The organism is Nonomuraea sp. CA-141351 (assembly GCF_050944675.1).
Lineage (GTDB): Bacteria > Actinomycetota > Actinomycetes > Streptosporangiales > Streptosporangiaceae > Nonomuraea.
In genome coordinates this window covers 12,093,035-12,149,180 of sequence record NZ_CP191982.1, presented here as the reverse complement: position 1 = coordinate 12,149,180, position 56,146 = coordinate 12,093,035, and the positions used below count along the sequence as shown (strand labels likewise).

Annotated in this window: 52 protein-coding genes, 1 tRNA gene and 5 pseudogenes (1 of these 58 only partly in view); 30 read left to right on the top strand and 28 right to left on the bottom strand. The window is 66.6% G+C overall.

Translation table 11 applies throughout. From position 1 onward, the window contains the following. Window positions 1-112: 112 nt before the first annotated feature. The 4 genes from ACQPWU_RS57175 to ACQPWU_RS57160 all read right to left on the bottom strand — a co-directional run bounded on the left by ACQPWU_RS57175 (window position 113) and on the right by ACQPWU_RS57160 (window position 2,327). Entirely contained in the window at window positions 113-688 is a 576-nt protein-coding gene (locus ACQPWU_RS57175; RefSeq protein ID WP_433435462.1) for a DoxX family protein, read from the bottom strand. A 140-nt stretch (window positions 689-828) separates the two neighbouring features. Then, window positions 829-1,311 carry a pyridoxamine 5'-phosphate oxidase family protein gene (locus ACQPWU_RS57170; protein ID WP_433435461.1) on the bottom strand — a complete coding sequence of 161 codons (483 nt, stop codon included), beginning with the start codon at window positions 1,309-1,311 and terminating at the stop codon, window positions 829-831. A gap of 49 nt (window positions 1,312-1,360) precedes the next feature. Beyond that, window positions 1,361-1,978, bottom strand: coding sequence for a glyoxalase (locus ACQPWU_RS57165; RefSeq protein ID WP_433435460.1), 618 nt, complete (start codon window positions 1,976-1,978; stop codon window positions 1,361-1,363). Between the two features lie 13 nt (window positions 1,979-1,991). After that, complete coding sequence (locus ACQPWU_RS57160; RefSeq protein WP_433435459.1) at window positions 1,992-2,327, bottom strand: VOC family protein; 336 nt, start codon at window positions 2,325-2,327, stop codon at window positions 1,992-1,994. 149 nt (window positions 2,328-2,476) lie between these two features. Here ACQPWU_RS57160 and ACQPWU_RS57155 point away from each other — a divergent pair, with 149 nt between their 5' ends. Beyond that, on the top strand, window positions 2,477-5,275 hold the full coding sequence (locus ACQPWU_RS57155) for an ATP-binding protein (RefSeq protein ID WP_433435458.1): 2,799 nt from the start codon (window positions 2,477-2,479) through the stop codon (window positions 5,273-5,275). 141 nt (window positions 5,276-5,416) lie between these two features. Here ACQPWU_RS57155 and ACQPWU_RS57150 read toward each other — a convergent pair whose 3' ends face one another. After that, a complete protein-coding gene (locus ACQPWU_RS57150) occupies window positions 5,417-6,205 on the bottom strand; it encodes a helix-turn-helix transcriptional regulator (protein WP_433435457.1) in 789 nt (262 codons plus the stop codon). Window positions 6,206-6,296: 91 nt separating this feature from the next. Between ACQPWU_RS57150 and ACQPWU_RS57145 the strand changes: the two genes are divergently transcribed. Next, window positions 6,297-7,208 carry an alpha/beta hydrolase gene (locus ACQPWU_RS57145; RefSeq protein ID WP_433435456.1) on the top strand — a complete coding sequence of 304 codons (912 nt, stop codon included), beginning with the start codon at window positions 6,297-6,299 and terminating at the stop codon, window positions 7,206-7,208. A gap of 75 nt (window positions 7,209-7,283) precedes the next feature. Here ACQPWU_RS57145 and ACQPWU_RS57140 read toward each other — a convergent pair whose 3' ends face one another. Then, window positions 7,284-7,610 carry a helix-turn-helix transcriptional regulator gene (locus ACQPWU_RS57140; RefSeq protein ID WP_433435455.1) on the bottom strand — a complete coding sequence of 109 codons (327 nt, stop codon included), beginning with the start codon at window positions 7,608-7,610 and terminating at the stop codon, window positions 7,284-7,286. Window positions 7,611-7,932: 322 nt separating this feature from the next. Then, window positions 7,933-8,115, bottom strand: a pseudogene (locus tag ACQPWU_RS57135) (HTH domain-containing protein); the annotation flags it as partial. 191 nt (window positions 8,116-8,306) lie between these two features. Here ACQPWU_RS57135 and ACQPWU_RS57130 point away from each other — a divergent pair. The 3 genes and pseudogenes from ACQPWU_RS57130 to ACQPWU_RS57120 form a co-directional block, all read left to right on the top strand. Then, window positions 8,307-8,447: pseudogene (locus ACQPWU_RS57130) on the top strand (epoxide hydrolase N-terminal domain-containing protein); the annotation flags it as partial. 161 nt (window positions 8,448-8,608) lie between these two features. Then, window positions 8,609-8,980, top strand: coding sequence for a type II toxin-antitoxin system RelE/ParE family toxin (locus ACQPWU_RS57125; protein ID WP_433435454.1), 372 nt, complete (start codon window positions 8,609-8,611; stop codon window positions 8,978-8,980). Further along, a complete protein-coding gene (locus tag ACQPWU_RS57120; protein ID WP_433435453.1) occupies window positions 8,977-9,312 on the top strand; it encodes a helix-turn-helix domain-containing protein in 336 nt (111 codons plus the stop codon). Before ACQPWU_RS57125 ends, ACQPWU_RS57120 begins: the two co-directional genes overlap by 4 nt. 521 nt (window positions 9,313-9,833) lie before the next feature. On the opposite strand, the gene ACQPWU_RS57115 is transcribed toward ACQPWU_RS57120, so the two are convergent. The 3 genes from ACQPWU_RS57115 to ACQPWU_RS57105 form a co-directional block, all read right to left on the bottom strand. Next, window positions 9,834-10,706 carry an SAM-dependent methyltransferase gene (locus tag ACQPWU_RS57115; RefSeq protein ID WP_433435452.1) on the bottom strand — a complete coding sequence of 291 codons (873 nt, stop codon included), beginning with the start codon at window positions 10,704-10,706 and terminating at the stop codon, window positions 9,834-9,836. 31 nt (window positions 10,707-10,737) lie between these two features. Then, window positions 10,738-12,363, bottom strand: a complete 1,626-nt coding sequence (locus ACQPWU_RS57110; RefSeq protein ID WP_433435451.1) for an FAD-dependent monooxygenase — start codon at window positions 12,361-12,363, stop codon at window positions 10,738-10,740. Window positions 12,364-12,445: 82 nt separating this feature from the next. Further along, on the bottom strand, window positions 12,446-13,045 hold the full coding sequence (locus tag ACQPWU_RS57105) for a TetR/AcrR family transcriptional regulator (RefSeq protein WP_433435450.1): 600 nt from the start codon (window positions 13,043-13,045) through the stop codon (window positions 12,446-12,448). Window positions 13,046-13,151: 106 nt separating this feature from the next. Between ACQPWU_RS57105 and ACQPWU_RS57100 the strand changes: the two genes are divergently transcribed. Further along, entirely contained in the window at window positions 13,152-13,523 is a 372-nt protein-coding gene (locus ACQPWU_RS57100) for a DoxX family protein (RefSeq protein ID WP_433435449.1), read from the top strand. Between the two features lie 120 nt (window positions 13,524-13,643). Continuing rightward, window positions 13,644-14,342 carry a DUF998 domain-containing protein gene (locus ACQPWU_RS57095; protein ID WP_433435448.1) on the top strand — a complete coding sequence of 233 codons (699 nt, stop codon included), beginning with the start codon at window positions 13,644-13,646 and terminating at the stop codon, window positions 14,340-14,342. Between the two features lie 207 nt (window positions 14,343-14,549). Here the strand turns inward: ACQPWU_RS57095 and ACQPWU_RS57090 are convergent. Beyond that, window positions 14,550-14,777 (bottom strand): annotated as a pseudogene (locus tag ACQPWU_RS57090) (hypothetical protein); the annotation flags it as partial. A gap of 521 nt (window positions 14,778-15,298) precedes the next feature. Continuing rightward, on the bottom strand, window positions 15,299-15,772 hold the full coding sequence (locus tag ACQPWU_RS57085) for a MarR family winged helix-turn-helix transcriptional regulator (RefSeq protein ID WP_433435447.1): 474 nt from the start codon (window positions 15,770-15,772) through the stop codon (window positions 15,299-15,301). A gap of 102 nt (window positions 15,773-15,874) precedes the next feature. Here ACQPWU_RS57085 and ACQPWU_RS57080 point away from each other — a divergent pair, with 102 nt between their 5' ends. The 4 genes from ACQPWU_RS57080 to ACQPWU_RS57065 are packed head-to-tail and all read left to right on the top strand — an operon-like array spanning window position 15,875 to window position 18,464. Next, complete coding sequence (locus ACQPWU_RS57080) at window positions 15,875-16,441, top strand: YceI family protein (RefSeq protein WP_433435446.1); 567 nt, start codon at window positions 15,875-15,877, stop codon at window positions 16,439-16,441. A 17-nt stretch (window positions 16,442-16,458) separates the two neighbouring features. Further along, on the top strand, window positions 16,459-16,773 hold the full coding sequence (locus tag ACQPWU_RS57075) for an LLM class flavin-dependent oxidoreductase (RefSeq protein WP_433435445.1): 315 nt from the start codon (window positions 16,459-16,461) through the stop codon (window positions 16,771-16,773). 4 nt (window positions 16,774-16,777) lie between these two features. Continuing rightward, complete coding sequence (locus ACQPWU_RS57070; RefSeq protein WP_433435444.1) at window positions 16,778-17,506, top strand: SDR family oxidoreductase; 729 nt, start codon at window positions 16,778-16,780, stop codon at window positions 17,504-17,506. A 31-nt stretch (window positions 17,507-17,537) separates the two neighbouring features. Beyond that, window positions 17,538-18,464, top strand: coding sequence for an LLM class F420-dependent oxidoreductase (locus ACQPWU_RS57065; RefSeq protein ID WP_433435443.1), 927 nt, complete (start codon window positions 17,538-17,540; stop codon window positions 18,462-18,464). Window positions 18,465-18,527: 63 nt separating this feature from the next. Here the strand turns inward: ACQPWU_RS57065 and ACQPWU_RS57060 are convergent, their stop codons facing one another. After that, the gene (locus ACQPWU_RS57060; RefSeq protein ID WP_433435442.1) at window positions 18,528-19,106 is read right to left on the bottom strand and encodes a hypothetical protein; all 579 of its coding nucleotides are present in this window, start codon (window positions 19,104-19,106) and stop codon (window positions 18,528-18,530) included. A gap of 32 nt (window positions 19,107-19,138) precedes the next feature. Here ACQPWU_RS57060 and ACQPWU_RS57055 point away from each other — a divergent pair, with 32 nt between their 5' ends. Then, a complete protein-coding gene (locus ACQPWU_RS57055) occupies window positions 19,139-19,651 on the top strand; it encodes a hypothetical protein (protein ID WP_433435441.1) in 513 nt (170 codons plus the stop codon). Between the two features lie 260 nt (window positions 19,652-19,911). Here ACQPWU_RS57055 and ACQPWU_RS57050 read toward each other — a convergent pair whose 3' ends face one another. From ACQPWU_RS57050 to ACQPWU_RS57040, 3 genes are all read right to left on the bottom strand, one after another. After that, window positions 19,912-20,061 carry a hypothetical protein gene (locus ACQPWU_RS57050; protein ID WP_433435440.1) on the bottom strand — a complete coding sequence of 50 codons (150 nt, stop codon included), beginning with the start codon at window positions 20,059-20,061 and terminating at the stop codon, window positions 19,912-19,914. Window positions 20,062-20,192: 131 nt separating this feature from the next. Then, window positions 20,193-21,188, bottom strand: a complete 996-nt coding sequence (locus ACQPWU_RS57045) for a trypsin-like serine peptidase (RefSeq protein WP_433435439.1) — start codon at window positions 21,186-21,188, stop codon at window positions 20,193-20,195. Window positions 21,189-21,331: 143 nt separating this feature from the next. After that, the gene (locus tag ACQPWU_RS57040; protein WP_433435438.1) at window positions 21,332-21,511 is read right to left on the bottom strand and encodes a hypothetical protein; all 180 of its coding nucleotides are present in this window, start codon (window positions 21,509-21,511) and stop codon (window positions 21,332-21,334) included. A gap of 163 nt (window positions 21,512-21,674) precedes the next feature. On the opposite strand from ACQPWU_RS57040, the pseudogene ACQPWU_RS57035 reads away from it, so the two are divergent. Next, a pseudogene (locus ACQPWU_RS57035) lies at window positions 21,675-22,978 on the top strand (IS256 family transposase). 6 nt (window positions 22,979-22,984) lie between these two features. Here the strand turns inward: ACQPWU_RS57035 and ACQPWU_RS57030 are convergent. Continuing rightward, entirely contained in the window at window positions 22,985-23,197 is a 213-nt protein-coding gene (locus ACQPWU_RS57030; RefSeq protein WP_433435437.1) for a hypothetical protein, read from the bottom strand. A gap of 6 nt (window positions 23,198-23,203) precedes the next feature. Between ACQPWU_RS57030 and ACQPWU_RS57025 the strand changes: the two genes are divergently transcribed. The 3 genes from ACQPWU_RS57025 (at window position 23,204) to ACQPWU_RS57015 (ending at window position 25,484) form a co-directional block, all read left to right on the top strand. Beyond that, a complete protein-coding gene (locus tag ACQPWU_RS57025) occupies window positions 23,204-23,812 on the top strand; it encodes a hypothetical protein (RefSeq protein ID WP_433435436.1) in 609 nt (202 codons plus the stop codon). Between the two features lie 13 nt (window positions 23,813-23,825). After that, window positions 23,826-24,308, top strand: a complete 483-nt coding sequence (locus ACQPWU_RS57020; protein WP_433435435.1) for a hypothetical protein — start codon at window positions 23,826-23,828, stop codon at window positions 24,306-24,308. Between the two features lie 150 nt (window positions 24,309-24,458). Next, entirely contained in the window at window positions 24,459-25,484 is a 1,026-nt protein-coding gene (locus ACQPWU_RS57015) for an IS66 family transposase (protein ID WP_433445548.1), read from the top strand. A 1,184-nt stretch (window positions 25,485-26,668) separates the two neighbouring features. Here the strand turns inward: ACQPWU_RS57015 and ACQPWU_RS57010 are convergent. Together ACQPWU_RS57010 and ACQPWU_RS57005 are read right to left on the bottom strand one after the other, a co-directional pair. Next, window positions 26,669-28,387 (bottom strand): SpoIIE family protein phosphatase, encoded by a 1,719-nt coding sequence (locus tag ACQPWU_RS57010; protein ID WP_433435434.1) that lies wholly within the window; start codon window positions 28,385-28,387, stop codon window positions 26,669-26,671. A gap of 348 nt (window positions 28,388-28,735) precedes the next feature. Next, window positions 28,736-29,122, bottom strand: coding sequence for a MerR family transcriptional regulator (locus ACQPWU_RS57005; protein ID WP_433435433.1), 387 nt, complete (start codon window positions 29,120-29,122; stop codon window positions 28,736-28,738). A gap of 546 nt (window positions 29,123-29,668) precedes the next feature. Here ACQPWU_RS57005 and ACQPWU_RS57000 point away from each other — a divergent pair. Then, window positions 29,669-30,115 carry an STAS domain-containing protein gene (locus ACQPWU_RS57000; protein WP_433435432.1) on the top strand — a complete coding sequence of 149 codons (447 nt, stop codon included), beginning with the start codon at window positions 29,669-29,671 and terminating at the stop codon, window positions 30,113-30,115. Window positions 30,116-30,508: 393 nt separating this feature from the next. Here the strand turns inward: ACQPWU_RS57000 and ACQPWU_RS56995 are convergent, their stop codons facing one another. Then, a complete protein-coding gene (locus ACQPWU_RS56995) occupies window positions 30,509-30,769 on the bottom strand; it encodes a hypothetical protein (protein ID WP_433435431.1) in 261 nt (86 codons plus the stop codon). A gap of 170 nt (window positions 30,770-30,939) precedes the next feature. Beyond that, on the bottom strand, window positions 30,940-31,917 hold the full coding sequence (locus ACQPWU_RS56990) for a tyrosine-type recombinase/integrase (RefSeq protein WP_433435430.1): 978 nt from the start codon (window positions 31,915-31,917) through the stop codon (window positions 30,940-30,942). Window positions 31,918-32,096: 179 nt separating this feature from the next. On the opposite strand from ACQPWU_RS56990, the gene ACQPWU_RS56985 reads away from it, so the two are divergent. From ACQPWU_RS56985 to ACQPWU_RS56965, 5 genes are all read left to right on the top strand, one after another. Then, complete coding sequence (locus ACQPWU_RS56985) at window positions 32,097-32,693, top strand: DUF5994 family protein (RefSeq protein ID WP_433435429.1); 597 nt, start codon at window positions 32,097-32,099, stop codon at window positions 32,691-32,693. 115 nt (window positions 32,694-32,808) lie between these two features. Then, complete coding sequence (locus ACQPWU_RS56980; RefSeq protein ID WP_433435428.1) at window positions 32,809-33,132, top strand: STAS domain-containing protein; 324 nt, start codon at window positions 32,809-32,811, stop codon at window positions 33,130-33,132. Window positions 33,133-33,860: 728 nt separating this feature from the next. Further along, the gene (locus ACQPWU_RS56975) at window positions 33,861-34,067 is read left to right on the top strand and encodes a cold-shock protein (RefSeq protein ID WP_020545593.1); all 207 of its coding nucleotides are present in this window, start codon (window positions 33,861-33,863) and stop codon (window positions 34,065-34,067) included. 354 nt (window positions 34,068-34,421) lie between these two features. Further along, window positions 34,422-35,849 (top strand): DEAD/DEAH box helicase, encoded by a 1,428-nt coding sequence (locus ACQPWU_RS56970; RefSeq protein WP_433435427.1) that lies wholly within the window; start codon window positions 34,422-34,424, stop codon window positions 35,847-35,849. Window positions 35,850-36,259: 410 nt separating this feature from the next. Beyond that, the gene (locus ACQPWU_RS56965) at window positions 36,260-37,540 is read left to right on the top strand and encodes a site-specific integrase (protein ID WP_433435426.1); all 1,281 of its coding nucleotides are present in this window, start codon (window positions 36,260-36,262) and stop codon (window positions 37,538-37,540) included. A 66-nt stretch (window positions 37,541-37,606) separates the two neighbouring features. On the opposite strand, the gene ACQPWU_RS56960 is transcribed toward ACQPWU_RS56965, so the two are convergent. From ACQPWU_RS56960 to ACQPWU_RS56940, 5 genes are all read right to left on the bottom strand, one after another. Continuing rightward, a tRNA-Lys gene (locus tag ACQPWU_RS56960) sits at window positions 37,607-37,725 on the bottom strand. A gap of 136 nt (window positions 37,726-37,861) precedes the next feature. Beyond that, on the bottom strand, window positions 37,862-38,953 hold the full coding sequence (locus ACQPWU_RS56955) for a Wadjet anti-phage system protein JetD domain-containing protein (RefSeq protein ID WP_433435425.1): 1,092 nt from the start codon (window positions 38,951-38,953) through the stop codon (window positions 37,862-37,864). A gap of 198 nt (window positions 38,954-39,151) precedes the next feature. Then, window positions 39,152-42,016 (bottom strand): ATP-binding protein, encoded by a 2,865-nt coding sequence (locus tag ACQPWU_RS56950; protein ID WP_433435424.1) that lies wholly within the window; start codon window positions 42,014-42,016, stop codon window positions 39,152-39,154. After that, the gene (locus tag ACQPWU_RS56945) at window positions 42,003-42,638 is read right to left on the bottom strand and encodes a hypothetical protein (protein WP_433435423.1); all 636 of its coding nucleotides are present in this window, start codon (window positions 42,636-42,638) and stop codon (window positions 42,003-42,005) included. The genes ACQPWU_RS56950 and ACQPWU_RS56945 overlap by 14 nt, the downstream gene beginning before the upstream one ends. Further along, entirely contained in the window at window positions 42,625-43,848 is a 1,224-nt protein-coding gene (locus tag ACQPWU_RS56940) for a hypothetical protein (protein WP_433435422.1), read from the bottom strand. Before ACQPWU_RS56940 ends, ACQPWU_RS56945 begins: the two co-directional genes overlap by 14 nt. A gap of 326 nt (window positions 43,849-44,174) precedes the next feature. Here ACQPWU_RS56940 and ACQPWU_RS56935 point away from each other — a divergent pair, with 326 nt between their 5' ends. From ACQPWU_RS56935 to ACQPWU_RS56915, 5 genes are all read left to right on the top strand, one after another. After that, entirely contained in the window at window positions 44,175-44,897 is a 723-nt protein-coding gene (locus ACQPWU_RS56935; RefSeq protein ID WP_433445601.1) for a hypothetical protein, read from the top strand. After that, window positions 44,816-45,409 (top strand): integrase core domain-containing protein, encoded by a 594-nt coding sequence (locus ACQPWU_RS56930; RefSeq protein WP_433445547.1) that lies wholly within the window; start codon window positions 44,816-44,818, stop codon window positions 45,407-45,409. The genes ACQPWU_RS56935 and ACQPWU_RS56930 overlap by 82 nt, the downstream gene beginning before the upstream one ends. Before the next feature lie 200 nt (window positions 45,410-45,609). Further along, window positions 45,610-45,981, top strand: a complete 372-nt coding sequence (locus ACQPWU_RS56925) for a hypothetical protein (protein WP_433435421.1) — start codon at window positions 45,610-45,612, stop codon at window positions 45,979-45,981. Then, the gene (locus ACQPWU_RS56920) at window positions 45,982-49,461 is read left to right on the top strand and encodes a tetratricopeptide repeat protein (RefSeq protein ID WP_433435420.1); all 3,480 of its coding nucleotides are present in this window, start codon (window positions 45,982-45,984) and stop codon (window positions 49,459-49,461) included. A gap of 73 nt (window positions 49,462-49,534) precedes the next feature. Next, window positions 49,535-49,681 (top strand): hypothetical protein, encoded by a 147-nt coding sequence (locus ACQPWU_RS56915; protein ID WP_433435419.1) that lies wholly within the window; start codon window positions 49,535-49,537, stop codon window positions 49,679-49,681. 940 nt (window positions 49,682-50,621) lie between these two features. On the opposite strand, the gene ACQPWU_RS56910 is transcribed toward ACQPWU_RS56915, so the two are convergent. After that, on the bottom strand, window positions 50,622-51,653 hold the full coding sequence (locus ACQPWU_RS56910) for an abortive infection family protein (protein WP_433435418.1): 1,032 nt from the start codon (window positions 51,651-51,653) through the stop codon (window positions 50,622-50,624). A 258-nt stretch (window positions 51,654-51,911) separates the two neighbouring features. Here ACQPWU_RS56910 and ACQPWU_RS56905 point away from each other — a divergent pair, with 258 nt between their 5' ends. Continuing rightward, complete coding sequence (locus ACQPWU_RS56905) at window positions 51,912-52,436, top strand: hypothetical protein (protein ID WP_433435417.1); 525 nt, start codon at window positions 51,912-51,914, stop codon at window positions 52,434-52,436. A gap of 126 nt (window positions 52,437-52,562) precedes the next feature. Here the strand turns inward: ACQPWU_RS56905 and ACQPWU_RS56900 are convergent. Continuing rightward, window positions 52,563-53,938 (bottom strand): annotated as a pseudogene (locus ACQPWU_RS56900) (IS1380 family transposase). A gap of 284 nt (window positions 53,939-54,222) precedes the next feature. Here ACQPWU_RS56900 and ACQPWU_RS56895 point away from each other — a divergent pair. Next, window positions 54,223-55,584 (top strand): hypothetical protein, encoded by a 1,362-nt coding sequence (locus tag ACQPWU_RS56895; RefSeq protein WP_433435416.1) that lies wholly within the window; start codon window positions 54,223-54,225, stop codon window positions 55,582-55,584. Window positions 55,585-56,092: 508 nt separating this feature from the next. Then, window positions 56,093-56,146: the beginning of a hypothetical protein gene (locus ACQPWU_RS56890; RefSeq protein WP_433435415.1), read on the top strand. The gene runs 1,062 nt beyond the window's last position; 54 of the gene's 1,116 nt are visible here — the first part of the coding sequence; the start codon lies at window positions 56,093-56,095; its stop codon lies beyond the right edge, outside the window.

Genomic DNA, 56,146 nt, shown 5'->3' with positions numbered 1-56,146 from the left:
GTCTGCTCCAGGAGACGGTGAACAGTGTTCGCGAGAGCGTGCACAGTCCGTTTCCCGAGCCCGCCCGCCGAACCCGGCGTGGTCCTCTCAAAGTACGGGGCAGTCGGCGTGATCAGAATTGGACGTTGGTCATCGTGTACCACGTCGGAGCGAATACCAGCAGGGCCATGGCACCGAGGACCGCGAACGACTTCAGTGCGCGCGAGGTGGTGATGATCGCAGGTGCGACAGGCCTCAGCTTCGATCGTCCTACCGCGATGAACGCCGTGACGCCTCCCAGCAAGAGATTCGCGGGCACCAATTCGTATTCGCTGCGCATGACATGAAAACTGGCCGCGAGGATCATCGTCAGCGTCAGGCCAGTGGCGGCGAGCGGCGTCAGCTTCGGCTTGACTCCCGTCATCGCCGGCAGGATCAGGCCGACGCCGCCGAGTACCTCGCAGACCCCGATGAAGACGATCAGGGGCTGCGGCACCGCGGCGTACCAAGCCACGGCCCGGGGCGCTGCCGCATACAGAACTCCGTCGTACAACAGCACCTTGCCGAAACCGCTGCCGGCAAAGAAGAAGCCGAACAACACTTGAAGTGGCCATAGTGCGCCGTTGAGCGTGAACCTCGTTCCGCGCCCTTTGGGCTGCTGTTCGATGTCCTTAACGCTGATTGGATTCTCGCTGACTTGCGGGTTCATGTCCTGTCACTACCTTCCGGATCGGGTTGGCTGAATTCTGTTTGTTCCTTCGTCAGCAACAGCCACCACGACGTGCTGTATGAGCGGCGGCCTCTTCGGTGATTTCCGGAACCGAGGCTGTTCGGGCATCGGGGGTTCTCTCATCCTGGCGCTGCGGCACCGATGAGCCACGTGCCGTCCGTCATCAGGTCGCGGCCGACGAGCTCATTTGCCTCGCGCCAGGCTTGTACCTGGAGCGGGGCCATGCGGAAGTAGAGGTAGCCACCGCGTTGTTCTCGGGGGTCGAAGCCGGTCTTGGCAGCGAAGGTGTCGCCGACCTCGTCCGGGATCTCCGCCGCGGGGATCGTCTCGCGTAGTACGGCATGGATGAGGACGACGTCGCGCGTGTGGCCGAACGCGATCTTGATCGTGCCGGTCGCTTCCAGGAACCGCGCCGTGGGGTTGGTCCCGGCCGTGGAGATGAGCAGGGCCTGGCCGTCCCAGAGGAACGACAGCGGCATGAGGTAGGGCGAGCCGGCCGGGTCGGCGGTGGCGAACCAGGCGTCGACGTCGTGTTCGAGCCGGCCCAGGGTGTCGCGGATCCGCTGGTCGCGGGGGCGGGCCGGAGGCAGGGTCGCGCTCATGCTCATCATCTCCATGGCCAAGGAAGGGAGTGGCCGGACGGTGGTGGGTTCATCGGGCAGAGAGGGAGGTGGCCTCCCACGTGAACCCGTCCGGGTCGACAAGGGGGTCGGCGTCGGCGTTGATGATGAGCCGGTGTGAGCCGGTTCCCTCGATGGAGACGCCGGCGTCCTTGGCGGCGGCCCGGCGGCTGTAGAGGGCAAGCCTGACGGGCGCGGTGGCGAACTCGACGTACTTGCGGCCGAAGCTCTTGGTCACCGACAGGCCGCGCTCGACGTAGAAGCGCTTGGTCACGGCGACGTCCTCGACGCCCAGCAGCAGGACGATGTCGTCGATGTCCCGGGTGGCCGGGCCGGTGTCCTTCTTCGACGACGATGCGATCTTCCAGAGCGTGCCGTACGGATCACGCAGGACACCGCCATAACCCCAGAAGCTCTTCGTGGGTGGCTTCAGGCTGGTCGCACCGTTCTGCAGAGCGGTGCCGAAGAGGCTGTCCACAGTGCTCGGCTGGGACACCACCAGCGACATGAGGTACCCGCGGAAGCCGGTCGTGGGCGGCTGTGAGGCGCGGGTGAGTACGTGAGCTCCCACGCCGAAAGCGGTGGCGTAGAAGTCATCGGCGGCCGTGGGGTCAGGGACTTCGAACGTGACAGAGTGAATGGTTGTCATCGCGGTTTCCTTCTTATCGGTCCTGAATGAGGCCGAGGACATTGCCATCGGGGTCGGTGAAGGTGGCCACCGAGCGGCCGCCGCCGACGTCGTGCGCTTCCTCCTGCACCGTTGCCCCTGCGGCGGTCACCTCGGCGAGCTTCGCCTCGATGTCCGGCACGTGCCAGTAGGCCACCGGGGCGGTCATGCCTTGTGGTCCACCGTTCGGCACCAACCCGATGTGCTGACCATCGGCCTCGAAGCCGACGTAGTAAGGCGAGTCGTTCTCCGGTTGCACACCGAGCAGGGCCGCGTAGACCTCCTTGGCCTTGGTCAGGTCGGACACGGGGTGCAGCACTGTCTTGATCATGATTGCTCCTGTAGGCGCGATCTGTTGTGCTCCTAGCTTCTGTCCCGGCCTGGTCGGTGAGCATCCGTGGCGACCACGGAACCGACCACGGATCGCCGGCACGGATGGAGCGCGGATGGGACACGGAGGAGCTGCGACAGAATGGGGCCATGGCGACAGAAGGCGACATCTCTCCGCGGGAGGCCGAGGTACTGAAGCTACTCGGCGCTCACTCCAGCAACGCTGAGATCGCAGCGCAGCTGTTCATCTCGGTACGTACCGTCGAGAGTCACGTTTCCTCACTGCTGCGCAAGCTGGGGGTGCCGGATCGGCGAGCGCTCGCCCTGCGTGCCGCTGTCGATCAGCCTCATCAGGAACCGGTCCCCCTGCCGGCTCCGCTGACCTCGTTCATCGGCCGGACCAGGGAGCGGGTGGAGCTGTCCGAGATGATCACGACGCACCGCCAAGTGACTGCGGTCGGTCCTGGCGGCGTGGGCAAGACCCGGCTCGCGTTGGCGGTGGCAGCGGAGGTAGCCGGCCAGTACACCGACGGGGTGTGGTTCGTCGACCTGATCCCCGTCACCGATCCCGGCATGATTGCGCCCGCTGTCGCGGGTGCGCTGGGGCTCGGGGAGCAACCCGGCCGCGACTTGACCGAGTCGGTGGTCGCCGCGCTGGCCGACCGTCAGGCGTTGCTGGTGCTCGACAACTGCGAGCACGTCCTGGACGGGGTGGCGCTGCTTCTCGAGCGGCTGCTCGCGGCCTGCCCCCGAGTGACCGTGCTGGCGACCAGCCAGGCCCGGTTGATGGTGCCGTTCGAGCGGGTGTATCCGGTCCCACCGTTGTCGCTGGCCATGGACGGTGAGTCGGACGCGGTCTCGTTGTTCGTGGAGCGGGCGGCAGCGGTCGGCCGGCCGCTGGATCCTGCGCTGCACGGCCAGATCGCCGAGATCTGTGCGCGGCTGGACGGCATGGCGCTGGCGATCGAGCTGGCCGCAGCCCGTTATCCCACGCTCGGGCTGGACGGTATCACCTCCGCTCTGTCCCACCCGCTGCGGATGCTCACCGGCGGATCCCGTGCCGATGAGCGGCACCGCTCAGTGCGGGCCGTGCTGGACTGGAGCCACGCTCTGCTGGAGCCGGCCGACCAGGAGCTCCTGCACCGGGTGTCGATCTTCGTAGCGCCTTTCACCGCATCGGCAGCGGCCGAGGTTACCGGATCCGCGATAGGCGTGGTCGCCGACGGACTGGCCCGGCTCGCCGAACAGAGCCTGCTGACGGTGACGGCGTCTCCGAAGGGCACCTGCTACCGGGCTTTGGAGGCCATCCGCCAGTACGGTACAGAACGGCTTGGCCAGACCGGTGAGCTGGCCGGTGCCCGGGTCCGACACTTGCGCTGGTGCTTCGCCCAGGCCGTCGACCTCGCCGTGGCCGGGCCGGACTGGCGCGCCCGGTTCGACGCGGTCGCCGATGATCTCCGCGCAGCGCTGACGTGGGCGGCCAGCGAGCCGGAGCAGCGCACAGACGCCTACGATCTTGCCCGGCGCCTGGCCGAGTTGACGTTCACCCGCCATCTGATCGGCGAATCGCAGCAGCGATACGAGCAGGCGGCCGCGCTCGCCGACGACCCTGCCGCCACCGCATCCATGCTCCGGCAGGCCGCGGACGTGGCCGGCTGCCGTACGCGCGGCGATGACATGTATCGCCTCTACCGCGCCGCCGCGGATGCCGCCCGCCGTGCTGGGGACACCGCTGGCGCCGCCGTGCATCTGGCCACCGCTGCCACCGCCGCGTACCGGTTCTCGAGCACGTTCGTGCAGATACCTCCTGAGGAGGAAGCGGTCGCCCTGGTCTCCGAAGCGCGGGAGCTGGTCGGTGACGACCCGGCCGGCGAGGCGGCGGTGGCGCTGGCGGAGGCCGGGGTGCTCAGCGATGCGTTCGGCGCGGTTCAGGGCCCGGCCGACAACGCCGTACCGGAGACGCTTGCGCGCGCCGAACGTGCGGTCGAGCTGGCCAGCCGTATTGGCAACCCGCTCGCCGAGTCCGCGGCTCTCGACGCGCTCACAGCGGCACACGCCTGGGCCGGGGACACGTTCGGCTGCGCAGCCACAGCCGGGCGCCGGATCACGCTGCTCTCCTCTATGGCGGACAAGCCGGAGACACCTGGCGGCCTCCACGAACTGATCGACGGGCTCGGCATGGCTGTTCAGACCAGCCTCGGCGTGGGAAACCTGGCGGACGCCCTCAGGTGGGGACGGCAGCTGGCCGACCATCCGGCACTGGCCGAGGTGGGCCATCGGGCCACGAGCTGGCTGCTGGTCGCCGACGCGCTGGCGGGCAACGTCGACGAAGTACTCTCCGGCAGCACGCGCTTCCTCGATGCGTGGCGGCGCGCCGGCAGGCCTGCCACGGCGGCCCTCGACCCGGCGGCCGCCGCAGTGGCGATGATCCACAACTTCCGCGGCGACCACGACTCCGAGCGCGAATGGCAGGTGGTTCTGGATCGGCTCGGCGAGCCATCCGAGCGCACTTACGGCTACGGGGCGCTTTTCGACGCGATGCGGATGCTCCATCACGGGCACGCCGGGGAAGCCATGGAGCGGATGGCGCCCGAGCCTGACGAGGTGTGGAAGTGGGTGACCTGGATCTGGCTCCACTGGTACGTGGCGCTACGCGCCGAGGCCACCGTTCTCGCCGGAAGTCCCGACGCGCGCGAGCGCCTGGCCGACGCCCGTACCATCACCGCCGGCAACCCGGTCGCCGGCGCCATCGTGGAGCGGGCAGGATCCCTCCTCGACCAGGACCACAAGCGCCTGCTCGCCACCGCGGACGTATTCGAGGCCGCCGGCTGCCGCTACCAGGCAGCGCGAACGATGGTGCTGGCCGGTCGCGGGCATGCCGCACGTGGCACCGCCGCACTGGCTGATCTCGGGCTCGCCCCCATGACAGTTTCTGTGAGCCCATGGTGAGCGGCAGCCGGCGGCTGCGTCAGGCACGTCGTGCGGCGGCGCCGCTTACCCCGGAAGTTGAGCTGTGAGAGGGGACGGGTCAACCCCGTCCCCTACTCGATTGTCGCCGGGGTCGGTGTCCTGGAGATATCGGCTGTGGTCTCAGGCGGTGGACGCGTACAGGAGGGCGAGCTGGGTGCGGCTGGCGCATCCGGTTGTGGCGAGGACGCGGGTCAGGTGTTTCTTGACGGTGTCCACGGTGACGAACAGCCGGTCGGCGATCTGGCGGTTGGTCATGCCCTGGGCGGCCAGGTCGGCGACGTCCCATTCACGGGGGGTGAGTTTCCAGTCGGCCCGCGCCGTACGCTGCTCGCGCTGGCGGGTGAGCTGCTCGGCGGCGTGCGGGGCGAGGTGGCGTCGCAGCAGGCGCAGGATCGTCAGGTCCCGCTCGGACACCCTGGGTACGTCCTGGACGGCCACGCCGACGTACACGATGCCTGCCTGTTCGGCGTCGATCACCATGGCGGCTTTATCGGTGATCCCGTGCCGTCGCAGGAAGCGCGCGACGAAGCCCGCCTGGTCGTCCAGGTCGCCCAGGCGTAGCACGCCGCGTCTCATCAGCAAGTCGAAGGCGTGCTTGCTGCGGAAGGGGTCGTGGCCGATCCAGCGGGCCTGGTACTCGGTCAGGAACTCGGGCGAGTATCCGCTCAGGACGCCGCAGTCGGACGCGACGGCCTCGGCCAGGTCGGCGCCGTGCATCACGGCGATCCCGTGGAAGCCGAACCAGGTCTGCAGGGCACGGATCAGCCTCTCACGGAACTCGGTCAGATCGGCGGCGTGGTCGATCGCTTCCAGCACGCCGATCAGGCGACGGTAGTCCTCGGGAGCCAGCGGTTCGTCGGAGGGGAGTGGCCGGGGGCGGGGCTGCGGGCCGGGTAGTGCGTCGATCATGGGAAGATTTTCCACCTTTGGGCCATACCGCATCCAACAGGTGCTCGGCAGTCTGAACTCCTGACCATCGACTGCTGGAAAGGCCCTTGAGATGACCATGGATGCACAGCGTGTGACCTTAGTGAGCGGCGGTCAGCCGATGGCCGGTCGGCTGTACCCGGCGCTGTCCGCCGACGGACCTGCGCCCGCTGTGGCGATCATCGGCCCGATGACCTCCGTGAAGGAGCAGGCCCCCATGCGGTACGCCGAGCGGCTGGCGGCGTCCGGATTCACCACCCTGGTTTTCGACCCCCGCTACCGGGGTGAGAGCGGCGGCGAGCCCCGTAACCTGGAGGATCCGGTCGCCAAGGTCGCCGACCTGCGCGCGGCGGTCGAGTTCCTGGCCGGACGCCCCGAGGCGGACGCCGACCGGCTCGCTGTGATCGGGATCTGCATGGGGGGCAACACCGCCGTGCACGCCGCCGCCGACGACCCCGGGATCCGCGCGGTGGCCGCGATCACCCCGCACATGCGCAACGCCGAGGCCGACGCGCAGTGGCTCGGCGGCCCCGAGGCCGTCGCCGCGCGGCTCGCCCGCGGGCGGCGGGCGCTGGCCAGGTACGAGGCCACCGGTGAGGTCGAGTACGTCGCGGCCGTGGACAAGACCGACCCGGAGGTGGGGATGCCAGGCGAGCTGCCGTGGTCGTGGTACCAGCCGCAGGCCGATCTCGGCATCTGGGAGAACCGCTACGCCGTCCAGAGCGACGCCGTCCTGCTCACCTACGAGAGCCTGACCGCCGCCGCCCGCCTGACCAAGCCGTTCCTGCTCATCCACGGCGACAACTGCGCCCTGCCCGACCAGGCCCGCCGGCACTTTGAGGCCGTCCCGGCGGCCGACAAGGTACACCTGCGTCCCGATACCCCGCACCTGGCCTTCTACGACGACCCCACCGCGATCGCCACCGCGACCGGCCAGATCGTCGACTGGTTCGACCGCCACCTCGGCCCCGCGACGGCCCGATGAAACCCTGAGGCGCGGGCCCGGCGGCAGGCGGCGTGCGGGGCTGGGGTGCGGGGCCGGGTAGCAGGCGGCGCGTGGCTACGGTGCGGGACGGGAGCGGGCGACGGCTTGGCCGAGCGCGGCGACGTGTTCGGCGAGTGCCGTGACCAGGGCGGGCGGGTTCGTGACCATGAACGGCCAGGGCAGGCTCTCCAGGTCGGTGTCGAGCCACACCTCGACGCGGTGGGTCCAGCCGCCCAGCGTCAACGTGCGCAGGACGTGGGCCATAGGGTCGAACCCGTCAGGAGGGGTGAATCGGCCGGGCAGTTCGGCGGGGCCGCCGATCCCGTCCAGGCGGTACATGCGGATGGCGCCGCGGAGATGGTCGTGGCCGACCAGGTGCCAGCGTCGCGCGTGTACGACCAACCCGTAGGGGGCCCACCTCGCGTCCGCCGCTCGTGTGCTCGATCCGTACCGTGTGCCGCGCGTGGACCGCGGTGGCCAGCGTCAGTACCAGGTGCGGTTCGGGGGTCAGCGGGCCAGCCGTGGCCGAGGTGGCGGCGATCAGTGCGGTGACGCGGTGGCGCAGCGGTGCGGGCAGGACGCGGTTGAGCTTGACCAACGCCCGGTCGGCCGGGCCTGGTTCCGCCGCCCGCTCCTGCTTGCCGGTGGCCAGGGCGACCGCGACGGCGACCGCTTCGTCGTCGGCGAACATCAGGGGCGGCAGTCGTACGCCTCGTGCGAGCCGGTAGCCGCCGTAACGTCCCCGCACAGACTCGACGGGAATGTCCATGTCGCGCAGGGCGGTGACGTAGCGGCGTACGGCGCGGGCGTCCACGTCCAGGCGCCGGGCGATTTCGTCGGCGGGCACCAGGCCGCGGTCCTGGAGGATCTCCAGCAGCGCCAGGACACGGATGGCCGGACGGGACACGATGGTGATCGTAATGAGGGCGGAAAACGTCCACAATCCCCCTAATCTGGCGGCCGCGAAGACAACGACGAAAGGAGTCGGCTGGTGTCCGGTTCGTTCCTGGGTGAGTGGCTCGTGGCGTACCCCTGCGGCGGAGCCCCGGCCGCGATCGCCGGACGGATCCCCTCGGTGCTGGAGCGGGCGGCCCGGTCATGATGCGGCCCTACCGCGTGGAGATGTCGCAGGAGAGCTTGGACGATCTGGCCGAACGTCTGTCCCGTACTCGCTTCACCCGCGAGCTGCCCGGCGCCGGGCTCGGCGTGCCCGCCGACCGGGTGCGGGAGCTGGCGCGGTACTGGCGCGACGGCGGCTGGCCGATGTCAGTCGTGGAGTACCTGCCGCTGGTCGAGCGGCTGAGTGACGCCTTCCACCTCGTCATCCCCTCGGTGCCCGGCTTCGGGTTCTCGCAGGCGCCGCGAGAGCCGGGCTGGAACCGCCGCCGCGTCGCCGCGGCGTGGAGGAGTGGGAGATCCGCGTCACCAACGAATTCCTGGCCTGGGTCAACGCCCTGGACGAGAGGTCCAAGGCTCAAGTGGTCGACGCCATCGACCGGCTGGCCGAGGGAGGTCCCGGGCTGGGGAGGCCACTGGTCGACCGACTGGAGGGCTCACAGGTCCACAACCTCAAAGAGTTGCGGCCGGGGTCGGCGGGACGCTCGGAGATCCGGATCATCTTCGTGTTCGATCCGTGGCGGGCGGCGATCCCGCTGGTCGGCGGGGACAAGTCGGGGGACTGGTCCTGCTGGTACCGGCGGGCCATCTCGCAAGCCGAGGAGCTGTACGCGCAGTATGTTAAGGAACGGGAAGAGGAGGAGGGGCAGCGATGACGAACTTCCCCAAGTGGAGTGACGTACGCCCCGGCATCGTTGCCGACGTCGGGGGCGAGCAGGTGATCGCCGAGGCCCGCAAGCGCAACCAGGCCTACATCGACGGCCACCGCCTCGCCGAACGCCGTACCGCCCTGGACCTGACCCAGGTTGAGGTGGCCGAGCGGATGGGCGTCACCAAGAGCCGCGTCTCCCAGATCGAACGCGGAGAGGTATCCACCGTCGAGGCCATCGCTCGCTACGTGCAGGCCCTCGGCGGCCACCTCCAGATCTCCGCCGTCTTCGGCGACGACCTGTACTTCCTGCGCGGCACCGACACTCACGCCGCGTAACCCACCCAACGAGCCCTGCCAGAGCCTCTAAGCCTGGCGGGGCTCCGCTGTTCACTGCCAGTTATGCAGCGCACAACCGTGATCTCTTCGAACCTCCCATTCTTCGGCTATGACGGCCTGCGGCCAGGGGCTCGCCATATGCGCATGGGGGCGATGCTCTTCGTCATTAAGCGCAGGCCGCCGAGCGCTATTTCGGGCTTGACCATGCGTACCTGCTCGCTGCTGACCTCCACGAGTGGGCCGCAACCGCGGCTCTGAGCACGATGCCGCCGGGCTCAGATCTAGGGTGTAGTTATCTACACCGTGACGGTGTAGATACGTTCGTTACCGCAGGTGGCGCCAGAGGTCGCCACCCTCGAATGCCGAGCTGTTGCGTGTTGTGGGACGCCGCCACGAGGCCCGGCAAGGCGATGAGCGCGATCAGGAGTTCGTGGCGTTGCGCCCGGGCGGTGAAGGAGGTCAGCGCGGACGGGTGCCGGTTCCAGGCCGCGGCCTTCCTTCACCGCGGCCGCGGGTCCGTGTCAGCGAGGTGCCCTGAGGTGGGCCATCGCCAGCCAGCCGCGCCCGGCATCGGCGCGGGCGGGGTCGAACGCGGGCGGTGCCGGGCGTCCGCAGGCGGCCGCGGCCTCGGCGATGTCCGTGACGGTCGGCTGCCAGCCGTGCCGGGCGAGCCAGGTGTCCAGGTTCTCGGTGGGGCCACCCCGCCACAGGCCGACGAGTTCGGCGGAGATGTCCGCGCGGGCGGCGCGCAGCAGGCCGGAGTCCTCTCCGTGGTCGAGGACGAGAGCGCTTCCGGGGGCGGAGGCGGCGGTGATCCGGTTGAGGAGCAGGTCGGCGGCGTCGGGCGGCAGCGCGTACAGGATGCCCTCGGCCAGCCAGGCGGCCGGCCGCACGGGGTCGAAGCCGGACGCTGCCAGCGCGCGCGGCCAGTCCTGGCGCAGGTCGGTGGCGACCTCGACGCGGTGGCACGCGGGGGTGGCGTCATGACGGGCCAGTACGGCGTCCTTGAACGCGAGCACGTCGGCGAAGTCCAGCTCGAAGACCGTGGTGCCGGGCGGCCAGGGGAGTCTGAACGCGCGGGCGTCCATGCCGCACGCTACGAGGACCACCTGGTCGCACCCCTGCGCGGCCGCGTTCAGCAGGGCGTGGTCGAAGAAGCGGGTGCGCACGGCGACCTGCTCGGCCATCGCCTGCAGGAAACGCGCCGTTGCGGGCGAGGGGTCGGCGGTCCACGGGGAGGATGCCCGGTCGACGGCCTGGAGGAAGTGCCGCGCGTAGGGGTCGTCGAACAGCCGGTCCGGCCGGTCGCTCTCCTGGGCGCGCAGGAGCGCGACTCCCAGGGCGGTCGCGCCGATTCCGGTCAGGTTTTCGGGGAAGGTCGGCTCTTGTGTCACGGTGTTGTCCGGCTCCTTCTCGGCAGGGGTTTCACGGGCGGGTGGCCAGGGCGCGGAAGTAGTCGCCAACGGGTGCGAAGTCGAGGCTGTCGCCGCGGTAGCCGACGTATTTGTCTGGGCGGATCATGTACAGGCTGGGGCGGCGCACGCCGTAGCGGTTGTGTGCCTCGCTGCGCAGGTCGGCGAAGACTCCGTCGATGGGGCCGTGCGGCAGGTGGCCTCGGGTGATGACGTGGACCTCGCCGTGCCCGGCCATCGCCTTGCGCGCCGTGGCCTGCCAGGTGGCCAGGGTGGCGGAGTCTGTGGTGTCCGCGGCGAACAGCAGGAGGTGGTGGCCCGGCGTGCGGAGGATGTGCCGAAGCGCCACCGGGCCCTCGTGGTTCTCGAGGTAGGCGTCCCGCATCAGCTCGCCGGCTTCGGGTCCGGTACGTGCGAGGTCGCTCCAGGCCTTGGCTGGCGACTCGTGCCAGCGTTCGAAGACGAGGTCGCTGTCGCGGTAGTGGACGAGATGTTCGCCGAAGGCGTTCGACAGCCGCTGTTGCACGGAGTTGAGCCGGCCGAACAGGCGCAGTGCGTGCCGTCTGGCCCGGCGGGCGACCAGTGTGCTGCCGGTGGCGACCTGTGTGGTGGTCGAGGTGGCGTCGACCACGGCCTTGACCACCGGCCATCGTTCGGCTTCGTAGCTGTCGAGGAGGGATTCGTCGGCGCGTCCGGTGACGACGAGCGCGAGTTTCCAGCCCAGGTTGTAGGCGTCCTGCATGCCCGTGTTCATGCCCTGGCCGCCCACCGGGCTGTGGCTGTGCGCGGCGTCGCCGGCCAGCAGGACCCGGCCGTCACGCAGCCGGTCGGCCAGACTCTCTCGGGCCACGAACGACGAACTCCACTGCAGGTCCGTGACGCCTGGGTCCAGGGGCGTGCGGTCGGCGACGTAGGCGGCGAAGTCGTCCAGCCCTGGAGTCTGTGGCGGCCGGTCGTCCGGCGTGCTGGCCAGGATGCGCCAGTAGCCCCCCGGCATGGGGAAGACGGCCACCAGGCCGGACCGGTCGAAGTAGACGTGGAAGCGGTCCCGCGTGAGCGGCCAGTCCACGGCGACGTCGCCCAGTATGAAGCCCCGCTTCAGGTCGGCTCTTTCCCGGGTGATTCCCGCCGTCTCGCGGACGGTGCTGTGGGCGCCGTCGGCGCCGATCAGCCAGCCCGTCCGGTACCGCTCGCGGCGGCCGTCGGCGTGCTCGAGTTCCACGCTGACTCCGTGTTTGTTCGTTTCCTGACCGAGCAGGCGGGTGCCCCATTCGACGGTGACCCCGAGTTGCTCGGCGTGCTCGCGCAGCAGCGCGATGGTCTGCCACTGCGGGATACACAGGTCGAGGGGGAACGGGGAGTCCACGGCCGTCACGTCCATCTCGGCCAGGGTCGTCGTGCCCTGGTAGAAGTTCAGCGTGTGCAGCGGGACGCCGCGTTCGATGGCGGCCTGGGCCAGCCCGAGATCGTCCAGCATCTCCAGCGATCTGGCCACGATGGACACCGCCCGGCTCTCCCGGTGGTCGGCGCTTTCGGCGTTGACGACGCGCGGGATCACGCCTCTGCGCGCCAGCTCTATGGCCAGCACCAGGCCGGTCGGCCCCGCGCCGGCGATGAGGATGTCAGCGTTCGCAGTCACAGATCCACTCCTTCAGAACGAATGATCGTTCTTTTTAGAAGAGCACGACCTTCCTCTATCGTCAAGAGCGAATGTTCGTTCTCTATTGAGCGACTTGCGTAGGCGCCGACATCAGGGCCCTGAGTCCGCTCCTGAAGGCCGTCGGATCCGCGTGGTCATACACCGCACGGAACACCAGGAACCCGTCCACGAGCGCCATCAGAACATCGGTCACGTGCTCAGCCGGGACGTCCGCGGGCAGCAACCCGCGCTGCTGATGCCGCGCCACCAGGCCGCCCACCACCCCGCGAGCCTCCTGCATGACCTCCTTCAACTTCGCGCACAACGACGGCGAACGCAGCGCCTCCGACCACACCTGTACCAGCAGCTGGGCGGACTCCCGCGATGCGGACAGGGGTGGGTGCCCGACGCCCAGCACGAGGTCGACGATGTCGCCCAGATCCGGCGGCGGCGTCGCCTCGTCCGCCTCGAACGCCGAGGCGACCTCGGCCAGGGCTTCGGAGGCGGTCGCCGCGATGATGTCGTCCTTGCTCTTGAAGTAGCGATAGACGGCCCCGGCCGACAGGTCTGCCTCGGCCAGGACGTCCTGCATGGACGTGGCATGGAAGCCGTTGCGAAGGAAGCAGCGGCGGGCGGCATCCAGGATCTGGCGGCGGCGGGCCTCGAGGTGCTCTTTGGGCATGCGTGCCATAGGACCCCAACATAGAACGAACATTCGTCCTTGACAATGTCGCCTTCTCAGCGATAGTGAAGGAATGTTCGTTCTCTTTTCTGGAGAGGGCCCTGCCATGTCATTAACCGCCACCACGCTGATCGCTCTGGTCGCTCTGGTCTTCCTGCTCGCCGGCGCCCAGAAGCTACTGCTTCGACCCCAGGTGGCCGCCAACCTGCTCCGACTCGGCGTCGGCTCAGCGACGACCCGGTCCATCGGCGCTCTGGAGATCGCCGGCGCCCTCGGGCTCGTGGCCGGCCTCTGGTGGAGACCGCTCGCCGTCGCAGCGGCGGCCGGTCTGACACTGCTGCTGATCGGCGCGATCGGTTATCACGCGCGCGCCCGCGACTTCGCCCACCGGCGCCACCGCTCACACGCTGTGGTTCCCGTGCTCCTGGCCATGATCACCGGGACAACCACGATGATGCTCCTGCTGGCGCCGTCTTGATCTGCCTCCGGATCCGGTCGTACAGCAGGCAGATTGCGCCGATGCCGATGATGCTTGTCGCGGCCATTGATCAACCAAGGAGATCCTGTCCGCTCGAGAAGCCCCGACCGAGAAGAATCGATGAGAGCTCTGAAGATCCCGAGCACCACTTCCTTCTACCTGTTGTGTGGCGCGATTGGTGGCCCCCTGTTCGTCATCGCCTTCCTCCTCGAAGGCGCCACCCGCGCCGACTACGATCCGCTCCGGCATCCCGTCAGTTCTCTGGCGCTGGGGCCCTACGGGTGGATGCAGATCGCCAACTTCGTTATCACCGGTCTGCTGATGTTCCTGTTCGCCATCGGCCTGCGCCGTGGTCTTCAAGCCGTGGGGCGACGCTCGACCTGGGGGCCACTGCTGGTGGGGATGTACGCCATAGCACTTGTCGGCGCCGGAGTCTTCGTGACCGATCCGGTCGGCGGCTACCCTCATGGCACGCCCGCCCAAGGCGTGCACACGTGGCATGGCATGCTGCACTACTTCCCCTTCTCGCTGCTGGTCTTCGCCGCGCTGGCAGGCGCATGCTTCGTCTTCGCCCGACGCTTCGCCGGTTGGGGCGAACGCGGGTGGGCGCTCTACTCGGCGGCCACGGGCGCCCTGGCTGCGATCGGCTTCTTGCTGTCCGGTCAGGCCCTTGCCCAGGCTGAAGGCCTCGCCGGAATTGGGGGGCTGCTTCAGCGACTGACCATCGCCGTCGGCTGGGCATGGTTGGCCCTGCTCGCCATCCATCTGCGCAACGCCGGCAAGCTAGCCCGTGCTCTTGCCAGAGGGGGCCGCTCATGAAGGTCACGGAATGCACCCATGCGTGCGTACGGCTGGAGCACGATGGGCGTGTCCTGGTCATCGACCCCGGCGTCTGGAGCGAGCCGAGCCCGTTGACCAGATCTGCTCAAGGCCGGCAGGACCGTCCAGCTGGCTCACGACCTGCAAATCAGTTGAGGTTCCTCCTGAGAGGGCGTCTGAAGTGCGAAGTTTGTGATTGATCGCCGGTTACGTGTATCGCCAGGGTGGGGTGGATTCGCCCGTTATGCGTCGGGCGAGGTTGTCGATGGACGCCAGGCGAATCATGGCCGCGGCGCGGTCCGGCCGCGTCTTGTAGTCGCGGGCCGGCCGGCGGTGGAGCATGAGCCAGCCCAGGGTGCGGACGGTGATGGCCAGGAGCAGACCGAGGGTGTCGGTCAGGATTCCCCGTTTGCGGCCGACGATCTTCTTGCCGGCAAGGTCCGCAAGTGGCGGGGGCGCCTGCTCGACGTGGATCTCGGCCGGCTGCGGCGGGAGCTCGAAGCTTCGCGTGACCATCTGTTCAAGGCGAGGGGCTTCAGGCAGGACCTGTTCGCGTACAGCTGATCACGTGACCTTCCGCCCCGGCGTCGTCCTGAACGATCCCGGTGGGCACCGTGGAGTGACAGCCAGTACCTCCACTGACGCGTCTCGCAGTAGCCGGAGTACGCGTAAACCGAAGTACCGCGTTGGTTGACAAGGCCGGCTCCGGCTACACCGATCGAAGTGACGCGGTAGCCGAGGTGCTGTAGGGCGCGGACATGGCCGGCGGTTTGCTTGCGGTGGTGCAGGCGGGTCTCGTAGTAGTCGGCTCCGAGATCTTGGTAGACGGCCTCGGGGCCGGATAACAGGGCGTGGGCGAGCTCCGGATCGGCGGGATCTCCGGCGGGCTCGTGTGCTCAGTGGTTGAGCCCATGACCGCTCAGACGCGCGGAATCTCGGAGAAGTTGTGGATTCGTTCATCCGGCCGACCGGGCGACGCGTGATCGCAGCCGGTGGAAGATCTCGCCGAGCTGGGTCACCTCGTCGGCGGTGAGCGCGTCGAAAACCAGGTGCCGTACGGCGCGTACGTGCGCGGGGGCGGCGCGCTCAATGGTCGCCCGCCCTGTCTCGGTGATGCGGACGAAGGCACCGCGGCCGTCCTCGGGACAGCCCTGCCGGGACACCAGGTCCCGCTTCTCCATCCGGGCGACATGGTGGGAGACCCGGCTGCGTTCCCACTGCAATTCCGTGGCCAGGTCGGATATCCGGCTGCGTCCGTCAGCGGAGTCGGTCAGCACGACGAGCACCTGGTAGTCGGGGTTGGACAACCTGGAGTCGGCCTGCATGTCGCGGTTGAGCGTCGCCAGCAGTTCGGCGTTGAGGTGCATCCATTCGCGCCACATGTGCTGCTCGTCGTCGTTCAGCCACGGAATGTCGTTCGTCACAGCCACGGGGACAGCGTAGCAGAGAAGGTGACACATCATGTATGGTCCATGTCATATAGGAGACGCGTCACGTACATCGTGGCGTGGTGTGATTTGAGGAGTACCGACGTGAGTAGCACCCCGACGACGACCGCCCTGACCGACCTCTCCGGCGTCTACGTCCTCGACCTCGACCACACGCGGATCGGGTTCGTGGCCCGGCACGCGCTGGTGACCAAGGTGCGCGGCCAGTTCAACGAGTTCGAGGGCAGCGTGAACATCAACGCGGCCGAGCCCGGCCAGTCCACCGCGGACGTCACCATCCAGGTCGCGAGTATCGACACACGCAACAAGCAGCGTGACGACCACCTGCGCAGCAGTGACTTCCTGGCGATGGACCGGTTCCCGGAGATCACCTTTCTCTCCACCGGAGTCCGCCTCACAGGTGAGCAGACGGTGGAGTTGACCGGCGACCTGACCATCAAGGGGGTCACCAACTCCATCACCGTGCCGTTCGAGTACCAGGGCGGAGTCCTCGACCCCTTCGGCAACCGCCGCATCGGCTTCGAGGGCTCCGCGGTCATCAACCGCAGGGACTTCGACATCACGTTCAACGCGGCCCTGGAGACCGGTGGCGCCCTGGTCAGCGACAAGATCACGCTGGAGTTCGAGCTCGCCGCCATTCAGCCGGCCTGACAAGTCGAGGCGAAATCATGCCCCTCGGCGAGGCCGCATCCCTCATGGTCCACGTTTCATTCGAGGACGTGGCCGCCAAGATGAAACGCATCCGGCTGACCGGCGGTGTAACCGTGCTGGGCTCGGAAGACGCAGTCCGGGTCTTCCAGGACTTCGCCACCCTGGATCTGCTCTCCGGCGGCCGGGCAGCAATCATCGCCGGTCGAGGTTCCTTCACCAAGTTGTTCCCGTTGTTCGGCAACGACGTGGCCGAACACGCGGACCTTTCCGGGATAAATTCGGCGGCCATTGCACTATGTCCTGACAACAAGACACCATGTCGAAAGGGTTAATCCGATGACAGACTCGAAAGTGGCACTCATCACCGGGGCGAGCAGCGGCATCGGGCACGCCACCGCGCTGCGGCTCGCCCGCCAGGGGCACCACGTCGTCCTCGGCGCCCGCCGTACGGATCGCCTCGCCGCCCTGGCCGGGACGATCCGGGACGCGGGTGGCAGTGCCGACACGCACCGCCTCGATGTCACCGACGCGAAGAACGTCACCGCCTTTGTCGACACCGCCGTGGACCGTCACGGCCGGATCGACGTGATCATCAACAACGCCGGGATCGGCCCCCTGTCCCGGCTGGACTCGTTACTCACCGACGAGTGGAACCAGATGATCGACGTCAATGTCCGCGGCCTGCTGAACGGCATCGCCGCCGCCCTGCCCCATTTTCAGCGCCTCGGCGCCGGCCACTTCATCACCATCGCTTCCGTGGGAGCCCACGAGGTGATGCCCACGGGCGCCGTCTACTGCGCCACCAAGTACGCCGCCTGGGCCATCACCGAGGGCCTGCGCCTGGAAGTCGACCCGAGCATCCGCGTCACCACGATCTCCCCCGGAATCGTCGAGTCCGAAATCGCCGACTCGATCACCGAGCCGGAGACCAAGGAGATCATTCGCGCTTTCCGGGAATCACCCATCTCCGCCGACGCGATCGCGGCCGCCATCGCCTACGCCATCGGGCAGCCGTCCGATGTCGACGTCAACGAGATCGTCATCCGCCCGACCACTCAGCGATAGCGCACAGAACCACGTGAGGAACTGACAAATCATGGCAATCGCACTCGGACTTGGCCTGCCCCAGAACCGCCAGTACGCCGGCAAGGACGTTCCCGAGGTGGCTCGCACCGCCGAGCAGATCGGATACCAGAGCCTGTGGGCCTACGAACGCACCCTCTTCCCCGAACCCGCCACGCAGGGCCTGTTCGGCATTCCCGGCCTGGCCTGGCCCGACTACTACCGCTCCGTGGCCGAACCCCTGATCACGCTGTCCCTGGCGGCCGCGGTCACCGAACGGGTACGGCTGGGCACGTCCGTGCTGGTGGCGCCGCTGCACCCGCCGTTCCATCTCGCCAAGTCCCTCGCCACGCTGGACGCGGCGAGCGGCGGCCGCGTGGTCGCGGGCTTCGGCTCGGGCTGGTCGCTCGACGAGTACGCAGCCGCGGGCGTTTGGCCCTACGAAGAGCGCGGCAAGGCGTTGGACGAGGTGATCAACGTCTGCCGGGCGGTGTGGGGCCCCGACCCGGTGACGTACGACGGCGAGACCACCCGGATCGCGTCCGCCGTGGTCGGTCCCAAGCCCGCCCGGCCGATCCCGATCCTGCTGGCCGGCGGCAACAAGCAGGCCCAGCGCCGCCTCGTCGACCACGCCGACGGCTGGCTCCCCCTGGCCATGGGCGCCGAGCAGACCGCCGCCCAGTGGCGCGACCTGCGGGAACTGGCGGCTGAGCGCGGACGCACCAGGCCGATCCAGACGGTGCTGCGGGCGAACGCCGACTACACCCCTAAGCCGTACGAGGGCCTCGACCGCGCCCTCTTCCAGGGCAACACCGAGCAGATCGTCGAAGACCTGGCCGCGCACGCCGAGATCGGCTTCGAGGAGATCCTCATCGACCTCCAGGTGGGTCCGCGCGACGCCCAGGAGTTCAAGGACGTCGCCGCCGAGGTGTACGAGAAGGCGCGAGCAACCGGGATCTGAACCACGGCACACGCCGGGCCGGGTTCCGGCTGTGGACAGCGGCACGGAGCAAGGGGCCCCTGGTCAGGGGCGAAGGCCGCCGATCGGCGCCGTCATCGCCGAGCGATGTCGCGTGCATCGGCACTCTCCACGGGTGAACTCAGGTGCGCAACGCGGCCATGAGGCGAGTTGCCGGCACAGCCAGGCGAGCGCCAGCGGATATCGATACTCGATCAGGCCGTGCCCGGCGTCGAACAGCTCGAAGTGGACTCGTTCCTGGGGCGCTCCGGCGTCCAGAACGGCCTGATGGAACACGGTCGCGCCGAGGTCGAGGTGAAATTCGTCCCGGTTGCCGGCGTCGATCCAGATGGCCCGCATGGACTGGAGCGCGTCGGCGTAGCGGTTCTGCCGGGCCATGCGGACCGGGTCCCAGGCCAGCCAGCGCTCCCAGACCTCGGGTACGAGAGCGCCGTTGGTGTCGAAGGGCAGACGGACCGTGCCGTCGTCGTCGGCCGAGTACGCTGCGGCGTAGCCGTAGATCTCGATGAGGAGCTCGTCGGGCCTGGTCAGGGGGATCCGGCTGCGGAAGTCGGCGAGGAAGGCGTCGTACGATCCTCCGTACAGGTCGCGCGGCGTGCGGGCCTTGCTCGGGAAGTCCGGCATGTTGCAGGTCTCGAAAGGGGCGTCACCGGCATGTGTTCGTCGGTGACCCCGGCCAGCTGGACCCGTTCACCATGGTTGGCACCGAGCGGTGGATCGGACTGCCGCACGACCCGACACTCAACGGTGTCTCGGTGATGCTGGCCCACAACCAGGGCATTTCCGAGCACCGGCTGCCGGTGTCCTGGCGCCTGCCGCCCTCTGCCGCCCCCACCATCTCGGAAGCGTTCTACCCGTTCGCCGGCTTCACCGCGGGCACCATCCCCGGAACGCGCTCCCTGGAGTTCCGTACGGCCGCCTTCGGCGACACCGACCTGGACGAGACAGTGGCGATGGCGTTCACCACCGGGTGGGCGCTGCACGAGTTGCCGCGCCGCCACGTCCCGCGCACCGATGCCGAGACCATCCTGGCGGCCACAAGTCTGGTCGCCAGGATGCTGGAGCGCGGAACCCTCGCCACCTGTGAGCGCTTCCATCGGAGCCTTCGCCGGGTACGTTTGGTGAAGGCCGATGGGGCGGCAGGTACGTTCGCGAGAGAAGCTGGTTAACTCCAGCCTGGTGTTGCGTAGGAAGGTTTGAGATCTCCGGCATGCGCGCGCTGGAAGACTCTGGTTTTGTTACCGGCAGGGGGTTCGAGTCCGAGAACTGAGCGCCACTGGACGCACATGGCTCACCGGCATCCACAACCCCATACACCGCATCCGCGTAGCCCAAATCCGTAGCTGACGCCGCCCTCGGCCATAGTTCTTCGAGGCTACGTGCTCAGGGCGCCAAGAAACATCGGGCTCGCGGCCGACCTCGCCGCTGATCATTTCATGCCGTCACGGCGTCCCCCAGCCCGGACGACATGACTGAGATAGCTGGCGGCATAGACGCGGTCGACCGCGACTTCCAGGATGACGCGGTTCATCGCGGCCAGGTCGGCGTCGCCGCTCTGCGGTCGCGTCGGCACGCTCATCGCGTCATGATGCCCACGAGATCCCGAGTTCGGCCACCACCAGGCCCCGGTTGGTAATGCGGGGTCTGGTGGCGGTTCTATCGGTTCACGGGAGCTGTGGCGTCCCTCCTGAGGGGCGGATGCCAGACCCGTTACGCGGGCAGGATCGAACCGCTCCACGAGGCGTCGGCGGCGTGATAGATCACCGATAGTTCGCCGTCGAAATACGGAGACAAGCTCGTGTCGTAACGCAGGTTGCCATCGGTGTCGCCGACGCTGACGGTGATTCCGTTGAGGTAGCCCATGCCGCTGCTCTTGTGATAGCGGAACAACCAGGAGGAGCCGAGGGAGCCCTCACCGGTGAACGGGGAATCGACCGCGGTGAATTCCTCGGCCTTCAAGCTGGGGACCATGGCGGCGGTTGTGCGGCCGCTGGACGATTCGAGGGTCTCACCCGTGTAAGGCCGCCTGCCGTCGGGGTGAGGGCCGGCCGGGAAGCCGAAGACGTCGACCGAGGAGTCCAGCGGCTGGTTCCAGGCCAGGCCCTGTCCGCCGACATTGTCGACCAGCCTTCCGAAGTTGGTCAATTCACCTGAGGCAGAGGAGACGACGCCGCTGTAGACGGTGACGAAGGCGTAGTCGCGGTCGTAGTCGTTGTAGACGGTGAAGTCGTAGTGGGCGAAGGCCTGCTTCCCGACGTAGAGACCCCATGGGGTCGTTTCGTCGGCGTAGCCGGGAACGAAGACCCACTTGTCGAGGGTGGCGCCAGAGCCCTGGGTGTCGTACACGCAGTGAGCGGCCGTGGCGACGAGGTTGCGGTATTGCGACTGCACGGCGGTGGCCGTGCACCAGTGTGGCTGGCCGTCGGCGCCGATGAAGAACACCTTGCCCGAAGTGGTGGGCGTCTTGGTGTTCGCTTCGCCGGAGGTAGCCGGGGGGACCGGCGGGACAGAGCCGGGCTTGGTATCGGGGGTGATGCCGCCCCTGGTGGTGACCTTGTCGACGGCGGTCTGGACGTTGTACGGACTGGCGTTCTTCAAGTTGGCGCCGCCATCGCCAAGCCAGAACGTCGCGACCTCAACAGCGTCCGCTTGAGTAGAGGCTAGAGGGTCGGTCGACACGCTGGAGGCCTCGGTCGGCGCGGCCACGAGACCGGAGGCCAGCAGGCCGACGGCTAATACACCTAACGTTCGCTTCATCTCTCCATCTCCAGACCTACTCGCGAAAATTCGAACATATGATCGACACTGAGAGTAGACGCTACCTGTCTGCCTCGTAATGATCAACGGTTTTACGCGTCCCGCGGCACGCACCCGCTCACCAGGACGTGGACGATGGCCGCGTACACCGCTTCATCTGGCGTGTTCTGCGTTCCGCAGTCCTGCGGGCTAACCCGCGTCGGCGGCAACAGCAGCCGAGCGATCTCCCGCAACCAGCCCGGCACGATCCCCTCCCGGCCGTTCCTTTCCATGCCTTCCGACGTTCGGCTCGCCACATAGGACAGGGCGCAACATGTGGACGGCGTCCTGTCCGTGAAGACCTATGGCGGGCGCGCATTCGGCCACAGCGACGTGGCTGCGAGGGTGGGACTGTACGGTCTTCGGTGTAACTCCTGATCAAGGAGAACGCACCTGATGAGTACTGTGATCCAGGCATCGACGGAGATCGACCTGGAGGACGCCGCGGTGGCGCGTAAGAAGCCGGAGAACTCGACGGATCGGGAGCTGGTGGCCTGGCTGGTCGATCAGGCCCGTGCCGAGGGCGTGGAACTGGTCGGGGAGAACGGGCTGCTGGGCCGGCTGACCAAGCTGGTGCTGGAGTCCGCCCTGGAAGGTGAGATCACCGACCATCTCGGCTACGACAAGCACGAACGCTCCGGCAGCGAGACGGGCAACACGCGCAACGGCAGCCGGTCCAAGACGGTCATCACCGACGTCGGGCCGGTGGAGATCACTGTGCCGCGGGATCGGGACGGCAGCTTCGAGCCGAAGATCGTGCGTAAGAGGCAACGGCGGCTGTCCGGTGTGGATGAGATGGTCATTTCGCTGGCCGCCAAGGGGCTGACCACCGGCGAGATCTCCGCGCACCTGGCCGAGGTGTACGGGGCCGGGGTCTCCAAGCAGACCATCTCGACCATCACCGACAAGGTGCTGGACGGCATGGCCGAGTGGCAGAACCGGCCGCTGGATCCCGTCTACCCGGTGCTGTTCATCGATGCCATCCACGTCAAGCTGCGCGACGGCCAGGTCGCCAACCGGCCCATCTACGTGGTGATGGCGGTCACCGTCGACGGCGAGCGGGACATCCTCGGATTGTGGGCTGGCGACGGCGGCGAGGGCGCCAAGTTCTGGCTGCATGTGCTGACCGAGATCAAGAACCGCGGCGTCGGTGATGCGCTGATGGTGGTCTGCGACGGGCTGAAGGGCCTGCCGCAGGCCATCGAGACCGTCTGGCCCCAAGCCGTCGTCCAGACGTGCGTGGTGCACCTGCTGCGCGCCTCGTTCCGGTATGCCGCCCGCCAGCACTGGGACGCCATCGCCAAGGCGCTCAAGCCGGTCTACACCGCCCCGACCGAGGCCGCCGCGCTCGAGCGCTTCTATGAGTTCGCCGAGGTCTGGGGCGGCAAATATCCGGCGATCGTGAAGTTGTGGGAGGACGCCTGGGCGGAGTTCGTGCCCTTCCTCAACTTCGATGTCGAGATCCGCCGTGTCATCTGCTCGACCAACGCGATCGAATCGGTCAATGCCCGTATCAGAAGGGCGGTCAAGGCCCGCGGCCACTTCCCGAACGAGCAGGCCGCGCTCAAGTGCGTCTACATGGCGATCATGAGCCTCGATCCGACCGGCAAGGCCGCAAACGCTGGATCACCCGCTGGAAAGCCGCCCTCAACGCCTTCGCCATCACCTTCGAAGGCCGCCTGACCCCGACCACCCGATAGACCCAGTCAAGATCGAGATACACCGATCACTGGACAGACCCCGACCTGGCCCTCGGCCTGGACCCCTGGACCAGCAATCGCTACGCCTTCACCGGCGGCAACCCCATCAACCGGATTGAGCTTGATGGTCACGAGCCGCGTCCATGGCATGATCCTAAATTCGGGAAGAAATCCAAGAAAGATCAAGAAAAGGCGATCAAGGAAAATCGTCGAGGCCACGAGCAGATGCTCGCGGGGTTCGCCAGAAGAGAACGAGACCAGAAGCGGGACCAAGCGAGGGATGCTCTTGCGGCAGAAAAGAAGGAGCCCGGGCAGCCTGGTTTCAACGAAAGCCTATATTGCGAGCCGGAACCCACGTATCTCTGCGATGCGGCCAAGCAGGTTGACAAGTCTCTGAAGGATGGCGGAGTATCGCCAGCGGAAGGCATCGCCGAAGGCCCGATGCATGGCTGGGGAAACACCAAGGTCCGACCTGGGTATGATCCTGCATTCCCCACGATCAAGCTCACCAACTGGCGGGGACGGTTCAACGCATGGCTCCACAAGAACGGATACAAGCGACTGCCCGAAGATTGGGACGCCCATCATGCGATCCCGCAGGAGTATCGAAATCATCCAGAATTCGCCAACTTCGACTTCGACGCTCCGAGTAACGTTCGAGGGATACCGGGAAGTCGGATGAATTCACGCGGAGCCAACGTGCACCAAGACATCGCCAATCAATGGAAGTGGTTCAAAGAAATTAATCCAAATCCAACACGAGCGCAGATCGAAGACTTCGCAAGGCAGATAGATAGGGGATACGGTGCCTACTTCTGGGGAGAGCCTAAATAGCTGGGGGGCAGATATGTCTGTCCTGGCCGCGCGATTTGTAGAAAATTTCGAGAGGACCTTCGGATATCCACCAGGTGAGAACGTAGTGCATATGGTCTCGCCGGAGGAGTCGAACGACGCCGCCCGGAGGCTGACCGATCTCAGAGTCCGACCCGAACTACAGCGGTTCTATTCGATCATCAGAGACATATCTCTGCCGGATGTCGAGAACGGCTTCTTTATCCATCCGGCGGAGCAAGTTGTCGATGGAATTCGCGGAGTACAGCCAACCCGAGTCGCTGGAGCGATTAAGGATGAGATCGTAGTATTCGGATCTGACGGCGGCGGCGCGCTGTTTGCACTTAACGGCGCTGGCGATAAGATCTATCGCCTCACTGGCGGAGCGCTTGTCGGCGCCGAATACGACGTGGAGGAGAGTGGAGTAGAGATCATCACGTATGAGTTCTGGGGATTCCTAGATTATCTGCGCGACAAGCTCCTGGAGGCCATGCCGTAGGCGAGGCTCCGGCGGGAAGTGTTTGGCTTCCCGTCGGAGCTCGTCCATCGAAGGGTTCAAATTGTTAATTCCCTCGAACTGGCTGGGCCCTCAATGCCGTTTCGATAGCAATTGATCGTGAAGGTGCGAGCCTTCAAGGGCGCGCGGTACATGTACAACCTCACGATCGACGACATCCACACGTACTATGTGGTGGCAGGCGAGACGCCGGTTCTCGTTCACAACAGCAACTGCGTGCCTTGGATTACCGGGAAACTACCTACGGCTGAAGAATCGGCCCTTAGCGACATTCTGGCTCACATCGATGCAGGGACGATTCCAACTGGCCCCACCGCCAAAAATAGGGCACACAATTCAAGAACTGGGGTGGTGATCTTCCCGGTAACAAAGGGGGCGAACTCGCCCTATCAGGAGTATCGAGTCGCCCCAGCGCCTGGGACCAGTGGTGCCGGCCCTCTCCGAGTTGCGCGAAAACTCGCAGCCGAGAACTGGAACGCCAACCCCCGGCCCTACATCTGGACCAAACCGCCGACGAGATCCGGGGCACGCGATCATCAGATGTGTGCGGCCCACTTGATCCGCGATCTCGAAGATTGCGCCGAGGTACCCGGACGCCCTGTGGCCCCGGCAACTCCAGCTGGCGTTGCGCGGCTTGATCCATGCCGCCAACCTCGCCCGCCACCAAGGCAAGGACACTATCGCGGCAGAGACGCTGGCGCTGTTCACGCGGATGTTCCGCGGCGGGGTCGCGGTCGGCTTGTCGGAGGTAAGGCGCGTGCCGGGGGCGGCCAAGACCGTCACCCAGCCGGTCGGCCGGGTGCTGCTGGAGGTGTTACGCGACCGCGCCGACGATGTCCTGCGTTCGCCCATGACCTGCGGATCCCACCCACGAACAACCAGGCCGAGCGCGACCTGCGACCCGCCGAGGCTCAGCAGAAGATCTCCGGCAGACTCCGCTCGGAACAGGGCACCCGACATCGGTGCGCCATCCGCGGTTACCTGTCCACCGTGATCAAATACGGCCTCGACGTCATGACTGTCCTGCGCGACACGCTCCTCGGCAACCTCTGGGTGCCACCCGGCCAGGTCCTAACCTGCCGCCCAGCTGTCGCCATGCACGCAGGCGGTGCGAGTCTGACCGGTCGCCCCGGCCTACCCGAGAAAGCCGGCACGTGAGACCCAGATTGAGGGGCGGCAGGAGCCGAATGTACCGCCTTCGCACAGTTTGAAGACGGTGATGCGGCTGAGGTGAGTGGTGTCGGTTCCGCAGCCCCAGCGGGCGCCGTCGGAGTCGACCACGGTCCACTTCTGCAGGTACGTGGTGGCTTATTCAACTCGGACGGCGCGGCCGTCCCGGCTCAGGTCGCAGACCGTGATGTGCTTGCGGTCGGCCGAGACCGTGGCTGAGCTCCAGCCGGCGTTATCCTGCCAGCCGTCAGAGGAAGTCGCGGCAGCTGGCGAAGCTGTCAGGAGGGCGGTGAGGGCGGTGGCCGCCAGTGCGATACGAGGGAACACGTGCGATCCGTTCCGGTGAGGAGATCAGAACGGAGCCACTGTGGAGGCAAGGAGTCCTTAGATTCCGCAGGACAGCGTCCCTCATGACGTGCCTTGATCAACATTTGCCCTGCAGCTCACCACGACGCCCGGCGTCCCTCTTGCCGCGCTGCAGCTTGACGAGAAATCCGTTAGCCAGAGGGGAATCCTGCCCCCTGACCAGCGTCTTACGCGGCTTGCCAAAAGGCGGATGCATCGGCCGGAGGGGGTCTTCCGCCTTGGTCTTCTCTTGACCTTCCGAGTGGTCTGCCCAGACGTTGGGTGCCTGAACGATCTACCGGCCCCGGTCACATGTGCCCAATCCGTGCCCGCGAGCAACCATCCCCGCATCTCGGCCTCACGCAATGCCTGCCAGAATCGCGAAATCGCAGGTCAGATGGGGTATAGGGTGGTAGGGCGCCCGGGGCTCGAACCCGGAACCTACGGATTAAAAGTCGTCAGGACATTATGCCGAACCGTGCCGCACCATAGCTCAAAGTGTCACTCTGTCCGCGAATGCTGCTTTCAAAATGCCCAAGAATGCCGCCCGGTGCCATGCCATGTCAGTTGCCGACGAGCATCCAACGAGCAACCATGGGGCGGATGGCATCCCTTGACCATTCTCACTTTACATTCAATTGGGCCAGGTGAGACGGCTTGATCCGTCAACGGCCGGCCTGAGCGTCGGCCGTGCACCGTACCGGGATCCGACTCGGGCCTGCGCAACGGACCATCGCCGCTCTTGCGGACGGCGCACGGCCATGATCGTAACTGCGCCCCTCAACGGTGGCCACTGGCTGTGTCGGTGCTGCGCGGTCATCGGCTCGTTACTCCGGCTCGGTTGCCGGGATGCGTAGGGCCAAAAGGGCGATGTCATCGGTGTTGCCTGCAGGCATGCGGGCGAGGAGCTCGTCGCAGAAGTCGTCCAGGGGATAGCGGGCCAGGGTGGTGGCGTGGTGGCGGAGACGAGCCAGGCCGGTGTCCAGATCGGTGCCGGGGACTTCGACCAGGCCGTCGGTGTAGAGCAAAAGGCTGGAGCCGGGAGGCAGGGGTGCCGTGGCGTCCGGCCGATCGACATCACCCAAGTCGGCGCCCAGTAGCAGGCTTTGTCCCTGTTCGAGATAGTCGGCGCGTCCGTCGAGGGTGACCAGGAGGGGCGGAGGATGGCCGGCGTTGGTCCATCGCAGTTGCCAGAGACCGTTTTCTGGACCTTCAACGCGGGCGAGGAGCACTGTGGCAAGAGGGACATTGGTGAGGACGGGGACAGCCTGGTCGAGACGGTCGATGATGGCGCTGGGCGGTCCCGTGCGATCCCAGGCCAGGGCGCGCAGCAAGCCGTGCAGTTGGGCCATGCCTGCGGCGGCGGCCAAGTCGTGGCCGATGACGTCGCCGATGACCAGCGCGGTGGCGCCGTCACGCAGGAGGAAGGCGTCGTACCAGTCCCCGCCTACCTGGGAGCCTGCGGGTGCGGGCTGGTAGCGGGCGGCCAGGCGCAGCCGACCGGGTTGAGGCAGGGCGACGAGCAGGTTGCGCTGCATGGCCTCGGCGATCTCGCGTTGGCGGCCGAAGCGCAAGGTGTTGTCGATGGCCAGGCCGACGCGGCGGCCGATGTCGCCGATCAGGGACACCTCCGTGGCATCGAAGGGCCGGGCGGCGTCGGTACGGGCCAGAGTGAGGGCGCCCGTGACCCGGCCAACGATACCCAGCGGCACGATGATGGCGGAGGCGGCTCCCAGTGCCTGGAGGAATCCCGTTTGTACGGCGGCTAGGGGCGAATCGGGCGGGGCGGCGATCTCCTTCGGCCCCAGCAGGACTGGCTCGCCGCCATGCAACACCCGTACCAGAGAGGAACGGGAGTGTTCGCCCAACGCAGGGAGGGGGCCCCGCCATGCCTCCTGGTCAGCGTCCCGGCCCTCGGGCCCGACCACCGCCACCCTTCGGACGCCTTCTTCCGTACGCAGGTCGATGGCGGCCCAGTCAGCGAGGCGGGGCACCATCAAGCGACCCAGCCTAGCGATGGCCTCCTCGGTGTCCAGGGTCTGGGCCAGGGCTGTGGCGATCTCCGTAGCCACGGTCAGCCGATCCGTGAGGTCTTCCAGGGCGGTCACATGCGCGGCCAGGCCCTGCGCTGTTTCGCTGCCGGTCGCGTCGCCGGCGAACAGCACGGTCATGCCGAGCAGGTGGCCGTTCCTGGTCACGGGCGCGCTGAACCAGGTGACCGGGATGAGAAGTTCCTCACCGCTGAGGAAGCCGTCATTCTCGCTGCGGGTCGAAATGTGGCGAGTGAGAGCCATGAGCAGTGGGCACTGCTCATCGAGGATGTATGCGCCGGCGGCGTGGTGGTGCAGCAGGCCGTGAAAGTTCTGACCCCTCATCACCGAGGCGGTACGGCCCAGCAGTTCTTCGGCGGCCGGGTTGACCCAGATGATCCGGCCAGAGGAGTCCAGCACGGCCAGCCCGGCGCCCAAGTGGTCGAACACCTCCCGCCAGAACTCTGGCTGCGTCGCCCATCGCCGACCCTGGCCACCGGACGTGTTCCGTACCACGCCGTTCCTCCCCATCTGGACGTACAGCTATCAACCGAAGACATCCGGCGAGCCTCGGCCAGCTGCCAGGAATGATCCCCGATGAGGGAGTCGCCGTATCCGGCGACGCGGCGATGCCCCTGGTAATGACGCTGCAGCCTGTTGCGAGATGTCACGGTCTCGCGAACGTGGACACCAAGCGCGGCGTCGACCGGCACGGGGCGTCGTCTCCATCTTCGCCCACGCTTCGCATCGATGTCATCGACGTCGGCTACGACGCCATGCCACAGATCCTGCGTCACGTTCACCTTCACCATCTGGACTTGGGAGGCGAGCCCGGTCACCGGCCGACGACCGCGCCGGGGGTGGTCAGTGGCGTTGGCGTAGTTCTTCGTTGATGCGCAGGGCCTCGGCGAGCTGGTCTTCCAAGATGATGATGCGGCAGGCCGCCTCCAGGGCGGTGCCGGCGTCGACGAGTTCGCGGGCGCGGGCGGCCAGGCGCAGCTGGTAGCGGGAGAAGCGGCGATGGCCGCCCTCCGAGCGCAGCGGCTCGATCAGCTTGGCGGCGCCGAGACTGCGCAGGAACGCCGGGGTGACACCGAGAATCTCAGAGGCCCGGCCCATACTGTAGGCGGGGTAGTCCTCATCATCGAGCCGGAGCTCGGGACTGTCACCCGAGGTGCCGACCGGATCGTGGCCGTGGCGGGGCCGGTCTCGCCTGGAGCTGGTGGCCGATGCCTGGTGTGTTTGATCCATCCAACCTTCCCAAATGCGGACAGGGGCCCCGGCGCCATGATGCGCCGGGGCCCGAACGAGGTTTAACACCATCGACCGGCCTTGAGGCCGGTTCACCTATTCCGCACCAGCCGCCCGATTTGGCGGGGGTGCGGGGATCGCGTAAGCGTGACCGTAGACCACCGTCCTGTTCGTGGAGCTGCGGTACCCGTGCGGCGCCTTGCGGCCGGCGACGGGCGATCCTGATGGCGTTCAACACTCCCTTCCGGTTTATCCGTACCTCGACACCTCTACAGCTGTGTCGACTTCCTGCTGCGGCAGCACGTCCACCGCCACGGCCCTTCTTTCTACTGCACTGGCCGCGGCAATCCGACCTTCTGCCTTCTCCTCATTGCGAACTTGCTGTCCACGTTCGTCCGGGCAGTTCATCGTGGTACTCGTCCTGCTCTGCCCTCGTGGATCCGTCCCTTGCGATGCCAGGAACTCTACCCCCACCCATCGCGAATGTCTACCGTGACGGCTACAGATTTTCTTTCTCACGAGGTAAGAAACAGCCTCACCCGCCACATGATCGACGGGAAAGCGGGCAGCACCGAGGGTGAGGTGATGGCGATGGGCGAGCACGACCAGGACCACGATCTGGGGCACGATCAGGGGCGGAGGGACAGGCTGGCGATCGCGGTGTGGCATTCGCCGGTGTGCCCGGTGATCGGCCTGCGAGGCGAGTTGTGCACCACAACGGCCGCCGACTTCGCTCGCGCGGTGGATGGACTCCTGGCCGACTGGCCCGCCGCAGTGGTCGTGGATCTGTCGCGGCTGGCGTTCTGCGATCTCGAAGGCGTGGGCGCGCTGATCGGCGCGGATCGGCGGGCGCGCGAACTAGGCGGCCGGCTGGTGCTGGCCGGGGTGCAGGACCAGTGTGCGCGGCTGCTGCGCCGCACTGGCCTGGATCACATCTTCCCGATCCTGCCCGGCCGGCCCCCGGTGGCCGAGATGGCCGGGGCGGCGACGTAGGCCCGCCGGGTGGCGTGACACGGCGCTCTGCCCAGCTGATCGCCAGGTAAATGCCGGTCAGACCAAGGATTACTAGGGCGCGGTATAGGTCTGTCGTTCGGGGGTGAGGGCCCTGCCGGTCGGGGCACGTCTGGGCCGAGCGGCGACGATCGAGGTCTACGATGCCGCCTCCAGGCGTTCACGAACAGTCGCCGCCCTCACACAGGCTCCGAAGCACCTGGCCGTCGACCGGGAGCGGGTGCTTTGGCTCGCCGACGGGGCATGCCGGGGCCCGCCCCTTGCGGCCCAGCGGTAAGGCCGGGAAGATTGATCCGCCCGTGTCAGGGGCAGAGGGCCTGCGCTGCGGGCCGACCTGGCGCACCGGGACACGCGGGCAGGATGGGCATCCCGCCGCTACAGGTACTGGCCCGCTTCGGCGCTGGCTGTCTTCGACACACGCGCCGACACCACGTTGGCGAGGTTGATGACCACGCCGTTCACTTCGGTCTCACGGCCATATCTCGCCCGCATCAACACCAGGCTGCGCCGCTCGTCCGTGGCACGAGCGATCGCCGCCACCGCCTCCGGCTCCCCGTCGAAGTCCCCGCTCATCACGGAGACGTCTTCTCCGCTCATCAGATGGAATCGAATGATCAGTGCGACATTCTCAGGCACGGCCGGCTCCTTTCGCCAGAATCCGCAAGGGACCCCTGCCCAGCGTCGAACGCTGTAGGCGGCTGCCCTCCACATTCGCCTCCTGCGGCGCGGACGCGGTGCCCTCCAATCAAGCTGGCATACGGGAGTGACAATTGCGACACCCGCTCCGAACCGGTTTGTTGCTCTGGTCAGTGGTCGGTGATGAGGGCGTCCAAGACGGCCTCCTTGTCGGCTTCGCTCGGCAGGGCGTAGCGGCGGGTGGAGTCCAATGAGCCGTGGCCGAGGAGTTCGGCGACCAGGATGGGGTCCTTGCCGTCGCGGATGAGCTGGGAGGCGAAGGTGTGGCGCAGGACGTGTGGGCTGAAGGGCTCGGTGGGGTCGTCACCCAGGCCGACGGCGTCGCCGAGGCCGGTGATGATGTCGCGGGCGGCGCGGTCACTTAGCCGGCCGCCGCGGTGGTTGAGGAACACTGCGGCGTGGGTGTCGGCCCCCTTCCAGTCGGCGCGGGTTGACAGCCAGTCGGTCAGGGCCTGGCGCAGGTCGGGGTGGACGGGCAGTAGGCGAATCTTGCCGCCGTCGCGGCCTTTTCCGCGGATGCGGAGTTCGCCCTTGCGGGCCGACAGGCGTACGTCGGTCAGGTCGAGGCCGACGACTTCGGAGATGCGCAGGCCCGCGTAGTAGGGCAGCAGGGCGATGGCCTTGTCGCGCGGGGATGCTGTGAACTGGACGTGGCGGATGTAGCGGCGGGTGCGCCGGGCGTCCAGGGCGCGGGGGGCGGTGCGGCGGGCGTCGCGTTCGCGGCGGGCCTGGGGTTTGCCGAGGCCGCGGCGGGCGTAGAAGTCGTCGATGGCCGACAGGTAGGTGTCGATGGTGTTGGGGGCGCGGCGGCCGTTTTTCAGGTGGCGGCGGAAATCGCGTACCGCGCCGGTGGCCGCGACCGGGTCGCTGAGCGGGTCGGCGTCCAGGGCGCCGGCGTCGGCCTGGTCGGCCAGCCAGGCCAGGTAGCCGCGCAGCCGGGAGGCGTACTTGGTCTTGGTGGAATCGGCCAGCGGGGCGTGCTCGAGTGCGGCGGTGTAGTCGGCCAGGACGGCGGCATGGGGGGCGGGGAGCGGGACGGCCCGCGACCGGCGTGTGTTTCCGGAGGCTGCTCCGGCCGGTTCGGTCATCTCTGAGGGCGTGTTTCCGGAAGCCACCCACACAGTCTACTTCCGGAATTACAGAATTCCGGAAGCGTGAGGTAGGGTGAAGTTACCGAGGTCATTTCGAGCGTTGGCATTCAGGTCGGCGTCGCCCCCGGCGAACCACCACCGGCCCCTTCGGAGGGGCCCGGACAGGTCAGGCGACCATGACGCCGACACTTCGTTCTCAACCGGCACCGCTCAGCCCTGTCTCATCGGCGATCCCTCGGGTCGATTCCGCGCTACGGCTCAGTCTCCACCCGGTGCTGGGCCGACGAGCCGTGGTGAACGGGGCCTGGTGGCCCTACTCCCGCGACGCGGCCGCCGAACTGCCCGGTCTCATCGCCGCCGTCGACCAGCGGCTGGGGCGGACCACGCTGCTGGTCGGCGTGTCCCGGGACGCGTGGCAGCGCATCCCGCACCGGATCCCTGCACGCGGGCGGCAGGTCCGCATCGGCTGGTTCCGCCACGCCGATCCTCACGTGGTCGTTCTGTTCTTCGCCACTGCGGAGCCGGTCGCCCTGCTGGTCATCCCGCCTGATACCGCCGCCGGCCCCGCCGAGGCCACGCTCAAGCTCACCGCACACGACACTGCCGGCTTGACTGCCGATGACATCCTCATCCACGCGCGCTTGCCGCCCGAGCCCGCCGCGCCTGTGTGCGCGATTGCCGCCGGCAGCTTGGCCTGCTGGGAGAACGAGGGCGGGTCGGTCACCGACCAGAAGGCGCCCTCCTCCAGCCCACGGCCGTCAGGGCCGGCGTAACCCGCCGCCTGCCGGCCGGATCGAACGGTTCAGCACCGCCCGCTCTGGCGGCAGACCGGCTTTCCGGCCGGCAGGCATCTCATCCGTTTCAACTTCTCCAGTGAGGAGGCACTCCATGACCGTCATCGACACCGCCCCGCTCGGCGTGGCCGACACATCGAGGCCGACCACCGTCCACCTGTCCGGCGACATCGACATCTTCACCAGCGCAGCGCTTCGCCGGCAACTCATGGACACGCTGCACTACAGCACAAGCCTGCTCATCCTCGACCTGTCCGAGGTCACGTTCTGCGACGCCGGTGGTCTGGGCGTCCTGGTCGGCATCCAGCACCGCGCCCGGCCGATGGGCATCACCGTGGCCCTGACCGCACCCCGCCCGTTCATGTCCCGGCTGCTGCACATCACCGGCCTGGACCGCGGCCTGCCGATGGTGGTGTGACCGGGGTGCGCGCCCAGGCCCCGACATACGAGGGGCGATCTCCGTTCCCGCACGCCCAGCAGCGCCTCAGCGTCCACGCCGGGCAGGTGGCACTGACGACCATGATCGTCATCGCGCCGCTCATCGCGCTGGGCGCCGGAATCTGGCTGGCATGGGGAAGGGGATCACCCTCACCGACCTGCTGCTGGCTGATGTCTTCTACGTCGTGACCGGGCTGGGAGTGACGGTCGGCTTCCACCGGCACGGCCAGCTCAACTGCGCCCGGCACGGCCGCAGCGGCTGGTCGCAGAGTGTCATGTCGGTCTCCCGGTCTGTATGCAGATGGTCACTCGGCCAGTCCAGCGGCAATGTCGACCCCAGAGCATCGGCCCCTCGGCCGACGCGTGGGCCAAACGGCTGGCCGATGACCCGTTCTACGCCGCCGACCCTTACCCGGTGATGCGGGAGTTCTTACCGTAGCCACGGCGAGCAGTTCGTCCACCACCTTCTGGTCGGGCAGTGAGGGGCTGGCGCCGGGCAGCGTGGTCGCCGGCGCAGCACGACGGCACATGTGCTAGCTTGGGCTCAGTTGCAGTTGTGGTACCCATAAAGACTTGTGTGCACCGACGGTATGTAGCCTCAGGTGCATTTTTTGTTCTCCGGTCATCTCCGGGTGTGTGGTCCTATCGCGGCGACGCGGAATCCGTTCGATGCGGATTTCGGCTTTGCACCCATCGAAGGAGATCAACATGGCTTCTGGCACCGTGAAGTGGTTCAACGCGGAAAAGGGCTTCGGCTTTATCGAGCAGGACGGCGGCGGCGCCGACGTCTTTGCGCACTACTCCAACATCGTCGCCAACGGCGGCTACCGTGAGCTGCGCGAGGGCCAGAAGGTGGCCTTCGACGTCACGCAGGGCCAGAAGGGCCCGCAGGCCGAGAACATCGTTCCCGCCTGACACTGCGCACCACGTAGCCGGGGCCCGCGCCGCAGGGCGCGGTCCCCGGCGCGTTGCTTTTGTGGCATCCATCGTGCCGTGATGACCTCACAACCCGAGAAGCACAGCGTGTCTGTTCTTCCGCCGCACACCGGATGCACCACCGATGGCTCCGGTTCGGGCATAGGCTCGCTCCAGTTCTACGGCGCGGCATCACAGCCGCGTTCTTTCCGGCGAAAGCCGACCATTTCGACGTACGAGCCCAGGCTGTTTCCGCCGGTTCGACTCGTCTTTCTTCGGCTCGTGCTAGCTGTTCTTGTGCCGCTCATCGCGCCGAGGATCGCCTGACACGTGTCGCATCGAGGAAGGTTCTGCATGAACCACGCAACTCGCGCGCACGATCGCAGCTCTTCGCCCCGTACGGGCGGCTCCGCCCGAAGCAGGGGCGGCCGATTCAGCTCTCCGGCTCAGGGCCGTTCAGGCGCCTCCAGCCGGTCCGGCAACGGGCGGCGTCCCGCCGCGCTCCAGAGAGAGTTCGCGCTGCCGGTCACCGTAACCCCGGCCCTGCCGGCAGCCGCGACATTCGCTGAGCTGAGCATGCCGCCCGCACTACTGAAGGTGCTCACCGGCCTGGGCTTGAACGAACCGTTCCCGATCCAGGCGGCCACGCTGCCGAACTCCCTGGCCGGCCGGGACGTCCTGGGGCGGGGGCGCACCGGGTCGGGCAAGACACTCGCCTTCGGCCTGACCCTGCTCGTCCGCACCTCCGGACAGCGGGCACAATCGCGGCGACCGCTTGCCCTGATCCTCGTCCCCACCAGGGAACTGGCCCAGCAGGTCACCGATGCGCTCACGCCGTACGCCCAAGCACTGAAGCTGCGGCTGGCCACGGTCGTCGGCGGCATGTCGATCAGCCGGCAGGCCCATGCGTTGCGCGATGGTGCCGAGGTCGTCGTTGCGACTCCGGGACGGCTCAGGGATCTCATCGAGCGCGGCGACTGCCGCCTGGACCAGGTCGGCATCACCGTGCTGGATGAGGCCGACCAGATGGCCGACATGGGCTTCATGCCGCAGATCACCCATCTGCTCGACCAGGTGCGCCCCGCGGGCCAGCGGATGCTGTTCTCCGCCACTCTGGACCGCAACGTCGACCTGCTGGTACGCCGCTACCTGACCGACCCGGTGGTCCATTCGGTTGACCCCTCGGCGGGCGCGGTCACCACGATGGAGCACCACGTGCTGCACATCCAGGGTGCCGACAAGCAGGCCACCACTGTGGAGATCGCTGCTCGCGACGGTCGGGTGATCATGTTCCTGGACACCAAGCACGCTGTGGACCGGCTCACCGAACAGCTGCTGAACAGCGGAGTGCGCGCCGCCGCGCTGCACGGAGGCAAGTCCCAGCCCCAGCGCACCCGCACCCTCGCCCAGTTCAAGAGCGGCCACGTCACGGCGCTGGTGGCGACCAACGTCGCGGCCCGCGGCATCCACGTCGACAACCTGGACCTCGTCGTCAACGTCGACCCGCCGAGCGACCACAAGGACTACCTGCACCGCGGCGGCCGCACCGCCCGCGCCGGCGAGTCCGGCAGCGTCGTCACTCTGGTGCTGCCCAATCAGCGCCGTGACATGACCCGCTTGATGGCCGACGCCGGTATCGTCCCGCAGACCAGCGAGGTCCGTTCGGGCGAGGCCGAGCTGAGGCGTATCACGGGCGCCCAGGCTCCCTCAGGCATCCCCGTGACCACCACCGCACCGGTTGTCAGTCGTCGGTCGGGACGGAACGGCAGACGATTCCGGTAGCAGCGGATGGGGGCTCGCCCAAGGCCAGGTAGTTAAGGCTTTTGGGCTGTTGGCAAGAGTGCTGAAGAGATTGGCCGGGCGGTGTAGATACCCGGCCCAATCTTGCGGATGAGTTGGCTGCTGGCCCAGCGAGACAGTTGCCGGTACATGGTGTTGAGGGTGACATCGCGGAGGTGGCGGGCGATGTCCCGGGCTGGTCAGGGGCGGTTGAGGTCTTGGTGGAGCAGGGCCAGGACCTGTTGTTGTCTGCGGCGCTCGGCCGGGGCGATGGACGACCGGCTCAAGGTCGAGAAAGATCGAGGCTAGGAGATCTACCTGATCTTCGTTGGACGTAGATGCTGTTGTTGCCGTCATCTCACGTGACCCAAGTGAGGGAGTGAGTGACGATGACATGCGTTCAAGATCGTCACGTGGTGTATCGGCGTTGTGGCTGCGCCGACGCGGTGACAGGCAAGCGGCTGGGAAACCGCTGCGCCCGGCTGGCCGATCCTGCCCATGGCAGTTGGTATTTCGCCGTCCAGGTGACGGACGTGTCCGGACGGCGGCAGCGACTGCGCCGTGGCGGCTTCCCCACGGCCGGGGTAGCGCGGCAGGCCGCCCGCGATATCGCTCAGTCGCTGGAGGGAGCGCCGGTGACCGGGTACTGTACCGTCGCCCAATGGCTGCGCTACTGGTTGTCGGTGGCTGAGCAGCGGATCCGGCCGACCACGTACAAGGCCTACCGCGATCACGTCCGGCTGTTCCTGGTCCCGTATCTCGGCCTGATCCCGCTTCGCGGGCTGTCGAGGCGGCACGTCGTGAGGATGTTCTCGAGTGTGGCCCAGCGCCACACCCGTTACGGCAAACCGATCAGCGCGGCCACCCTGGAAAGGATTCGCGCGACGCTGCGGGCCGCCTTGAACGAAGCCGTCCGAGAAGACGTGATGCATGACAACCCGGCTCGGGGGCTACGGCTACCGTCGCCACGCCACGTCCACCCCATGGTGTGGACCCCACGGCGGGTGGCCGCGTGGAGGCGCACCGGCGAGCGCCCTGCTGTGGCGGTGTGGACGATCGAGCAACTGACCGAGTTCCTCGCCTTCGTCCGTGATGACCGGCTGTTCGCGCTGTGGTGGCTGATCGCTCTGCGCGGTCTGCGGCGCGCCGAGGTAGCCGGCCTGCGCTGGATCGACCTTGACACCGACCGGCGCGAACTCACCATTGCCTGCCAGCTTGTCCACACCGACCACGGCCTGTTGCTGTGTCCGCCGAAGAGCGCCTCCAGCCAGCGTGGGATCGCTCTGGACCTCGACACTCTCCGGCTTCTGTACCGCCACGAACAAGTCCAGCGCGATGAACTGGGCATCGATTGGTCGCCGTCAACCCCGATGTTCACCCGCGAGAACGGCGGGGCAATTGATCCCAACTACCTCACCCACCGCTTCCACAAGCTGGTCATGGCCAGCGGCCTTCCCCCGGTGCGGCTGCACGATTTGAGACATGGAGCCGCGACGCTGGCCCTGGCGGCAGGAGCGGATCTGCGCGTGGTGCAGGGCCTGCTCGGACATGCCAGCATCGTGCTCACCGCCGACACGTACACGTCGGTGCTGCCGCAGCTGTATCGCGAGAGCGCCCGGGCCACTGCCCGGCTGGTCCTCAAAGCGGCTCGCAAGACCGCGCGCAAGGTGAACAACGCCCGCCGTGGTACGTGACTCACAGGTGTCCCACCGTGACTCACGATCAGACGACATAGAATCGTGGGAAACCGCAGGTCGGAGTGGTAGGGCGCCCGGGGCTCGAACCCGGAACCTACGGATTAAAAATCCGCAGAGCCGCCTGTTGGGTTCGGGTGATCAGTCAAGGGAGGGCAGGCGGTTGATCCGCACGAGCGCGACCTGCACCACCGACTCTACGAAGCGGTACAGGTTCGCACGATCGACAACACGGAACCTCCGAGGGGCAGGTTCAGCCACTCGCGTTCCCAAGGCGTGGGCATCCGCGTCCGCGACTCTTCGGTGGGCACATCCTGATGGCTATACCTCTGCAGCTTGCCCGGCGAGGAACTGGAGGCGCTTGTGAAGCTTGGGGATGAGATGGTGCATGGTTTCCTGCTCGCGTCCGAGTCTGGTTGCGGCGATTCTCGCGGCAAGTGCCCTGAGATCGGGGTGACCGGTGACGGCAAGGTCCAGGGCCAGGCTGACTTGCTTGTCGTTCTGTTCTAGGAACGCGAATTCGTCGTGGAGCTCGGCCTCCATGAAGATGGGGCTGACGGGGCGCTCGGATCTGCGTTGGAGGTCTCCTACGATGTTGATCCCGTGGGCGTCCAGGTCAGCCCAGCATGTCGTCACCCTGTCGATGGCCCTGACGAGGCCGGTGAGGCTGTTGTTGACGTACCCGTGGCCCCAGAGGCAGAGCCATGTATCGGGGGCGGTCGAGTGGCGGCAGATGGCCTCGAAGGTGTCGAGGTTCTCGATGACGAGCACGCCCTGGGCTTGTGAGTAGTCCAGGATGCCGTACTGTTGGGCGCTGCGTGCCGGGATGGAGACCCATGGGCGGGCGACGCGGGCGTCTACGGCGGTTGTTCCTGCTGTCCAGGAGAGTGGGCCGCGGAGCCTTACCTCCGGCTCCATCGTCTCTAAGGCGTCGTCGAACTCCATGCCGATGACGCGCCCGAATGCCAGCATGCGAGGCTCGGTCCAGGCCTTCGACCAGCCGAGGCTGGTTGCGGCAAGCTCTCGCGCTGACAGGGGCAGCCCATTGCGCTGCGCGTGGTGCCAGCCTGCTGCCGCGCGCAGCGCGGCGTCGTAGACCGACCACGTGCCCGTCTGGGTTGCGGAGTGCTCCGGGACGCGCAGGGGCGTACCAGGCTGGTTCTGGGACAGGAGCTCGCGTTCGCGGCTGAGTTCCGGCGTTGCCGCGATGGCATGCAGGAGTCCCGCTCGTGCCTCGTCGGGATCCAGCTTGCCGAGGAGGATGCGGACCTCGTCGCGGCGGCCGTCGGCAAGTGCTGCGCGGTAGGGCCGCCAGTGGTAGACGGCGGAGTCGCCCTCGGCTTTCTCTTCCAGGCGCAGGACGCCGCAGGCGGCCAGTACCAGGGCTGCGTTCTCTTCCTGGGGGCGCACCATGATTCCCGGGATAGACTCCGAGGCCAGCGCCCGCCGTAGCAGGGATCGGGCTGACCGGGCGGAGTCCTCCGGTAGCCGGGCCAGAACGGCCTGTGCCTCCTCCACGGCGGCTACGGCCTGCACCCTGCGGCCGTGTATCAGCTTGCGGCCGAGTCGCACGCTTTTTTTACTTGCATCTGGAGGCATAGGCCCTCATTGTCAGGTCAACGACTGCTGCAGCGACTCGAAGCGCGCATCCAAGCTGGGCGCGTCGAGCCTTGTCATTAGGCGAACGGGCGGGCTGAGCGTGTGCCCGGGATCGCGGGGCAGGAACGTTACTTGGATATCGCACGATCCGGCTACGGCGGCGCCCTTCCCGTCAGTGGGCGCGCTGAGGATGAATTGGACGCGGCTAGACAGCCGACGCATGAGCTGGGCGATCTGCCCTGTATTGGTTCCATCGAGGTGGGCGTTGTGCTCGTCCACGATCAGCAGGTCGGCTGCCTGGCCAAGACTCATTGCCGCGAGCAGCAGCATGATCGCTATTTTCGTGGCTTGGCCGCCGGAATGGATTCCCTCCTGGTATGACACAGGCGTCTCCCCGATCTTGTGCGACACCAGGACGTCGATGCCCAGTTCTTCCTGCATGTCGCCAGGCACGAGCTCTATCCGTCCGTCGATGCCCGCCGTCGTGCAGATGTCCGAGAAGTTGTCCCGCAGCCTGCGTACGAGGGCGCGGATATGCTCGTCGTAACGCCTTCGGGACTCCTCCACTATCCTTTCCTGGGCCTCCAGATCGCCGATCCTGTCGGCAACGAGCTGCTCGACCTCCGTTAGCCTGGCCTCCTCTGCCTCGCACTGGGTGACGATGACCGGGTCGCGGATGTCATCAGGGAAGCGGTCCCGGTCGTTGACCTCGGCCGTCAGCATGGCGCTTCGGACCTCCAGCATGGACGGTGGCTCAAGGCGGGTGATGTCAGCCTCGGTGAAGCCAGGAGGCAGCGGAGCCGCTTGGGCCGCCAGCTCGGCTGCAGTGCGCCTGCTTACGAGCGTGCCGAGTTCCTTCTCAGCATCCCGCAAGCGCTCTTCGGTGCCGGTCGCCCGCCTCGCCAAGATGCTGGCCTCGACCTTCACTGTCTCGAGACGGCCGAACAGCGCCTTGGCCTGGGCTGAGGCGCTGGCGTGGTCCTGCGTCGCCGACCGATACGTTGTGCGTGCGCCGGCCAGCACCTGGCAGGCGGCGCGGAACGCCTGCCTTTTCTCCTGCAGGCGGCGGACCGCGTCGAGCAGCCGGTACGCGTCCGCGAGCCGCTCCCGCAGCGATGCGGCCTCGGCACCGGACTGCTCGACGATGCTGCGGGACTCCTCCATCACCTTTCGGGTGCGGGACAGCTCCAGCTCACGCGCTGCTGGATGCAGTACATGATCCCGGACGGGTGTCATGCGGGAGAGAAAGCGCCCGTGGCGCATGCCGTCCGGCGTCGTGGCGTCCGCTCCTGCCTCAACTAGGCTGGCCGCTTCGCTGCTGCCGGAAGCCGGAATGGCGTCCAGTGCGGTGAGCAGCACGCCGAGTCCGTCGTCGTTGCGGCCGATCTTGAGCACGCCCGACGGGCTTCCGGGGCCTGCGGGGGCAACTGGCCACGGGTAGCCTGTGGCGACCGCCAGCTCGCGTGCATGCTGGTAATGAGCGGGCGGCACCACTACGGCCCAGAGCGCATCCCCGAGCGCCGCCTGGGCGTGAGCGGACCCGGTAGTGTCGTCCGTCGTGCCGGAGAGCGCGTCGCCGAGAATGATCGCCTTGATTCCGGCTGCCCTGAGCTGGCCATGGAAGGCACGGACGTCGGCGGGAGCTGCGCTCCCGCCGACGAGGAGGCGCTCAAGATCCTCCTGGAGCGTGGCCATTTCCGTCTCAGCCGCATGACGGGCTCTCAGACATTTGGAGAGGGCTGTCTCGGCCGACTCAACCGCTGCCATGACCTCTTCCTGAGAGGCGCTGCCGACGGCAGCCCAGGCAGCATCGAACGTTCGCCATGCCTGTCTGGCTTGCTCGCCAGCCTTGCCGAGTTGCACGGCGGCCGTTGTGGCCACTGTGCTCAAGTGATTCTCCTGCCTGCCCAGCTCTTCGTGCTCATGCTCCAGATCAGCGATTTCTGCTTTCCTGGCATCAGCCACCTTTCGGTCCTCCGCCACGGCAATCTTCAGCGTGGCGACTTCTTGCTGTTTTCGTGAGAAGTGCCCGGTGGCAGTTTCGAGTTCCTCTGCGGCAGCGAAGTGGCGGGCGGCAGGAAGGAGGAAGCCGTCGATGGCATATAGCTTTTTTCTGAGAACTTCCCATTCACGGTACTGGCGGAGCTTGGACTGCAGCTGAGCGAGGCCGAGCTTTTTCTGCTCGAAGAGCTGCCTGGCCTCCTTGTGCAGGGTTCTTGCCTCGCCGTATTTGGCTCGCGCGACGCGGAACTCATCCAGTGTGCCCTGGCGCCCTGTCAGCTCCAGGAGGCGGCGCATGAGCCCGGACCGGGTTTCCGTCACGAGCCGGTCGGTCTCGCCTTGGGGAAGGGAAAGTACGCCGCGCAGGGCCTTGGACACTCCGGCCCGGTCGAGCAGGTAGTCATATTTCTGTGGGCCGAGCCACCGGTTGTCGGGTATGCGGACCAGGTCATCCAGGTCCGCGTCGATAGGGCGCTCGCGTCCCCAGGTGATGCGGCCCGGCAGGACCAGGTACTTGCGCTTGTCTCCCTGCACCCGGCAGATGACAGTCACGTGCGCAGCGTCTTCGCACCCGTTCCCTGCGACCGCGAACACGCGATGCCTCTGCCCATGCTGCACCGGGTTGGCAAAAGTCGCCCGTAGCCAGGCCTGGTCCGCCGGGATGTTAGAGGGCCCTCCGTTGAAGATGTAGCTGGCCGGCGTGCGCCGCTGGGAAAAGTCCGCGACGCCCAGTATGACCTTGAGGCCGTCCAGCCAGCAGGTCTTCCCTGAGCCGTTCGGCCCAACCGCGATCGTGATGCCGGGCACTGCGAGAGGGATGATGTCGGGGCGCATCGATCCCCAATTGACGAACTGCGCCTCTTCAATCTGCGGCATTGGGGGCTCCGTCCGTGCCGCCGGGCGCTTCGGCCTGTACAGATGGTTCCTCTGGTCCCTCGCCCTGTCGTTGCAGCTGCTTCAGACGCTGATGACGAAGCATGAGCCGACGCGCCTGCTCAGTGGCCCTGACCTCGTCGATCGTGTCCATCATTGGGCCTGCGGCCAGTTTTCCATCTCGCTGGAGGAGGAACCTTGCTTTCTTCAGTTTCCCCACGGAGATGCCGACTGTCGTCTTAGACAGGGCCGGTATGCTGCTCGCCACTTCTGATTCCTCCAGCCGTATCTCCTGCGGTTCCTCCGACGCGAACAAGGCATCGTCGTCCACGGGAAGCCGCGAGTTTTCTGCTGGTAGGAACCTGAGATGAAGCCAGCACACTGCGAGGACCGCCAGGTCTGCGTTGTTCAGCAGGCTAGGGGAGTCGATGCCTGCACCATCGGGGGTGCCGCGCGTGAAGCTGGCCGTCCATGAGTCGAAGTGCCGGGAGTAGACGAGGTCGCACCCGGCCTGGCTGAGCCGGTACCGGACCTCCTGCAGTACGTCGTCATCGCCGAGCTCCGGAAGTTGTTCCGCGGAGACGATGCCAGCGAGCAGCGCGCGGCAGATCTCAACCGGCGTCACGGGGCGGCTGTCCTGCTGGCTTGCGCAGCACCGTTAGAGAGAACCAGCCGACGCCGCGCTCCCCGATGTCGCAGAGGTCACGTCTAGTATCAAACTCCACGAGCATGCTGTTGTCCCCGGGAGGCCCGTACCTGGACCAGGCTTCAACCGCGTCGATCATGCGGCCGACAGCGCCCTCCCACGTCCCGCACACGACCCATTCATGCAGGCCGATGTCCCCTGCGGCTACGAGCTCCTCCAGTGCCCTAGCAACCGAGTCAGCAGGGTCTGCCTGCGGGGCGTCAGCTGCGTCGAGAGGGAGATCCGTGGGCTCGGGCGGCGGGGGCGGGCGGCGGCGCTCCCTGGAGAGGTACTCGTCGAGCGCGGTGAACGCGGCGACGGTGTCGGGCGCCGGCACGAACACGGGGGCTTGCGCTGAGTCGGAGACCAAAGCCGCCAGTGCCTCGGCGTCGCTCCGGGCGGTCATGTCCCTGAGGTCCTCCCGGGTGACCCGCAGGGTCCCGCGCATCCGCATCCCAGCGCGCATGGACAGCGAGCTGATGACCTCGGCCGCAAGGCGCCCGAGGCTGGCAATCATGTGATGTGCGCGCTGGTCATGGTCCAAGAACTGGGCATCTCCGTGGAAGCGCGCGAACATGTCGGCCTGCTCATCGAGCAGAGACCTCATATCCTCCACGTGAGTTTCGGCCATCCGTGCGGCTTCCAGCAGCGACTCGTCAGAGTAGTCATCCAGCAGCCGCCTGAGCTCATCGTGATCGAACTCAAGAACCGCGATCGCGGAGAGGAACGTGGCATAGGCTACCTGCGCTGGCGCGTTCATGGCATCGGCGAGCCTCATCGTCGCCGCGAGGATCTTGATGATCCGGGTGTAGTCAACCCCCGAGGTCGTGAGCGCCCCACACACAGCCGCCACGACCCGCGCCTCGCGAGTGAGCTGGTACCACTCTCCCCGGGAGTCGTAAGCCAGGAGGCCAGCACCTCGGAGGTCTCGGACAAGGCGCGTAACCGAAGACTGCTCCATCCACGGGACCGAGTCATGGATGGCCCTGATGGGCAAGCGCGCGCGCGGAAGCACGGCAAGCTCGCGCAGCATGGCCACCCGGTAGCGGGCGAGCCTGCCGTGCCCCACCAGGCCCGCGAACATCGCGACGATCGGCAGCGCCTGCTCCACCAGGGGAAGGGGAGTGAACCGCTCGGGCACCGTGAGCACAGGTGCCCACCCCTCCGGCAGGCGATCTGCCTGCAGTTCCTGTCCGGGTTCTACTGGGTGCTCCGCCATACACTGAACATAGCCCCGCTGATAGCGCTGCGTCCTGTGAGACTCAAGAACACGATTCGTCGCCAACGCCGGGGTTCATCGCCTGGTCGGGCCGGGCGTCCTGGGACAGTGGGAAACTGGTTCGAGTTGCCTGGAATCATCGTGAGTGCTCTTGTCCACGGTGTACGCCGTCACTCGACGTCTGCTGTGCTGCCCCGCGCCGCTGTTTCACAGTGACGTCTCCAAGGAGGCGGAATTGCTGGTGCTCAGGCACGAGAATGCAGTTCCTGCGCCGTCAGGTCCCACGGGTGCGCTATGAGCCAGCCGACGGCCTGTGGTTGGCGGCGCTCTCGTCTCTGATACCCCGACGCCGCTGGGCGAAGATGTTCTCGATCTCCCCGGCTACCCTGCTGACCTGGCACCGCAAGCTCGCAACGAACGCATGGGACTACAGTCGATGTCGCCGCCCCGGGAGACCACCCACCGCAGCTACGGTAAAGGCCCTGGTGCTGCGCATGGCCGCCGACAATCCCACCGGGGGTCATCGGCGGATCCACGGTGAGCTGACCCGCCTCGGTCACAAGATCGCCGCTGCTACCGTGTGGAACATCCTGAACCAGGCCGGGATCGACCCCGCCCCGCGCCGCAGCGGACCAACATGGACGCAGTTCCTGACCACCCAGGCCGAACATGTCGTTGCCGTCGACTTCCTCCACGTCGACACCATCAACCTCAAACGCATCTACGCCCTGGTCCTGCTCGAACACCGCAGCCGCCGCGTCCACCTGCTCGGCGTAACCGCCACCCCACGGGCGAATGGACCGCCCAAGCCGCCCGTAACTTCCTCATGGACACCGACACGACGATCATCAAGTTCCTGCTCCGCGGCCGTGCCAGCCAGTTCACCGATGCCTTCGACATGGTCTTCGCCGACGCGGGCCTGCGCGTCCTCAAGAGCCCGCCACAAGCCCCCAAAGCCAACGCACACTGCGAGAGAATGATCGACACCCTACGCCGCGACCTTCTCGACCGAACGCTCATCCTCCACGAGCAGCACCTGCGCCGAACCCTCAGCCGGTACCTGGAGCACTACAACACCGCCCGACCCCACCGCGGTATCGGCCAGCTCTGTCAGTCCTCGTCCTGCCGCTGGTGGGCCCTTTGTGTTCGAAGCGCCGAAAGACAACGGGCAACCCGCGCTCGGCCTGCCAGACCTCGGCGAACGCGGTCAGCCTCGCCGCGTCCTGCCAGCCCATGCACATCCCGGCGGCCTCGACGACGGCGGCCGCACCCAGCAGGGTGGCGCCGGGGCTTCCATGGAGGCAGGCCAGCCCGGCCTCGGCGAGGTCCGGGTCTGGGGACAGTTCCAGGCACCCTCGGAACGTCTGGTGGTGGGCGGCCAGTATCGCAGCGACCTCTGGGGGCTTCCGGGTCGGGGGTCCTGACCGGAACACGGAAGCCGCCTCTGCGCGGGTGGAGGACGCGGGCCCAACTGGGCGGCATGGTGAAGTGATCTCCGTCCGCCAGTTTCCATTCCGCGGACATGCCGATGCCTCGCAGGGGGTGTGAGCGGGACCATGATCGCGTTCGGGTCATGGACAACGTAGCGATCACGACCGACAAATTCGACTTATCTCGGATTGGCACCACACGCGGGACCTTCGGCGCGCAGACTTGTTGGCATCTCAGCCTGAGCCTCACACGGGGGAAATCATGGATCCGATCTTCGGAGAGATCGCACTTGCGGCACTCGGCGGAGCGACCGGCGCATGGGGACAGGCGGCCACGACCGCCATGTGGGAGCGCCTGAAAAACAGATTCGGGCAGGAGCCGGAGGTCGGCGACGTCCTGGACAGACACGACACCGGACCGGAGGCCGTCGCACTGCTCACTGCGGCGCTGCGGCGCGACGCCATCGCGGATCCGGGGTTCCGGGCCGAGATCGAGGCCTGGCGGACGGCCCGCGATCCGTCCGCATCGAACTTCGTGGCGTACTCGACCGGGTTGAACGCGCCCGGTTCGGTGTTCACCGCACCGATCACCATGAACTTCGGCTCGGCGGCAGGCGCGCGGGGAGACGCGTAAGTGCACAACAACGTCGAGGGGTCCAGCGGACTCAACGCCCCCGGAAGTGTGTTCAACGCTCCCATCCACCTTTACTCAGACTGGAGCCCGAAGGACAGGATCCCGACACCGGGTGAGCTCCTGCCCACCGGCTCCGTCCAGCCGCCGTACGGCTATCTGCCGCCGCGGCTCCACGGCCGCGACAGACTGGTCCAGGAGTTGGTGCGCTCCGGACGCGACCGACGCATCCACGTCCTCAGCGGAATGGGCGGCGTGGGGAAGACGGCGACGGCTCTCACGGTGGCGTCGATGATGGAGGAGAAAGGCCATCGCGTCCTCTGGATCAACGGGTCGTCTCCCGACGGCGCGGCCGCCGGATTCCGCCACGCGGCGCTCGTCGCCGGCGCGTCCCCCGAAGCGGCACTGCACGCGTGGCGGGAATCCATGCAGCGGGCCGCCGACCTCCTCTGGCATCATCTGGCCGACTGGGATAAGCCCTGGTTCCTCGTCATCGACAACGCCGACGACCTGGATGTCCTGACGTGCCCCGGATCCCGGCTGTCGTCAGGAGCAGGGTGGATACGCCAGCTGGTCGGGCGATGCCAGGGCATCGTCGTCACCACGCGAGACACCAACAAACGCGTGTGGGGGAACAAGCTCGCCACGTTTCACAGTGTTCAGGGCGTCGACGAGACGAGCGGAGCCAGGATCCTCCTGGATCTCGCCCCCACTGCGGGGGTGATCGCCGATGCGCGGAGGCTGAGCATCCGTCTCTCCAACCTTCCGCTGGCCCTCCACCTCGCGGGGTCCTATCTGGCCGAGGCCGGGGAAGATCCGCTGGCGACGGCGAGAACCTTCGCCGACTACGTCGACGCTGTGTCCCGGTCTCCGCTGTTCCTCGACGTCCACGAACCCGAATCGGCTGGCGACCTGCGTTCGAGCGAGGAACGCGCGCGACACACGATCGGCAGAACCTGGGAACTGTCCTTGGACCTGCTCCGGCGGCGTGGCGTCATGTCCGCGTCGTGGGTGCTCCAGGTCCTGTCATGCTATGCACCCGGAGTCCTCCTCCCTCGCCATGTGGCGGATCCCGACGCGATCACGGCTCACCGGCCCGGCGAGGCCGAAGGCGATCAGATCCGTGACGCTGTGTCCGGCCTGAAGAGGTTCGGGCTGCTGGCCGTCGCCGAGCACGCCGCCGAACCGCGATTTCTGGTGCACCGGCTGGTCGCAGAGGTGACGCTCGCCTCGCTGAAGCACCGGTCACCTGACCAGAGAGACGTCTGGAACACCGCGCGTGACCTCCTCCTGCAGTGCACGCCGTCGCACGGCAGGGATCCCGCGCTCTGGAGAGAATGGGACGAGGTCGTCTCCCACTGGCGAAGCATCATCGACCATGAGCAGAGCTGGTCGGCCCCCGGAGCCTCGAAGGATCTCATGGTCACTGCGGAGTCGGCCATCAGCTACCTTCGGTCGCGAGGTGACTACGTCGCCGCGAACGAGTTCGGCCGGTCGGTGGTCGACAAGGCGGTGGCCCACGGTGAACCCGAGGAAGCGCTCCGAGGTGTCCACTATCAGTCCATCCTGATTCTCCGTGATTCCGGCGACCTGCTCGGCGCCGACGAGGGTTTCCGGGTCCTGACAGAGAAGAACGCGACGTCCTTCGGAGAACGTGATCCGCGGACGCTGGCGTGCCGTTACGAGGCGGCCGCGGTGATGGCCCGACGGGGAGAGCACTCCGAAGCCGTCGCCGAATTCGACGAGGTCATCTCGGTCGAAACCGCCGTCTTCGGGGAAGACGCTCATTGCACCCTCCTGAGCCGGCATGATCGGGCGCTGTCGCTGACGGCGCTGGGCAGATACGACGAGGCGGAGCACGAGATCCGCGCCATTCTCAATCTGTTCACGAGGCTCGTGGGAGAGTCGAATCCCGACACGCTGGCCAGCAGGCACGAGCTGGCGATCATCCTCCGGCATAAGCAGCAGCTGGCCGAGGCGGAAACGGAGTTCCGCCACGTACTCGAAGCTGAGACGAGGGTTCTCGGAGAGAAGCATCCGTCGACCCTCAAGACCCGCCTGAACCTCGCACTGACCATGCAGATAGCAGGCGACGACGTATCGGCCGAGGCCGGATTGCGGGTGCTGCTCAGTGACGCGGAAGAGGTCCTCGGACCCAAGCATCCCGACACCCTGGAGATCAGACACGCGCTTGCGACCTGTCTAGTCCGCTCAAGTAGCACAAACGTCAAACGTGCGGAGAAAGAGTTCCGGAGCATCCTCGACTTCCAGGGAGCGCAACTCGTTCCGCACCACCCGACCGTCCTGGCGGGGCGGGGCAACCTCGCCGCGACGCTCAGACTCCAAGGCAACCACGGCGAGGCAGTGGCCATCTTCAGGGACATCCTGAACATCCGCGAAAAGCATCTGGGCCCGGAACACCCGCTGACACTGGCGACACGGTACGAATGGGCGACCGCCCTTGGCCATAACGGTGACCACCGGAGGGCCGAACGCGAGCTGAAAGGAACTCTCAGAAAGCTACAAGACGCCTTGGGCCCGGATCATCCGTCATGTCTGGCGACGATGGCGGCGATGGGCTCCAACCTCCTGCTCCAGGGAAAACTCAAAGCCGCGGAATCTCAATTGCGGCAAGCCCTCTCGGCCTGCGACCGCAATCGGGAGAACACGAAGATCGAGGCCCGGAACATCCGCAACGACCTGGCCGCGACTCTTCATGCGGCTGGAAAGTGGAAGGAGGCGTCCGCGCTCTTCCAGGAGATCCTGAGAGGCGGCGACGGCGCCGACATCGAATCCGAGGCGATTGAATCAATCAACGGCCTGGCCCTGACCCTCAAGGACCTGGGCCAGATCGACGAGGCGGCGGAGCTTTACCGGAGACTGCTCGACTCCTCCGCCGTGAGCAGGCCGGATAGTCGGCCGATGGTTCTGACGCTGCGGCACAACCGCGCGGTGGTCTGGCGGCTGCAGGGGCGGGTGGACGAGGCCGAAGCGGAGCACATTTCGATTCTCGGCGAACTGCGGAAGACTTTCGGGGAGGAACATCAGAATATTCTCAGTTCACGCCATTCTTTGGCGCGGGCCTGGCTGGAGCAAGGGAAATCAGCGAAAGCCGAGGCCGAGTACAGAAGTGTCCTTGAAATACGGCGCAATAATTACGGTGCGGAGCATCCGTCCACCATCTACACGTGGGGAAACCTGGCCTTCCTGCTTCTTACCACCGAACGCTTCCCCGAGGCCGAAGCCGAGTACCGCAGGACCCTTGAGGTGTGCAGGAGACGCCTGGGGAAGACCCATCCCGAGACGCTCACCACGGAGAACAACCTGGCGATCACTCTGCTGCGGCTCGGCGAGTTCGCCGAGGCCAGAGTCCTTCTGGAGCACGTGGTCAGGGCCAGATCCCGGCTGCTCGGTTCGGACCACCCGGACACCCTCGAAGCACGCGACAGCCTTGCTTGGGCGCGCTCCGGCACCTCGGCCTGAGTGCGCCCTGGAGCCGCGACGTTGGCCCTGGCGGCAGGAGCGGATCTGCGGGTGGTGCAGGGCCTGCTCGGACATGCCAGCATCCGTGCTCACCGCCGACACGTACACGTCGGTGCTGCCGCAGCTTTATCACGACAGCGCCCGGGCCACCGCCCGGCTGGTCCTCAAAGCGGCTCGCAAGACCGCGCGCAAGGTCAACAACGCTCGCCCTGGTACGTGACTCACAGGTGTCCCACCGTGACTCACGATCAGACGACTCGACTACAGGATCGCGGGAAACCCCAGGTCGGAGTGGTAGGGCGCCCGGGGCTCGAACCCGGAACCTACGGATTAAAAGCGACCACTATCGAATCGTGTCTCATTGTGTCGCGGTGTCACGCGTTTTCCGCGTTTGAAATGTCCAAGAATGCCGCCCGGTGTTATGCCATATCAGGTGCCGACGAGCATCCAACGAGCAACTATGGCGTGGGTTGTATCCCTTGACCTTTCTTCCTTTGCATTCGATTGGCGAGCTGACGTCTCGGATGGTTTGCGGTCCACGAAGGGGGTGATTCTGTCCCAACCGACCTGTGATGATCGTTCACGAACGTGCGAATCCGAGATGGGGCCACTACGGACAGCTCGACGACCACATCACCCCGGTCTGGCCGGCGAATCGCCCAGGCGCTGCCGGTAAAGCCATGCAAGCTGGATAACCTGCGCGGATGGCATTATCGGCAGCACAGTCGCCGAGGTCATCGTGTGGCTGGCGTCAGCTTCGCCCACGGCTGTGCGTGGGTCTGCCATCCGTGTTGAGGGCGGGGCATAGGTACCGCTCTAGGCTGACACTCTATCGCTTGCTCGGGTGCCCATGACAGGTCGCCCCCACGCGTTCTGCCAGGGGTTGCTGGCGTTGGTGGCCGCGCCACCTCAAAGCCCGCCTTGACGCCCTCGGCGTCGCGCCCTCCTCCGAAACCCAAGCTGTCCTGCAGCTGCATAAGCCTCGTGCATCGAGTACCTCCACGGAGACCCGCTTGAAGAGCAGTCTCTCGTGATCAGTTCGGCACTCAGGTGCTGGGAGGGCGGTGAGCGCCCGCATCGGCCTCCCAGCACTGGGCACCCTGAGGTACTCGCGAGAACACCCCAAGAGCAACAGTGACGCGCGATACGAAAAGCTCCACTTAAAGCCAGTTCGTACTGTTCTGCGCCGTTGTATAGCTGGTACCCGTGGTGTCGAGGTAATCAGCGATCTCCGACCAGACCTGCCGGGCAGCCTCCTGCCGCAGCGATGTTCCGTGCAGACGCATCTCGGCCACTACCCGTCCCCATTGGCTGACGAACGAGGGAGACCACGCAGCCGTCGAAAGTTTCTCCTTGAGGTCACCGAGCACTCGGGCTTGGTCGGCATGTGTAGACAACACCTCGGCCGCGAGCTTGACGCCGAGGACCTGCTCATCGACCTGGACCTGCCCGAACTGGTCGATGAACAGGCCCTCTGCCACGCCCTCCCGGTATTCGGATGGCCAGGCGACATCGTCCTGGCTCAAGGCGCACGCTTCGACGCCATCGATTCGGACAGTGAAGGTGTTACGCGCAGCCCTCTGCCCGACAGCGACTCCCAAGGCTCGTCTGTCATCCGAAGTGAGGTTCGGCAGGTCGGCGGCCTCCAGGCGTGCGGCCAGACCCCCCATGGCGAACGTGCCGGTACGCAGGTCATTGATCAGCGGCTGTAGCGCCCCGGCAAGCACGTGTTGGAGACGACGGAGCGCCCAGCGAACCCAAAGCAATGCGCCATCGATACAGGTTTCGAGGACCTCGTCCTCGATCTGCTGGAGCGTCGACCGGCCATGTCCTGTGCCATACGAGTTACGGAGCTCGCGAAGTAGACCCGCCAGTTTGCGTGCAGCATCCGCCGCTTGACGCACAGCGGCGTCCTTCGTGATGCCGGGCCCGGGTTGACGCTCGATGGCCTTGTGCGCGAGCCCCAGGACCTTCGCGTAGTCATCTCCGCTGCTGGCCGGGTTGCCCCGCGCCTGCAGGACAACTCGAGCTGTCGCCTCCACCATCTCCTTCGCCGACCCTACGATCAGCGGCCGGTCCTGGTCGCCCACCGCCTTCTTCAGACGGACGAACGGGTCTTGGATCGCTGCCCATGAGGTCTGGTCCAGCGCATCCGGCTTCTTAAGCTCTGCGTTGAGCACATGAGTCGGCACCGCGACATTGTGGACCAACTACTGCACACGGCGCTCGCCTATTCCGACGAGAGGTGACATGCAGCAATGAGCGTGCGTTGCTCGCCACCCTCCCACCTACCAAAGCCCCGGTCGCGGGCTCCCGCATACCGCGTGGCTTCGCCCCGCTGAGCAGGAACGATGCTCGCCGATGCAGTCATGACATATTTCGATCACGTATCAAAGCCCTGTCCGAGTCCGTCATGTAGGAGACGGGTGATATAAGCGTTAGGCGATTGGATGGATTACATCCGCGTTGAAGGGCTTCGAACCAGGTACAGCTCGGTGGTCAGGGAGGGCTTCATGCCACACCTCGGAATGATCAAGATATCGGGCGCCGATTCAGGTCGAGTGGATACGGACCGGTTAATGGAAGCGGTCGCCACGGCCATCGAGGTCGGGTGGGACTCGCCACTTGTCATGTCCGAGGATGAGCCGGAGAACGAGCACGAGCACGGCGGCGCAATCCAGGACTACCGCGTCCTGGGATATCCAGGCGGGGCAACCATCTACGTTCTGCTGGCCGGAGGCGAGCTTGAACAGATCGCGGTTGCGGTCGCTGCGCTCGGCCGTCACCTGACCACGTGGAGTCCTGAACTGCTTGCATATTCTGTGGCTGAGGTGAGTATCTCTCGATACGACGAGCCATACGACGCCGACAACTGGCTACCGCCATTCGATGATGAAGACGACCAGCCACGGCCGCACTGGCCACCGGAGGCGCTGCTAGCCTCGATCTTTCTCGACCTTGAGCTGGTTAGCTGAGGGATTCAGCTGGAGGTCGATTTCCTCGCTGTGGTCAGCGTGGGTGCCCGGCTGTCGCGCCGGGTGGGCGGGGTTCCACGGGCCCGCGGGTCTCCTTTCCTGATCGTGGGGGCGGTTGGTTGGTGGTCAGGTCGGTGCCGGTAGGGCGTGCAGGCGGGCCAGGGCGGTGATGATCTGGCGGGCCCAGGGCCAGTGCGCGGGGATGCGCAGGTGCAGGCGGCGGCCGCCGTGCACCAGCCGGCCGGCCACGGCGAACAGGCGCAGCCGCAGGCGTTTGGGCTCGTAGCGGCGGGCGTCGGTGCCGTGCAGGACGAGCATCTGCATCCATGCGAGCAGTTCGCAGGCCAGGGCGACGATCTCGAGCCAGATCTGGTTCTGGGTGAAGTCGTGCAGGGGCAGGTTGCGCAGGCCGGTGTCCTTAGCGGCGCGGATGCGGTCTTCGGCGCGGGCGCGGCGGCGGTGGCGAAGTTCCAGATCGGCGAGTTGCCCGCCGGGGTGCCGGTGACGAAGCAGGTGAAGCGGTGTCCGTCGAGGTCGGTGAATCGCAGCTGGGCGCCGGGGTGCGGCCGTTCTTTGCGGACGATGACGCGCATGCCTTTGGGCCAGCCGGTCAGCTTCAGCAGGCCGGTGAGCTCGGCGACCCAGGCACCCGGGCGTGGCCGGCGGTCGGCGTTGTAGGCGGGGGTCCAGGCGGTGGCCGGGAGTTTGAGGATGGCGGCGGCGATGTCGTCGGTGATGGTGAAGCCGATGGAGTACTTCAGCCAGCGTCCGGGGCGGGTGAGCCAGGCGAGGAACTCGTGGGTGCCGCCGCCGGAGTCGGCGCGGATGAGCGCCTTGCGCCGCAAGTGCTTGGGAAGCTGGGCGAGGGCGAGGCGGGTGGTCTCGATGTGGTCGGCGGCGGTGTTGGAGCCGGCGTTGCCGGGCCGCAGCAGCAGGGCCAGGGGCTCGCCGCCGCCGTCGCCCTGGTGGTCGGCGAAGGCGGTCATCGGGTGGAAGCCGTAGCTTTTCTTCCAGGTCGGGGCCGCGTGCTGCTTGTCGGAGTGCGAGATGACGATGGTGGCGTCGAGATCGACGATCACGGGCTGGCCGTCGGCTCCCGGGGCGCGGTCACCGGCCAGGTGCCAGGCGCGCTGGCGTGCGGTGGCGGGGGCGGCGCGGATCGCGTGCAGTGCGCGGGCTTCATCGGCGGCGAGCCGGTCGATCAGGCGTGAGACGGTCGGGTCGGAGGCGACCGGGCCGAACAGCTCGGGCTGGGAGCGCAGCAGGGCGATGTCGGCCAGGCAGTCCCCGCCGAGTGCCAGGGTGAGGGCCAGATCGGTGACGATCTTCGCGGGATCGTGGACGGTGCGGCTGAGTCGCCAGCGCTCCAGCCGCTGTGACAGGGCCTTGTCCAGTCCGGTGATGCGCAGCGTCTGCATCAGCAGCAGACCACCACCGTGGGAGACCAGCCCTCGGCCGTCGGCGGACACGGTGATCTTGCGGCGAGAAGCGATAGAGTTCACTCGGAAAGTGCCTTCTGATCTGGGTTGGACGGGGCCTTAGACAAGTCCGATCCTCCCAGCTCAAGGGCACTTTTCTTATGTGAATGATCAGGCCGGCTCAAATCCGCCGTGAAAGCCGCAGGCTAGACAAGGACCTCCTGGCGATCAACGCCCGATACCTCCTTGCCGGCGCCGTTCGATCGCTCTGGGAACCCGGCCGGCGGGTAGGCAGTCCCGCAGTTGATCCACACGACATCACCGCCGGCGCTGCCGAACACCCCTGGGGAGGAGCACTCGTCCAAGCCTTGGGGACCCTGCTGATCCGTGCTGCCCAGCTTGAAGCACAGTCAGGCACAGATGCCATGCGTACCGTCCAGGGAGCAGGCGATCCCGCCCTCGCCGCCGACCTGTTGCGAAAAGCACGTCAGACTGCTTCAGAGGACGCCACAGAAGGCTGGACCGAAGATGAGATGCGCGGCCACCTGCTAATCGAGAAGTTCATGGAGGAGCATGCACTTGACTGGAACAGAGCCCGTGATGGTGAGACGCACCGGCAGGCTAACAAACGCAGTGCCGACCAGCTACGCCAGTTGTTGTGGGCGGGTCTGAAAACACTGGCGACGCTCGCATCCTCTCTCCGCCATGTCAACAATGCCTGGCAACTGTTGCATGGCTTGGGCGACGATGAAGTCGTTGCCCTACTGGCCGAACTAGAGACTGAACGAATCGACGCGACCATCGACCAGGACCAGCAGGAGATGGAAGCCGCAGCTGCGGCTCACGCCGCAATTTGGCTTGCGATCCACAGACCTGTGTTGCTGAACGCCGAGCAGTGCCAATGGATCATCGATATTGTCATTGAAGACACCGATACATTTCACCAGCTCGTATATTCGACACTGGTGATGGCAGGGACAGGGCCAGTGAGAGCGGCCGTTGACCGCGTGGACCTGCTCGCAGAGACATACGATGCCATGACTGAATTCGTGCGCGCGCAGACGCTGACCGACCCGGATGATGGAAGTCCGCGCCCTTTCGGTGTGGAGGCCGGCGAGGCGTACAACGACATGCATCGCGCACTCGAAGAAGCACTCGACGATGACGGCGATCTCTACGAGCAGGTGTGCGGGATCTTGGCTGTTGTCGGTGTGGCGGCTGAACTGACAGCGACCGAAGTGAACTCACATCTCGGCATGGAACGTTATATCTCCGCGCCGCACGAACTTACCAGGGAACTACTCAAGAGAGCAGCAGAGCATGCCGCTGTAATTCTCAGCGAGGAAGAATCTGACAGTAACGGCAGCGTACGGCTTAGCGCTCTGTCGATGATCGCCCAGATTGCTCCCGATGCGGCGGGCGAAATGACGACGGATCTGCCGGACCTGGCTAGCGACGACCCTCGCGACGAACCCGCAGCTCGCGCGCGAGCGCACCAATGGGTCGTAGATGCCCTGCGCTTAGTACAGGATCACAGCAGTGGTGATGGGGAGACCAAGGTAGCCGGCAGCCCAGATGCCCAGCTAGTCTGCAAAGCCATCATGGCCGATGAGGAAATGCCTAAATGGCCAATTCAGCGACTAGTAGCGGCAGCAGCAGAAGCAACGGCAAGCTTGTTGCAAGCCTCTTCTCTCAGCAAATCAGCGACACAGATTTTCATGCGAAGGTAGCCGTGCTTTCGCTCACCATCCAATGACGGCCGTAAAGCTGGTCACTCCGCGGCTGAACTGCGGGTGGTGCCGACAAAGGTTGATCTTACTGGCAAGCACCGTGGGGCGGCCTCATGGTGCCTCATGGTGGTCAGGAGATCTTCATGCGGCGCCCGAAGCAAGGATCAGGATCTTCGGGCAGACTCCTGTGCTTCCGCGGCATCCTGCACGTCAAGGAAGGAGACCACCGTCCTGGTTCAGGTCGTACCACATACATGAACAATGGCCGGGCAACAGTGCGATGACGCTGCTAGTTTGTGATTGACATTGTTCGATGGCATCTCTCCATGCGGCGATGGGCTGAGGCACCCCTTTGAAAATTGCTGCCGGTGGTCGCGTGGGGCAACGAAAGACGATCAGGGCCACGTCGGTCTGCACGAGCCGCTGTCGCGAAACCTTGAAGGCATTCACCAGCCACGATCTTCTGCTGCTTCGGACGAAAGACTGACAAGGGGAGGAGGATGGCCGCATGGCCCCCGAGGACAAGCACAACCACCCAGATGGCGTCATCGAGCATGACGGC

What these genes read in the sequence shown, in the direction of transcription:
- ACQPWU_RS57150 (WP_433435457.1), bottom strand. Translation starts at nt 6,205, where the DNA reads ATGATCGACGCACTACCCGGCCCGCAGCCCCGCCCCCGGCCACTCCCC.
- ACQPWU_RS57070 (WP_433435444.1), top strand. Translation starts at nt 16,778, where the DNA reads ATGACAGACTCGAAAGTGGCACTCATCACCGGGGCGAGCAGCGGCATC.
- ACQPWU_RS56950 (WP_433435424.1), bottom strand. Translation starts at nt 42,016, where the DNA reads ATGCCGCAGATTGAAGAGGCGCAGTTCGTCAATTGGGGATCGATGCGC.
- ACQPWU_RS56930 (WP_433445547.1), top strand. Translation starts at nt 44,816, where the DNA reads ATGGTCTTCGCCGACGCGGGCCTGCGCGTCCTCAAGAGCCCGCCACAA.
- ACQPWU_RS56990 (WP_433435430.1), bottom strand. Translation starts at nt 31,917, where the DNA reads ATGACCGAACCGGCCGGAGCAGCCTCCGGAAACACACGCCGGTCGCGG.
- ACQPWU_RS57040 (WP_433435438.1), bottom strand. Translation starts at nt 21,511, where the DNA reads ATGGAAAGGAACGGCCGGGAGGGGATCGTGCCGGGCTGGTTGCGGGAG.
- ACQPWU_RS57075 (WP_433435445.1), top strand. Translation starts at nt 16,459, where the DNA reads ATGCCCCTCGGCGAGGCCGCATCCCTCATGGTCCACGTTTCATTCGAG.
- ACQPWU_RS56980 (WP_433435428.1), top strand. Translation starts at nt 32,809, where the DNA reads ATGACCGTCATCGACACCGCCCCGCTCGGCGTGGCCGACACATCGAGG.
- ACQPWU_RS56975 (WP_020545593.1), top strand. Translation starts at nt 33,861, where the DNA reads ATGGCTTCTGGCACCGTGAAGTGGTTCAACGCGGAAAAGGGCTTCGGC.
- ACQPWU_RS57060 (WP_433435442.1), bottom strand. Translation starts at nt 19,106, where the DNA reads ATGCCGGACTTCCCGAGCAAGGCCCGCACGCCGCGCGACCTGTACGGA.
- ACQPWU_RS56955 (WP_433435425.1), bottom strand. Translation starts at nt 38,953, where the DNA reads ATGGTGCGCCCCCAGGAAGAGAACGCAGCCCTGGTACTGGCCGCCTGC.
- ACQPWU_RS57120 (WP_433435453.1), top strand. Translation starts at nt 8,977, where the DNA reads ATGACGAACTTCCCCAAGTGGAGTGACGTACGCCCCGGCATCGTTGCC.
- ACQPWU_RS57025 (WP_433435436.1), top strand. Translation starts at nt 23,204, where the DNA reads ATGCTCGCGGGGTTCGCCAGAAGAGAACGAGACCAGAAGCGGGACCAA.
- ACQPWU_RS57160 (WP_433435459.1), bottom strand. Translation starts at nt 2,327, where the DNA reads ATGATCAAGACAGTGCTGCACCCCGTGTCCGACCTGACCAAGGCCAAG.
- ACQPWU_RS57165 (WP_433435460.1), bottom strand. Translation starts at nt 1,978, where the DNA reads ATGACAACCATTCACTCTGTCACGTTCGAAGTCCCTGACCCCACGGCC.
- ACQPWU_RS57005 (WP_433435433.1), bottom strand. Translation starts at nt 29,122, where the DNA reads ATGGATCAAACACACCAGGCATCGGCCACCAGCTCCAGGCGAGACCGG.
- ACQPWU_RS56970 (WP_433435427.1), top strand. Translation starts at nt 34,422, where the DNA reads ATGAACCACGCAACTCGCGCGCACGATCGCAGCTCTTCGCCCCGTACG.
- ACQPWU_RS57065 (WP_433435443.1), top strand. Translation starts at nt 17,538, where the DNA reads ATGGCAATCGCACTCGGACTTGGCCTGCCCCAGAACCGCCAGTACGCC.
- ACQPWU_RS57050 (WP_433435440.1), bottom strand. Translation starts at nt 20,061, where the DNA reads ATGAGCGTGCCGACGCGACCGCAGAGCGGCGACGCCGACCTGGCCGCG.
- ACQPWU_RS57100 (WP_433435449.1), top strand. Translation starts at nt 13,152, where the DNA reads ATGTCATTAACCGCCACCACGCTGATCGCTCTGGTCGCTCTGGTCTTC.
- ACQPWU_RS56915 (WP_433435419.1), top strand. Translation starts at nt 49,535, where the DNA reads ATGCCAGCATCCGTGCTCACCGCCGACACGTACACGTCGGTGCTGCCG.
- ACQPWU_RS57155 (WP_433435458.1), top strand. Translation starts at nt 2,477, where the DNA reads ATGGCGACAGAAGGCGACATCTCTCCGCGGGAGGCCGAGGTACTGAAG.
- ACQPWU_RS57015 (WP_433445548.1), top strand. Translation starts at nt 24,459, where the DNA reads ATGTACAACCTCACGATCGACGACATCCACACGTACTATGTGGTGGCA.
- ACQPWU_RS56905 (WP_433435417.1), top strand. Translation starts at nt 51,912, where the DNA reads ATGGATTACATCCGCGTTGAAGGGCTTCGAACCAGGTACAGCTCGGTG.
- ACQPWU_RS56925 (WP_433435421.1), top strand. Translation starts at nt 45,610, where the DNA reads ATGGATCCGATCTTCGGAGAGATCGCACTTGCGGCACTCGGCGGAGCG.
- ACQPWU_RS57020 (WP_433435435.1), top strand. Translation starts at nt 23,826, where the DNA reads ATGTCTGTCCTGGCCGCGCGATTTGTAGAAAATTTCGAGAGGACCTTC.
- ACQPWU_RS56985 (WP_433435429.1), top strand. Translation starts at nt 32,097, where the DNA reads ATGACGCCGACACTTCGTTCTCAACCGGCACCGCTCAGCCCTGTCTCA.
- ACQPWU_RS57170 (WP_433435461.1), bottom strand. Translation starts at nt 1,311, where the DNA reads ATGAGCGCGACCCTGCCTCCGGCCCGCCCCCGCGACCAGCGGATCCGC.
- ACQPWU_RS56935 (WP_433445601.1), top strand. Translation starts at nt 44,175, where the DNA reads ATGCAGTTCCTGCGCCGTCAGGTCCCACGGGTGCGCTATGAGCCAGCC.
- ACQPWU_RS57095 (WP_433435448.1), top strand. Translation starts at nt 13,644, where the DNA reads ATGAGAGCTCTGAAGATCCCGAGCACCACTTCCTTCTACCTGTTGTGT.
- ACQPWU_RS57000 (WP_433435432.1), top strand. Translation starts at nt 29,669, where the DNA reads ATGATCGACGGGAAAGCGGGCAGCACCGAGGGTGAGGTGATGGCGATG.
- ACQPWU_RS57145 (WP_433435456.1), top strand. Translation starts at nt 6,297, where the DNA reads ATGACCATGGATGCACAGCGTGTGACCTTAGTGAGCGGCGGTCAGCCG.
- ACQPWU_RS57105 (WP_433435450.1), bottom strand. Translation starts at nt 13,045, where the DNA reads ATGCCCAAAGAGCACCTCGAGGCCCGCCGCCGCCAGATCCTGGATGCC.
- ACQPWU_RS57175 (WP_433435462.1), bottom strand. Translation starts at nt 688, where the DNA reads ATGAACCCGCAAGTCAGCGAGAATCCAATCAGCGTTAAGGACATCGAA.